Raw genomic sequence first — 57671 nt, forward strand, 5'->3', positions numbered from 1 at the left:
CGATGAACGCCTTCGCTGTTGCGGGTGCAAAAGTAGAACCTTTTTCCGCTTACGCAAGCTTTTTCAAAGAGTTTTTTTGATATTTTTTCCATGTTTTTCTTAACATTCTAATAACTCGCCGTTTACATTTTAACTTTTTTCAATTCCCTGTGCGGTTTTTCTTCGTTTTGCTTCTCTTTGGGGTATTCCGCCACAAAGGCGCTAGGGCTCAAAGCTGGATTTTATTTAATCTCGCAAAGGCGCAGAGGCGCAAAGTTTCTTTTTGGTGCTGGTTTTTCTTCTGGGACCGTCCATTCTTCCCTGTTTTTTTTCTTCTGGAAACCGGTGCCCTAGCCCCGATAGAAGCAGAAATCCTTTTGTGCCGGGGTTCGGCACAAAAGATTGGAGCGGATAGCGGGATTAAGCTCCTTATTATATATTGTATAAAAGGCTTCGACTTCGCTCAGCCAGACAATCTAAGTTTTCTAATTATATATATGTACAAAAACAAACCCGACAGATTTTAAAAAACTGTCGGGTTTATATACCTTATATATATGTATACTTATTTCTTGTTTAGATCTTTTGCTTTTTGCTGCCATTTTTCGGCTAGATCTTCATAATCCAAGGGATTGGCTGGCTTTTGATTTGCTAATCTGCCAGATTCAAATGCTCTTACCAAAATGGTTTCTATCAAATAGTCTTCATTTACATCGTAGGGTTTGTATTCTTCTTTTAAACTAATATCAAACAAATTGGCGGTGGTATTCGAAACGAAGGCTTTGAATCCGCTTTTTAGTGTTTTTATGAGTTCATACGTTGTAATTCCTGTTTGGCGGTGGACTAGCTTTACTAAAATTTGTCCTTGTTTTCTAGAAAGTTTTTTAAGCCTTTCTTCGAATTCATTATTTAGATAATCTTCTACAATTTTGAAATACTTCTTTTTTTCACGGTTGGTTTTCAAACGCGCCATTCCGTTATTCAATGCCGTTAATCGCTCTGCAGCCAATTTTGCATAAGGATAAACTTTATAAACTCTATTTTGAAGAATTTGAAATTGTTTCATTTCTTCTGGACTCATCTTCTGTCCTTTTGAAATAATTATTTCTGGCAGTTGAATGGTGTCGCCTAAAATAGAATCTTTCTCTGTTAATATATATCCCATTTGTTCGTTCTCTTTGGGAGTAACTTGGGCTTTAGAAGAAAAACAAACTAAGAGTATAAATAAAAAGGTGGTTAATCTCATTGAATCATAATTTAAGTGTAAAATTATATATTTATACACAACTCTAATACCAAATTTATATTTTAGCAGAAAAATATTTTTATGAGCACAAATTCTATCTTAAATGATACTTCTATAGCATTCTTAGAAAGCTACCTAAATAACGCTTCTCCTACTGGTTACGAAAGTGAAGGCCAGAAACTTTGGATGGAGTATTTGAAACCTTATGTTGACACTTTTATAACGGATACTTATGGAACTGCTGTTGGAGTAATCAATCCTGATGCTCCGTACAAAGTTGTTATTGAGGGACATGCTGATGAAATTTCGTGGTATGTAAATTATATTACGGAAGATGGTTTAATATATGTTATTAGAAATGGTGGTTCTGATCATCAGATTGCTCCTTCTAAAAGAGTCAATATTCATACTAAAAATGGAATCGTTAAAGGTGTTTTTGGATGGCCTGCAATTCATACTCGTTTGCGCGACAAGGAAGAGATTCCTAAACTAAGTAATATTTTTATTGATTTAGGTTGCGAAAACAAAGAGCAAGTTGAAGCTTTAGGCGTTCATGTTGGATGTGTTATTACTTATCCAGATGAATTTATGATTTTGAACGAAAACAAATTTGTCTGCCGTGCGATCGACAATAGAATGGGCGGTTTTATGATTGCTGAAGTGGCTCGTTTATTAAAAGAAAACAATAAAACCCTTCCTTTTGGTTTATATATTGTAAATTCTGTTCAGGAGGAAATTGGTCTTCGCGGTGCCGAGATGATCGCACACAGAATAAAACCAAATGTTGCCATTGTTACCGATGTTTGCCATGACACCACTACTCCAATGATTGATAAAAAAGTGGAAGGCGACCTTAAAATGGGGAAAGGTCCTGTTATTGGGTACTCTCCTGCTATTCAGAATAAACTTCGCGATTTGATTGTAGATACTGCCGAAGAAAACAAAATTCCTTTTCAGAGACATGCTACTTCTCGTGCAACAGGGACAGATACTGATGCTTTTGCTTATAGTAATGGAGGTGTTCCTTCTGCATTGATTTCGCTTCCTTTGCGATATATGCATACAACTGTAGAAATGGTTCATAGAGAGGATGTTGAAAATGTTATTCAATTGATTTATGAGTCATTACAGAAGATTGAGAACAATGAGACGTTCTCTTATTTCAATTAAAACAATACCTTATATTAAATTCGGCTGTTTCTCAAAATGGCCGAATTTATAAATTTCCTTCAAGAATGAAAATACTACTACTCGAAGACGATTTTACTTTGTCTAAAGAAATCTCAGCATTCTTTACCTCTAAGAAGTTCGAGTGTATTGCTTATTATGATGGTTCGTTGTTACTGAAAAAATATTTTCCGTACGAATACGATTTGATTATTCTTGACATCAATGTCCCTGGATTAAACGGAATAGAAGTTTGCAAAGGCATTCGTAAAATCGATAATAAAACGCCAATAATCATGCTGACTGCTTTTAGTGAAATCGAAGATAAACTATCTTCTTTTGATAGTGGCGCAGATGATTATTTAGTTAAACCATTTCATTTTGAAGAATTATACGCTAGAGTACAATCTCTTTTAAGACGAAAGGAAGTTCCGCAGCAGATAGAAAGCAAAATTGCAATCAAAGATTTAGAAATTTTTGAAGAAGATATGAAGGTCTTTAGATCTAATGAAGAAATTAAACTTACTCCGAAAGAATTTAAGTTGATTTTAATTTTGGCTCATGCCAAAGGAAAAGTGCTTTCGAAACAATTTATTGCTGAAAAACTTTGGGACTATCATATTGAAACCAATCAAAATACCATTGAAGTTTACATTAACTTTTTGAGAAAGAAAATAGACAAAGATCACGAAATAAAACTTATCCGTACCAAAGTTGGCTACGGCTATTATCTAAGCGATCAAGAATGACATTAAAAAATAGAATATCACTTTTAGTAAGTTTACTGTTTACCATCCTTTTCGGACTGGCATCTACAGTGATATTCATTTTGTATTCTAATTATAGAAAAGAAGAGTTCCGTGATCGATTAGAAATTAAAGCTTTATCGAACATCAAATTATTGGTGAATGTCAAACAGATCGATAACCAGCTTTTAAAAATAATAGATCAAAATTCTATCAATAAACTATATGACGAGAAAACCTTAGTTTTCGATTCTAATTATAAGCTAATCTATAGTAGTATTGACGATGCCAAAATTAATTGGTCGGTTGAAGACTTGAAATATTTAAAAAAGAATAAAACATTTTTTAAGCAACAAGGAGATTATGAAGTCTATGGCGTTTTTTATGATACAAACGACAAGGACTTTTATGCTTTGATATCAGCAACTGATGATTATGGAAAAAAGAAATTACTTTTTTTAAGGTACACATTAGTTGTTTCATATATTTTCTTTACTACGATCTGCTGGCTATTAACCTCTTTTATGGTTAGAAAAGCGATGAATCCGCTTCTTGCTTTTCATCAAAAAATAAAAAACATTAACGAAAATAATCTCGATACCAGAATTGCATCCAACAGCACCAAAAATGAAGTCGATCTGCTTGCCGATGAGTTTAATTTTATGATGGATCGAATTGAAGTTTCGTATCAAAAACAGAAGGAATTTACTGCTCATGCTTCACATGAATTAAGAACACCGCTTTCTAGAATGACTTCTCAGATTGAAAACGCTATTGCCGATCCAGATCTAAAACCGAAGAATAATTCTTTCCTTAAAAATATATTGGCTGATGTTAATCATTTGGGCGAACTAATTAATTCGTTGCTTATTCTTTCAAAAATTGACAATAGAAATACAGAAAACATCGAAATTCAGCGTCTAGATGAAATTTTATTTTCTTCAATAGAAAAAATCAACAAAACATTTCCCGATTTTGCTATTCTTTTTGAAATGGAAGAAAGTGATGATCTGGATACTGCTTTGGAAATAAAAGGAAACAAAAATCTTTTGGAAATTGCTTTAACTAATATCTTAAAAAATGCCTACATCTATTCGGACAATAAACAGGCAAAAGTAAAAATAAGCACAGACCATTATCATCTTATCATTTCTGTTTCGAATACAGGAGAGACTTTAAACGAAGAAGAACAAAAAAATCTTTTTGAGCCTTTTATGCGTGGACAAAATTCAAAAAGAACTTCTGGCTTTGGACTTGGCTTAAGAATTGTTCATCGTATTCTGACGGTTCACAAAGCTAACATAACCTACTCAACTCCAAATATTAACACGAATTTATTTCAATTATTTTTCGAATTGTAAACTTTTTTAAGCTATTTTTAAGGTAGATTTTAAGCTCCCCTAAAGCCTGTTGATAGCATATTTGTATAACTCAAAATCAATACAATGAAAAAGTTATTCGCATTGCTGTTATTTGCAGTTTTGAATCAGACTGCAATAGCGCAAAAAACAGTCACTCTTCAGGACTGTGAAAGCCAATTTTTAAAAAAGAATTTATTCTTGCTGGCATCGCAATACAACATCGATGCATCAAAAGCTCTAGCCATTCAGGCGCGCATTTGGGAAAACCCCGTAATAACAGCCGAACTGAATGCATACAACCCAGAAAGAGATAAGTTTTTTGACATAGGCAAAGAGGGTCAAAAAGTATTTGGCATTGAGCAACTTATTTATCTTGGCGGTAAAAAGCGTAATGAAATCAAACTTGCACAAACCAATGCGCAATTGGCAGAACTTTCATTCAATGATTTACTGCGCACTTTAAAACTACAGTTGCGTAAAAGCTTTTACACCGTTTATTACAACACTAAAAACCTTGAAAATACTGATAAACAGTTAGCTCATATCGAAAATTTGATCAATTCTTATTCAGTTCAAGCTCAAAAAGGGAATATTCCTTTAAAGGATGTTGTTCGTTTACAATCGTTGTATCTCAACTTCAAAAATGAACGATTGGAAGTAATAAACAATAATATAGATGAACAAGCTAATCTGAAACTGCTGTTGAATGAAACTGAAAATGTAATTCCTTCTGTTAGCAAAGACGATTCGAATAAATATTTAAAAGTTATTGCTTTTGATCTTAAAAGCTTTGAAGAACAAGCTATTGCAAATCGACCTGATTATTTAGCAAAACAAAAAGAGATTGAAGCTAATGAATTGAATGTAAAATGGCAGAAATCACTTGCGATTCCAGATCTTACTTTAGGAGCCAATTATGATCAGCGAAGTGGAGCTTTCAACAACGAAGCCAATGTTAGTGTTGGGATTCCGTTGCCGTTATGGAATAAGAACAAAGGAAACATTAAGTATGCCCAAACTATTTTAGAACAATCTAAGGTTGAAAAACAGAATTTTGAACTGCAACTTCAAACTGAAATTACTTCGGCTTGGACAAAATGGGATGAATCGAGACAAAACTACAGTGTGATTAAGCCAACGGTAAACTCAGACTTTGAAGCCGTTTACAATGGAATGCTTACCAATTTTCAGAAACGAAATGTAAGCCTTTTAGAATTTACCGATTTTATGGAAAGCTACAATCAGGCCATAATTCAGTTAAACGAATTAAAGAAAAAAGTAGTAATCGCCGGCGAAGAATTAAATAGTACCATTAACAAAGATTTATTTTAAAACAGTAAAGAAATGAAACATACATTATTCATAGGAATCGCAATTGCAAGTCTATCTCTAACAGGTTGCAAAAAACAAGTAGAGAATCCTGAAACAAATACGTCTTTTGTTTTAAGTAATACTATGCTAAAAAGCACTACAACAGCCGAAGCTAAAACTCAGCCCTTGAAAAATGAACTTAGTTTTTACGGAAAAATTACTGCTGACAACAATAAAATGATTGATGTTTACCCGCTAGTTGGTGGAAATGTTATGAAGGTAAATGTTGAACTTGGGGATTATGTAAAAAAAGGACAAGTTCTTGCGACAATAAAAAGTACCGATGTAGCCGATTTTGAAAAACAAGCTATAGATGCTAAAAGTGATTTGCTTGTTGCGAAGAATAATTTAAAAGTTGCTCAAGAATTGTTTGATGGTAAACTAAATTCTGAAAGCGATGTTCTCCAAGCGAAATCTGAAGTAAATAAAGCGCAGTCGCAATTAAGCAAGATTCAAGAGACTTATAAAATTTACAATATCAAAGCGGGATCTATTTACGAAGTAACGGCACCTATAAGCGGTTTTATAATTCAAAAAAGCATTAATCAAGATATGCTTTTACGTAACGACCGTTCTGAAAACATATTTGATATTGCAGAAATTAGTGAAGTTTGGGCAATGGCCAATATTAATGAAATCGACATTAATAAAGTAAAGTTAGGAACTTCTGCCGCTGTAACTACTTTAAGCTACCCTGATAGAGTATTTCAAGGAAAAGTAGACAAAATCTACAATGTAATTGATCCAGAAACTAAAGCAATGCAGGCTAGAATCAAACTAAGCAATCCAGATTATATGCTTAAGCCAGATATGAATGCTAATATTAAATTGTCTTTCAACGAAAATCAATCTATGATAGCCGTGCCGAGTAAAGCAATTGTTTTTGATAAAAGTAAAAACTTTGTTGTGGTATTTAAAGACCGTAATAATATAGAAACAAGACAAGTAGAAGTTTACAGAGTTGTTGGTGATACTACTTACATTTCAAGCGGATTGAAAGAGAATGAAAAAGTAATCACAAACAATCAGCTATTTATTTATGGTGCTTTAAACAACTAAGAACATGAACAAATTCATAAAAAACATTATTGCTTTCTCTTTAAAGAATAAAGCATTTACCTTCTTTTGGGTAGGATTATTGGCTGTTGCTGGATTTATTTCTTTCAAAAATATGCCTATCGACGCTTTCCCTGACGTTACCAATACACAGATTATCATCATCACGCAATGGAACGGGAAAAGTGCTGAAGAGGTAGAGCGTTTTGTAACCTCTCCAATTGAAATTGCGATGAACTCTGTTCAAAAGAAAACAAGCGTTCGAAGCATTACCATGTTTGGCTTATCGGTTATAAAAATTATTTTTGACGATGGCGTAGATGATACTTTTGCCCGTTTCCAAGTAAACAATTTATTGAAGAATGTTTCACTTCCCGATGATGTAGAACCAGATGTTCAGCCACCTTATGGCCCAACAGGAGAAATTTTTAGATATATTGTAAAAAGCAACAGTAGAGATAGTAGAGAATTATTGACATACCAAAACTGGGTAATTGATAAACAGCTTCGTTCTCTTCCTGGTGTTGCCGATCTAAATGTATTTGGTGGACAAACTAAAACATACGAAGTTGGAGTTGATCCGATTAAACTAGCCAAATATAATATTACGCCACTACAAGTTTATAATGCGGTAAATGCTGGAAACTTAAACGTGGGAGGTGATGTTATTGAAAAAAACGGACAAGCTTTTGTTGTTCGCGGTGTTGGTTTATTAAAATCAAAGGCAGATATTGGAAATATTATTGTTGATGATGCTGGCGGAAATCCAATTTTAGTTAAAAATCTAGCAGAAGTTTATGAAAGTTCAATGCCAAGAGTTGGTCAGACCGGTCTTGGAGATAATGACGATGCCGTTGAAGGAATTGTAGTAATGAGAAAAGGTGAAAACCCTCAAGAAACACTTGCCCTTATAAAAGCAAAAATCAAAGATCTAAATGATAATGTCTTGCCAAAAGATATTAAAATTGAAACTTTCTACGATCGTGATAATCTGATGAATTTTACGACCGAAACGGTAATGCATAACTTATTTGAAGGTATTATTCTGGTTACGGTCGTGGTATTCTTATTTATGGCAGACTGGAGAACTACTTTTACAGTTTCGATCGTAATTCCGCTTTCTTTATTATTTGCTTTTTTATGTCTTAAAATGATGGGAATGAGCGCCAACTTATTAAGTTTAGGTGCTGTCGATTTCGGAATTATCATTGATGGAGCCGTTGTAATGGTCGAAGGCTTATTTGTAGTTTTAGATCATCGAGCGCATCAATTGGGCATGGAGAAATTTAATAAAATTGCCAAAGGAAGCTTGATCAAAAGAACAGGAACTGAAATGGGTAAAGCCATTTTCTTTTCAAAGTTAATCATTATCACGGCTTTGCTTCCTATCTTCTCGTTCCAGAAAGTAGAAGGAAAAATGTTCTCTCCCCTAGCCTTTACATTAGGCTTTGCATTGTTGGGAGCCCTTATATTTACACTAACTTTAGTACCTGTTCTTTCGCATATTTTATTGAATAAAAATGTAAAAGAAAAACACAATCCGTTTGTTAATTTTTGGGATCGAATTGTTTCTAAAGGTTTTGCATGGACATTCAAGCATAAAGTACAAACTCTAATTGCCTCTACGGCGTTACTAGTTGGGGTTTTCTTTTCTGCAGGTTTCTTAGGAACAGAATTTTTACCTCAATTAAATGAGGGTGCATTATGGGTTACTGCCGAATTACCAATGAGTACTTCTCTTCCCGAAAGTGTTAAAACAGCGGCAATAATTAGAAAAGACTTAGAAAGTTTTCCAGAGGTAAAAAAGGTATTATCGCAAACTGGACGAAGCAATGACGGAACCGATCCAAATGGTTTTGGGTTTATTCAGCTACAAGTAGACTTAATTCCGCAAAAAGAATGGAAACGTAAAATCTCTATGGATGAATTGATTAATGAAATGGATGAAAAACTAAAAGTCCACCAAGGGATAACCTACAATTACTCGCAACCTGTAATTGATAACGTTGCAGAATCGGTAGCGGGATTTAAAGCATCAAATGCGGTTAAAATTTATGGCGATGATTTGAATAAATTGGATCAGCTCGCAAATGAAGTTTTGGCACAGATTAAAAATATTCCAGGTATTAAAGATGCTGGTATTTTAAGAAATGTTGGTCAGCCAGAAATAAGCGTTATTCTTGATCGAGAAAAAATGGCAGCTTACGGAGTAACTTTAAGTGATGCTCAAGCGGTTTTAGAATTAGCTTTTGGAGGAAAAACAGCAACTGAAAAATACGAGGATGAGAAAAAATTTGATGTTCGTGTTCGTTTTTCAAAAGAATATAGAAAAGACGAAAAAGATTTGGAAGAAATTAAAGTTCCAACGATTAACGGAATCAAAATTCCTTTAAAAGAAATTTGCGACATCAAAACCATTACAGGTCCGGCATTTATTTACAGAGATAATACCAAGCGTTTTATAGGAGTTAAATTTTCTGTTCGTGATCGAGATTTAGGAAGTACCATTGCTGAAGCACAATCAAAAGTAAATAAATTGAAACTTCCTGCAGGTTACACAACAGGTTGGACAGGAGAATTTGAAAATCAAGTTCGTGCCAGTGCTCGTTTAGCACAAGTGGTACCGATAAGTTTAATTGGAATTTTTGTTCTTTTATTTATTTTGTTTGGAAACTTTAAGGATTCTCTTCTTGTTCTTGCCAACGTTCCATTTGCCATTATTGGCGGAATCATTGCGCTTCATATTACAGGAATGAATTTCGGAATTTCTGCTGGAGTTGGATTTATTGCTCTTTTAGGAATTTGTATTCAAAATGGAGTTATTCTGATTTCTGAATTCCATCATAATCTGAAAGCAAAATTCTCACTCGAAGAATCTATTTTTAGAGGAGTAAAAGCTAGAACAAGAGCTGTAGTTATGACTGCCTTAATGGCTTCTATTGGTCTTATGCCCGCTGCAATTTCTACAGGAATTGGTTCAGAATCTCAAAAACCACTGGCTATTGTAATTATCGGTGGCTTAATGACGGCTACAGTCTTAACTTTATTAGTATTCCCAATTTTATTCTGGGTATTCAATAGAAAAAAAGATGTGCCAATAGAATAGCAATCAAAATATTTAGTTTTAAATCAATTTGTTGGGATTTAAAAAAGAAGAAGCATCATTTTTATAATGATGCTTTTTTGTTTTAGAGTTCTTTCTAAAACAAAAAAAAGACCTTCTGCTCACAAAGGTCTTTTTTTCTACTAACTCAAAACTTTTTTATACCGTTATTTCAAATCTTTCAAAATCGCAATAGATTCTGAAGCATTTGATAATTCTGCATATTTCAATGCAGTAAAACCATTTTCATTTTTTGCACTAGCTTTTGCGCCATTTGCCAATAAAACTTTAATGATTTCAAATTTGTTATAACGTGCAGCTGTCATTAATGGAGTAAGATCTTCTGAAATTAAATTTACATCTGCTCCGTACTCAATAAATTTCTTAACTGTTTCAATATCTCCTTTGCTAATAGCAACATTTAAAGGGTTTGCTGTATAACCTGTACGTTCAATTGGATTTTTAACAGTTGAAACTCCGTTTGAAGCCATTGCTACATTTCCAAATGTTACCAAGGCTAGTCCTAAATAAATAACTGATTTTTTCATAATGATTGATTGTTTATTAATTGATTATTGATGATTTTAATTTCTGATGTAAAAGTAATTCATTTTATCGTATTATGCATTGCAAAGTACCATGTTTTAACCAATTCTTAACACTTACTTAATAAAACGATAATTAAAGAACCCAAACGTTACCAAATTAATGGTTTTACTATAATAGACTACATAAAAAAGAAAATGTTACAATAAATCTTATTTATTTTTAATCTTTTTTGCAAACCCCTTCATTTCAAACTCTCAAATAATTTTTTAAATTTACTATAGGGTTAAAATTCCAAAAGATAGCGTTTCAATCTAAAAGCCCTATAGTTCTTTGTTTAGCAAAAAAATCTATCCAAAAAACACTAACCTTAAAAACAAAAAACCATGATTTTCATTAAAAGATTACTAGTTATTTTAATTTTATTCATTTCGATTGTTTTAATTCTTGCCTACTTTATGCCGAAGGAATATTCGGTTGAAAGAGAAATTACGATCAACAAACCTGCCGATAGTATTTTTAAATATGTCAGATCATTAAAGAACCAAAATGAGTTTAGTGTTTGGGCCAATAGGGATCCAAAAATAAGGATTACTTATAAAGGTACTGATGACGCAGTAGGCGCTGTATCTTCTTGGGAAAGTAATGTAAAAGAAGTTGGAGTTGGCGAACAAGAGATTACGAAAATAACAGAAAATAGACGTCTGGATTTTGCTCTTCGTTTTAAAAAGCCAATGGAAGATACTGCAGTTGGATTTATGTCTACTGAACCGGTTTCGGGAAATCAGACAAAAGTAAGATGGGGAATCAGCGGTGTAATTCCTTATCCAACAAATATTATGCTTCCGATGCTAAAAATGGATCAAATGATTGGAAACGATCTGCAAAAAGGTCTAGAAAATTTAAAAGAGAAAATGGAATAACACTTTATCATTTTAAAATAAAAAAGTGCAATTCCGTTTTTTTGAATTGCACTTTTCTTTTTCTATTTACTATTCTTACGATTTTCTTTTAGCGTCTTTAAAATAGTAATAGAGTCTGATGATTTGGCGTACTCTGCATAATTCAAAGCGGTTAAACCATGCGAGTTTTCGATTGACGAATCTGCTCCATTGGCAAGTAATAATTTAATAATGTCACAATGGTTAAATCTTGCTGCAACCATTAATGGCGTCATATTATTTTCCATTTTATTGACATTGGTGCCATACAGAACGAACTTCTTAACGGCTTCAAAATCGCCTTTGCTAATGGCGAGATGTAACGGAGATTTTCCATAAACTGAAAATTCTACTTGATTTTTAGCTGCAATTGCCGAATTTGATGCAATAGAAACATTTCCAAAAAGGAAAAATAATCCTAAAATAACTACTGATTTTTTCATGATGATTGTTTGTTAAATGATTGATGATGATGATGATTTACTTGTTAGACGACTTAAAACTCGAGAAGGTTGCATGATTACTTCAAAAAAATAAAAAAACGCAATTTAGTTTGACCTAAATTACGTTCTTAATTTGTTGAAGAATAGACTAAATCTTAAATTTCTTGCTGTAAATGTTCTTCAAATCCTTTTCAAATAAAGTAAAAGAATCATCATAGAATTTTATAAAATCTTTTTCGCTTACTTGTCCCGGAAAAGGCGCATAATAATGCGTTGGACTTGTAACATCGTTTCTCCAAACTAAAACATAAGCCAATTGCAGATTTTGGGATTTTAAAGTTTTAAGTAAAACTTCTGTCCACCACTTTTCATTAGGAATTGATTCTAGTCCAGTTTCTGTAAATGCAGCTAATTTTTTCTTTTTTATAGCCAAATCAGAAAATATTTTAAGTTTTCTTAGTCCAGCATCTAGGTCGTATTTGCCATTTCTTCCAAAATCTCCATAATCATCCATGCCAAGCATATCAACAAATTCATCACCTGGATAACGCTCTAAATATTCTGCTTCAGAATTAAATTTATTATCAGGAGAAAAAGCATAAATAAAATTATGAACTCCCAAAGTATCTCTTAAATAAGAAACCGTAAACTGCCAAACCGCAATAAAATCTTCTCGAGAAGTATGCGTTCTCCCCCACCAAAACCAATCGCCATCAAATTCGTGAAAGGGCCTGAAAATCATCGGGGAAAGTTTTCCATCTTTTGCTTTAACAGAATGTGCAAAATCGGCAATAGTTTTTAAAATCTCTTTGTATTCCTCATGATGAGAACCTCCGGGCTTTATCAAAGACATGGAAGCAGCTGAAATTCCTTCTTTCCAATAAAATCCTCCTTCAGAAGCTGGATTATTAAAATGCAAAGAAACAGTTGTAATTCCGCCTCTTTCATACGTATCGATTACATTTTTTCGCAATAAATCTTTAGTCTTTTCAATTTGGTCTTTGGAACGACCAGAAAAATCACTAAAATCAATCCCAACAATGGCAGGATGCGAACCCGTAACCGATTTTACATCTGAACGATTAGGCTCATTACTCCATCCATGTCCATATTCAAGCGCGTGCTGATGCCCGAAAAGAATATGCTTTTCGGAAATAGTTTTAAGATTCTGATATAAGTTTTTAGTTTCCTTTGTCGCATTTTTATCAATCTGCGCAAAAAGAAAATGCCCTGCTGTAAAACATACAATTAGCAGGGCATTTTTTTGGGTTATAAATTTCATGGTTTAAATCGTTAGTTTAAACCCGAAATTACTATTTTGAAGAAAGGTAATCTAATACGTTTTTTTCAATACGTTGATCAATATTGTCAATATCAGCTTTTACAAATTTTTCTCCTAAAATATTCTCGAACAATTCGATGTATCTTTCAGAAACAGACTCGATATATTCGTCTGTCATATTCGGAATTTGCTGTCCTTCTTGACCTTGAAAACCATTTTCGATCAACCAACGGCGAACAAATTCTTTAGATAATTGTTTTTGCTCCTCTCCATTTGCCTGTCTTTCAGCATATCCGTCAGCGTAGAAATAACGAGAAGAATCTGGAGTATGGATTTCGTCAATTAAAACAATAATACCTTCTTTTGTTTTTCCGAACTCATATTTGGTATCCACTAAAATCAATCCGCGTTTTGCAGCGATTTCAGTTCCTCTTTGAAATAAAGCACGAGTATATTTTTCTAAAACTAAATAATCTTCTTCAGAAACAATTCCTTTTGCTAAAATATCTTCACGAGAAATATCTTCGTCATGAGAACCATTATCTGCTTTTGTAGTTGGTGTAATAATTGGTTCTGGAAATTTATCGTTTTCTTTTAGGCCTTCAGCCATAGTAACACCGCAGATTTGTTTTCTGCCTGCAGCATATTCACGAGCTGCATGACCAGATAAATAACCGCGAATTACCATTTCTACCTTAAAAGGTTCACATAAATGTCCAACAGCAACGTTTGGATCTGGAGTTGCAATCAGCCAGTTTGGAACGATATCTTGCGTCAATTCCATAAATTTTGTTGCAATCTGATTTAGGATTTGTCCTTTATACGGAATTCCTTTTGGCAAAACTACATCAAAAGCCGAAAGTCTATCTGTTGCCACCATTACTAAAAGTTCATCATTAATATTATAAACTTCTCTAACTTTTCCGCGGTAAACTGATTTCTGATTCGGGAAATTAAAATCTGTAGTTGTGATTGTGTTGCTCATTATCCTTTTGGTTGTGTTGTTTTTAATGAATGCAAATTTAAAACTATTTGGCAGAGCAAACAAAGAAAATATTACTTCAATTTTAACTGATTTATTTAAAGCTTAAAATTCCTTTGCCAAAAGATTTTATTGACTCGTCTAAACTAGAAATTGTCGTTTGTGGCAACTTTTTAAAATCTCCTGATTGTACAATTAAAATTTGCCCTTCGTTATGCGCTGGTGCATTGGGCAAAAAAATTACGGCATTTCCCATTTCATCTTCCTCAATTAAATGGGCCGGTTGCCAGAAATTTCCATTTTTAAACAAAACCGGCAAGTCTGTAACTGGTTTTGGTTTACTATTTCGCTTTAATAACTTTTCTTCTGCTTCTTTTTTATTCTTTTCATAACCTGGCAGAAAGATCATTAATTTCTCATCTACCCACTTTGTAAATCTTTTTAAGAGAGATAATCGCATTAAAAAACCGCTGAAATAAATAAGAGCAATTAAAATAATCCCGCCAGCAATATCAGTTGCATATTTCCCTAATACCAGATCTAAACGAAGAAAGTGCGCAAATTTTTCTCCATAATTCTGAAAGAACTTCCAAACTTTTTCTAACAAAATAAAAAAAACTAAAAGCGGTAATAAAACCAATGCTCCCGAAATACAATTTCGTTCAACTTGAAGTAAAAATCTTTTCATTGTTAAAACAAATTAAGGTTAAAAAAATAAGAGCTAACTCTTTGCGAATTAGCTCTTATAAAAATAACTTATTATTTAATATTCAGCAACAAAATGAACATAAAACATTCTGAATTAAGTTATTGCAAACTCTTTATCTAAAATTTTAGAGGCAATATATTTTGCAACTCCGTCTTCTGCATTGGTTTGAATTACTTCTAAATCTGGCAAAGCATCTTTTAAAATTGAAGGAGCGTTCCCCATAATTAATCCTCTTCCGGTAGCAGACAACATTTGCAAGTCGTTAAAACCATCGCCAAACGAAACCGCTTGTTCCATCGTAAATCCTTCTTTTTCTAACACTTTTGCAATAGCAACCGCTTTATCTACCGATTTGTCCATAAATTCTAAACAAGTTGGCAAACTAAAAGCATGATGCAAATGCTCTGAAGAATTGGCTAAAACAGCATCTCTCACTTTTACCAATTTCTCGTGATTATCGCATGAAAAGAAGATTTTAATTGCCTTGAAATCGTCTATAGTTTTGTAATCTACTAATTCTGGACGATATTTTAATTCGGCTTGAAAAGAGTTTAATCTCTCATTCCATTTATTAGTCTGCCACACGTTTTCCTTAAATAACACAACCGTAACATCTGGATCGATTTCGATATTTAATGCCGCTTTCACCACATCGCTGTCCAAATTAAAAGCAAAAAGTTCTTCTTTATCTGGCGAATGAATTCTACCTCCGTTCGAACTTACCAAATAAACCGGTACCGCAAGTGTTTCGATAATAGCCATGGCATCAAGGTGATGACGACCTGTAGCTACAACAATCAAATAACCTTGATTGTGAAGTTCTTGAAAAATTGATTTGGTGTAATCTGAAATTCTGTGTTGTGGGTTGAGTAAAGTTCCGTCAAGGTCACTTACTACAACTTTTATATTTTTAAGTTTTGTCATATTAATATTCCAATATTTAGAATTGCAAATTTACGGCTTTAAGCTCGGTTAGACAAAGATTACAGGCTTTGAAAGCCAAAATTGAGGTAAGTTTATTATTTATTTAACTATTCCGTTAAATATTGCTATTTAAACATTTTAAATCTTAACAATTCCTGTTTTATATAAATTTATTGCTTTTTGAATTATCGTTTCAATCTGATCCAAGGGTAAATCTTCATTACTATCAAACATCATAATCTTCATTCGCGAACGATTCTCCTGAATCAAAAAAGGCTCATCAAAATGTTTTCCTTCTACAATTCCCATATAAGGCTTTTTGAATTTTTTATGAATCCATAAATAGCAAAACATTTTTCCTTTATAACAGAAAAATGGCATTCCGTATTTTAAAGTATTTGTAATATCCTGATCTTGTTTTAGAATGATTTCTTTTAATGCCAAGAATAATCCTTTTATAGGTTCTTCTTGGTTTAGGTAGAAATCATCTAGTTGTTTCATTTTTTAATACGTTTATCTAATTTTCTTGGTATGTGCATAAACTCTTTTTAAGGTGTCATAACCTGGACAATTAGAACTAGCTTTAAATTCATAAACTAAAGAATCATTTTTAAGATAGAATCTTTCTTTTGAGAAAATTAAAAAGTCAGCATTTTGGCTAGTATTACAATTTGGAATAGTCAACGTATCTTTTCTTCTGGTTTCACCAAATTTTATACATCTTGTATATGGAAACATTCGATAACATGTATCGCTACTTGTACTGTTTAATTCAATAGAATCCCCTACTAGTTTCCATTTCCCTTTAGAAATTACTCTCCAGTCGCACCCCGCTCCTTTATAAGAAAAAGTGCTGTCTTTATTTATCTTTAACAAATGACTGCCTGGAACAATATATTCCGTATCATACCAAGTGCCTACAAACTTGTTTTTTGGGATTTCTTTTTTTTCACATGAAAGCAAACCAATAAATAATATTAAAATCGATATTCTAATTTTCATTTAAATCTCGTTTGATTAATCTCTAATTCAAAAAAAATATTCGTTTTGCACCTTTACTAGAAACGTACAAAACGAATATTAATAAATGTTAAAACACAATTCACGATTTACATTTAACATTTCACTACAATAATTATTAATCGTGATTCTCGATTTGTTTATAAGCGTCAATCACCTTTTTAACCAATCTGTGGCGAACGATATCTTTATCATCTAGATAAATAATTCCGATTCCGTCAATATCTTTTAGAACCAAAATAGCTTCTTTAAGACCAGAAATAGTTCTTCTTGGTAAATCGACCTGTCCTGGATCACCCGTAATCATAAATTTGGCGTTTTTTCCCATACGGGTTAAAAACATTTTCATTTGTGAATGTGTGGTGTTTTGTGCTTCGTCAAGGATTACAAAGGCATTGTCAAGCGTACGCCCACGCATAAAGGCAAGTGGCGCAATCTGAATTATTCCTTTCAAAATATAATCCTCTAATTTTTCATTCGGAAGCATGTCACGCAAGGCATCATACAATGGTTGCATGTAAGGATCTAGTTTTTCTTTCATATCCCCAGGAAGAAATCCGAGATTTTCTCCCGCTTCAACCGCTGGACGCGTTAGAATGATCCTTTTTACCTCTTTATCTTTTAGCATTTTAACCGCCATAGCGACACCGGTATACGTTTTTCCGGTTCCAGCAGGACCAATAGCAAAGACCATATCGTTTTTCTTAATCGTATCAACCAGCAATTGCTGATTTGGCGTCATTGCTTTGATAATCTTACCGCCAACACCATGAACTAAGATTTTATCATGATCATAAGCTCTTTTTTCTTCCTGACCATCACTCATAATTACACGCTCAATTACATTATCGTCAATATTATTATAACGTGTAAAATGAAGCATTAATCTTTGAAATCTTTTTTCGAATTCGTCTAAAACTTCTTTTTCGCCAAATGCCTTTAAAGTTGTCCCTCGCGCTACGATTTTAAGCTTCGGGTAATACTTTTTAATGATTTCTAAATGGCTGTCCTGCGCGCCCCAAAATTCTTTTGGTGCAATATCTACTAGCTCGATTATTCTTTCGTTCAAATGAAGTAGTTTTAAATTAAAAATTCCTTTTAATATTTAGTGGTTGTCGGGTCTTTTTTTAATCACCGTATTCAGTGGCGGTTTTCAGTTTTATCAAAATAAACTTAAATACGTGTTACTGAATATTGTAACTTGCAAATGCTTTAAAAATTACAAATTGTCTTTTCTTTCTTTCAATTTGTGTTTACTATTATTAGCTTTGCATTTCTCAAATTTAATGAAATTTAGATTTAAATACTATCAATAGTTATAAACAAAATTATGTCAATAATTACCCTTACTACAGACTACGGCTTGAAAGATCACTTTGTGGGGTCGCTGAAGGGTAAAATACTTTCTGAAAATCCAGAAGTTCAGATCATTGACATTTCTCATGACATTGATCCCTTTAATACTGCCGAAGCAAGTTATATTATTGGAGCCGCTTATTTGAGCTTTCCAAAAGGAACAGTTCATCTTATTGGCGTTGATATTGAGCGTAATAAAGAAAACCAGCACATTGCTATGCAGTGGAACGATCATTATTTTATTTGTGCCGATAACGGAATCTTGAGTATGCTGACGCAAAAAATTGTTCCTCAGAAAATTGTCGCAATTAATATCCATGATCGCTTCCCAATTGAAGCTACCGATTTGGATATTTTTATTCAAGTAGCTTCTCACCTATCTAGAGGTGGCTTATTGAATGTAATTGGAAAAGAGATTTCATCTATTAAAGAAGCTACCGAATTGCAAGCTCTTGTAGCCGACGATGGAAATTCAATAAAAGGAAACATCATTTACATCGATCATTTTGGAAACGTGGTAACGAATATTTCTAAAAAACAATTCTTAGAAATTTCACGCGGACGTCCGTACGAAATTGTGATGAGTCCAAAAAGCATCAAAACCATTCTGCCCAATTATTCGGCTATCGCAACTTCAGACAAATACCCAATTAAAACGTATGAAGGAGAAAAACTGGCGATTTTTAATGAAGCCGGTTTTCTGGAAATTGCTATTTTTAGAAGCAATCCTTCTAAAGTGGGTTCCGCAAACAGTCTCCTTGGGTTGAACTACCGTGATGTGATTACGATTAAATTCTCGTAAATTAATTTTAGATTTTAGAATTCAGATTTTAGATTTGAAAACGCTAAACTTTGGAATTTGGAATTTCTCTATTGGAATTTTATTTTTTTATAAAAACAACAATCAAATTTGGTATTTTTGCGCACCTGTAAGACTTTAGGCAATTCAAAAAATCTAAAATCAACAGTCTAAAATCTAAAATTGAATACATGTTTGTTCGAATAGTAAAAATGAGTTTTCACGAAGAAAAAATTCCTGATTTTCTGGAGAATTTTGAATCTGTGAAAGAGAAAATACGAAATGCCGAAGGAAATCGTTTTTTAGAATTGTATCAGGACAAAAATGATAAATGTATCTTTTTTACCTACAGTTATTGGGAAACCGAAGAAGATTTAGAAAATTACAGAAACTCTGAACTATTTAATACCGTTTGGGATTTTACAAAAAAACTATTCAATGCAAAACCAGAAGCGTGGAGCGTTGATAAATTGGTGAGTTTAAATTAAAATGATATCTAACCGCAAAGAACGCAAGTTTTTTTCTTAACAAGCTTTATAAAAACGCTAAGTTCGCAAAGCTTTCAGCAAAAACTTTTCGAACATTGCGTAAAACTTTGCGTTCTTTGCGGTTAGAAAAAACTTGAAACAAAATATATGAAGTCTATAATTCTAAGAGAAATAAAATCCTTTTTTGGTTCTCCTATTGGCTACTTGGTCATTGCGATTTTCTTAATCAGCAACGGACTCTTTTTATGGGTATTTGAAGGAGATTATAATATTCTAAATACAGGTTATGCCGATTTAACTCCGTTTTTCACATTGGCGCCATGGATTTTAATTTTCTTGATTCCAGCAGTAACCATGAGAAGTTTCTCTGACGAAAAAAAACAAGGAACTTTAGAATTACTTTTGACAAAACCTTTATCAATCTGGGAAATTGTAAATGGTAAATTTTTTGGTTCATTTTTGTTGATCATTTTAGCCATTATTCCAACCTTAATTTATGTAAAAGTAATTTCAGATTTAGGTTCGCCAGAAGGCAATATTGATATGGGAAGCACAATTGGTTCTTATTTCGGACTGTTATTTCTAATTGCTTCTTATTCCGCAATCGGAATCTTCACTTCTACCCTTTCCGAAAATCAGATTGTGGCTTTTATTGTTGCCGTTTTCTTATGCTTTTTCTTTTATTTTGGTTTCGAAGGGCTGGCTACTTTAATACCTGGTTCAAACAATTTTATTTCGGTTTTAGGAATGCAGAATCATTTTAAAAGTATGAGCCGTGGTGTCATCGATACTCGAGATATTATTTATTTCTTAAGCATTGCTATCGCTTTCTTGTCTTTTACTGTTTACCAATTAAAATCTTTTAAAGCCTAATGAAACTATCTACAAAGCAAAATTTAAAGACATTAGGCATCACTATTTTTATTTTAGTTGTTCTAAATGTTTTCGGAACACTCTTTTTTCATCGTTTTGATTTAACCAAAGACAAACGTTATACCTTATCGCCAACTTCTTTAGGGATTGTAAAACAAGTTCAGAATCCGCTTTCTATAAAAATTTATATGGCTGGCGATCTTCCTGCAGATTTTAGACGTTTGCAGCAGGAAACCAAACAGTTATTAGAAGAATTTCAAGCCTATAACAGCAATATTGTTTTTGAATTTGTTGATCCTTTAGAAAATGAAGAAGAAAGTGACGAATTGACAAAATCACTTTTCCAAAAAGGCTTAACTCCAATAAATATTACAGTCGACGACAAAGGAAAACAATCTCAAGCAATGGTTTTTCCTTGGGCAGTTGCAGTTTATAATAACAAAGAAGTTAATATTCCATTATTAAAAAATATAATGGGAGCTTCTACAACTCAGAAAGTAATCGGATCAATTCAACATTTAGAATATTCTATTGCCGATGCTATCAATAAAATCACAAAAGACAAACAGAAAAAAGTTGCGATCATAAAAGGAAATGGCGAATTGAACGAAGTTCACGTTGCAAAAATGCTAATGCAGATTCGCGAAAGCTATTTCATTGGCCCTTTCACTTTGGATTCTGTTGCTAAAGATCCGAATGGGACTTTAAATGCATTAAAAAAATACGATTTAGCCATTATTTCTAAGCCAACAGAAAAATTCTCTGACGAAGAAAAAGAGGTTCTGGATCAGTTTATTATGAACGGCGGAAAAACGCTTTGGCTAATTGACCAAGTGGCTGCCGATATGGATAGTTTGTATAATGATATGGGTGCAACTCTGGCATATCCAAGAGATTTAAATCTAAACGATATGTTCTTTAAATACGGATTCAGAATTAATCCTGATTTAATTAAAGACGAACAGGGAACTCCGATAAAATTAGCAACTGGTGAACAAGGAAGCGCTACACAATATCAGGATTTTATCTGGAAATTTGCTCCACAGGTTTTTCCAACGAGCCAACACCCTATTGTTAAAAATCTAGGCGGAATTAAATTCGATTTCACAAATCCGATTGACACTTTGAAAAACGGAATCAAGAAAACCGTTTTATTGCAATCTTCCCAATACTCTAAAACAATTGGTTCTCCTGTAGAAGTTAACCTAAACATGGTTACCGAAAAAACAACTCCGCAGGATTATTTGAATAAAGGAAATAAACCATTAGCGGTTTTATTGGAAGGTTCCTTTCATTCTGCTTTTGAAAACAGAGTATTGCCTTTTAAAGACAATTCTTTTACAGCACAAGGAAAACCAAATAAAATGATTGTGGTTGCTGACGGAGACATTGCAAGAAATCAATTGGATAAAAACATGATGCCAGTTGAGTTAGGTTACGACCAGAGAACAGGAAATCTATATGATAATAAAGACTTCGTAATGAATTGTATCAATTATCTTTTAGACGATACTGGACTTATTAACATTAGAAGTAAAGATGTAGAACTGCCTTTATTAGATAAAGAAAAAGTTTACGAAAGCTATACCTTTACTCAATTCATAACTATCGGAGTTCCAATTCTAATTTTATTGGTTTTCGGACTTGTATTTACTTTTGTAAGAAAAAGAAAATACAGTAAATAGATGTTAATAAAAAAATGTAATACTTTGGATAGTTTAAGATATATTTGTAATCCGTATATTTAGCCCCAAAATAGATAAAAAGCTTATCAAAAAATAAAATAAAGCAGATGAAATTTATAGTATCGAGTTCGTACTTATTAAAACAATTACAAGTTTTAGGTAGTGTAATCAATAGCAACAATACGTTGCCAATTTTAGACAACTTTTTGTTTGAACTAAACAATAATGAGTTGACCGTTTCGGCTTCAGATCTTGAAACGACTATGTCGGCTACATTATCTATCGATTCTACAAGCAAAGGAAGTGTAGCTGTTCCAGCGAAACTTTTGCTTGAAATTTTAAAAACTTTCCCTGAGCAGCCGTTAACTTTTACTGTTGAAGACAATAACACAGTAGAGATTAGCTCTAATTCTGGTAAATATGCCTTGGCTTATGCTGCAGGAGAAGAATTCCCTAAAGCAGTAAGTCTTGAAGATCCATCTGTAACACTTGTTCCTGCAGAGGTTTTGGCAACTGCGGTAAGCAAAACTATCTTCGCAGCAGGAAACGATGATTTACGTCCGGTAATGTCTGGAGTATTCTTTCAGTTTTCACCAGAAGGATTAATCTTCGTGGCAACAGATGCTCACAAATTGGTAAAATACTCTCGTACAGACGTTAAAGCGTCTCAAGTTGCAGATTTTATCATGCCTAAAAAACCTTTAAACATTTTAAAAAGTATTTTAGGAACTTCTGATGCTGAAGTAAAAATTGAATACAACGATTCAAATGCGACTTTCTCATTTGACAATTATATCTTAATGTGTCGTTTAATCGATGGGAAATATCCAAACTACGAAGCGGTAATTCCAAAAGAAAATCCAAACAAATTAATGATTGACCGTTCTTTATTCTTAAGCTCTGTTCGTCGTGTTGCGATTTTCTCTAACAAAACTACACACCAGATTCGTTTGAAAATTGCTGGAGCAGAATTAAACGTTTCTGCTGAAGACATCGATTACTCAAACAAAGCAGAAGAAAGATTGACTTGTGATTATCAAGGTGATGATTTACAAATTGGTTTCAACTCTCGTTTCTTAACTGAAATGCTAACAAACCTACAGTCTGACATGATTATGCTTGAAATGTCTTTACCAAACAGAGCTGGTATTTTAACGCCTGTTGATGGTTTAGAAGAAGGAGAAACAGTAACAATGCTTGTAATGCCTGTAATGTTAAATAGTTAACATTAAAGTTTCTTTCTGTTACAGGGATATTTTTTAGTTTTAAATAAAAGATCTATCATTGTAAAAAAAAAGATATCGCTATTAACCAACCATTTTTTATACCTAGAAACCGCAATTCCCATAAAGAGTTGCGGTTTTTTATTTTGTTTCAGGTTTCAAGTCTCAGGTTTCAAGTTGATATGCTTTTTCTTTAATTTTTAACGCAAAGTGCGCTAAGTTTCCTTTTCTCTAGGTCTTTATAAAGAATAAAAGTTCGCAAAGCTTTGTGTGCTTAGCATTCTAAAAAAAATAAACATAAAACTTAGCGAACTTTGCGTAAAATCTTAGCGCACTTCGCGGTTAGAAAAACGAATAGCATATCAACTTGAAACCTAAAACATCAAACCTGAAACAACAATTTTCTATATCTTTGTAAAATGAAAATAGAAATTTGGTCGGACATCATGTGTCCGTTTTGTTATATCGGAAAAAGACAGTTGGAAACTGCACTTGCAGTATTTCCTAATGATGAATTTGAAATTGAATGGAAAAGCTTTCAGCTGGATCCAACCATTACTTCACAACCTGACATGGACGTTTATACGTTCTTATCGGAAAGAAAAGGCATGTCGATTGAACAATCTAAAGAAATGCATAAAGGAGTTGCAGAACGCGCTAAAAGCGTTGGTTTAGATTATAATTTTGATAAGGCTGTTATCTCAAATTCTTTAAACGCGCATAGAATCATTCAATTGGCTAAAACTAAAAATATTGGCGATCGAATGGAAGAAATATTCTTTAAAGCTTATTTTACTGATGGAGAAGATTTAAACAATGGTCAAACCTTGATTAAATTAGGAATGCAGGCAGGTTTAGAAGAAAATGAAATTAGAGAAGTTCTAGAAAGCGAAGATTTATTTGTTAAAGAGGTACAATCAGATATTAAAGAAGCTGCTGAAATTGGAGTTCAAGGAGTTCCTTTCTTTGTATTTGATCGCAAATATGCCGTTTCGGGTGCTCAGCCTATAGAAACCTTTGTAAAAACAATTCAGGAAGTTTTAAAATAAAACTTTAAGCTTTACAAAACGTAAAAGCGTGCTGTTTATATATAAACAGCACGCTTTTATTATTTAGCTCTACTTTGAATAACTAAAAAAATTAATGACCAGCTCTACCTTTTGAATCTGTTGATTTTGTTGTAGTGCTTTTTCCTCTAGAACCAGATGTTGATTTTTGAGTTTTTCCAGAATCTTTCATTCCAGATTTCGAATCTTTTTTTGAAGTTTCCATAATGTTATAATTTTTTAAATTATTAATAGATACAAAGTTGCAAAATACGCAAGTGCTTATATTACAGAATTATATTTGAATATTACAAAATAGAAATTAAGCCAAAACGCTACGGAAACAAATCATGTAAAAATAAAGCTGAATCTTATAAATTATTTAAGTATCTAATTTTCAACTTTGTGTATATCATAAAGATAAAAATACTTACTAATTTAAAATAGCAGCCATGAGAACAGAAAGCAACTACAGAAAAACTGCCAAATTAAATGATTTTAAATGCAGTAAACCCGATCACGTTGATACTGCACATGAAAATGAAGCAATGGACGAAAACTTTACTTCGGGACAAAATCACGATACCAACTATAGAAATCAATGCGATCATTTTTCTGATGATTGTTACGAAATCGTAGAGAGCGGACTAAATCTGGCTGAGGACAATACTTTTCCTTCCTATAACGAATCAAATCCTTATAACAGTTATAATCTAGATAATGAAGATGATAAATATAACTGTCCTCCTTATAGAAATTTTGAATACTAAAAATCCTAAAACAGTTATGTCGCCAAAAAATGATCAGGAAGTTATGAATGAATACTTGTCTAATGAAAGAACTTTATTAGCATGGCTTCGCACTGGAATTGGGATCATGGTTTTCGGATTTGTAGCAGTAAAATTTTCCTTATTTCTAAAACATGTTCCCGCTAAACATCTAGCAGAAACTGTTCCGCCCAACAGCAATTTCACCATTTATTTGGGTATTGGTTTATTAATTGCAGGAGCATTGACTATTTTACTGTCCTATCTACGTTACATCCACACTATCAAACTATTAAAAAAAGGAAAGTATCAGTATTCAACCGCAATGCTTACCTTTATTACAATGATGCTGTTTGTATTGAGTATATCACTCATAGCCTATCTAATTATCGCAGCAAGTGCATAAAAATGATCTAATTGCCAAATTTTCTAATGATCTAATAAAAAATGAATCCGCCATTATTACAATTTAACGACAAAGGAATTTACTGCCAACAGGCAGATGTTTATCTTGATCCTTGGCGGCCAGTTACCAATGCCATAATAACACATGGCCATTCTGATCATGCACGTTGGGGACATCAAAATTATATTACTCATTATTCCAATATTCCAATTATAAAACATCGTTTGGGAGACATTAATGTTTCGGGGAAAAACTGGAATGAAACTTTTACTATAAACGGCGTAAAATTCTCTTTTCACCCTGCTGGCCATATAATTGGTTCAGCACAAATTAGAGTGGAATACAAAGGCGAAATATGGGTTTTTACAGGCGATTACAAAACAGAAGACGACGGAATTTCAGTTCCATACGAAGTCGTAAAATGCCATTCCTTTATAACCGAATGTACTTTCGGACTTCCCGCTTTTAAATGGGAACCACAAGCAAATGTTATGACTGAAATTAATAATTGGTGGGCCGAGAATCGTGCAGAAGGAAAAACCTCTGTCTTATTTGGATATTCTTTAGGAAAAGCACAAAGATTATTAAAAAATCTCGACACAAGCATTGGACAAATTTACACGCATGGCGCAATTGAAAATATGACCAATATTGTGCGCCCAATGATTGATATGCCACCAACTACACGCGTAACGGCCGAAACTAAAAAAGAAGATTTATTAGGCAATATTGTAATTGCTCCGCCAAGCGCACACGGAAGCACTTGGATTCGAAAAATGACTCCTTTTGTAACTGGGACAGCAAGCGGTTGGATGGCTTTTAGAGGAGCAAGACGCAGACGAGCCGTTGACCGCGGATTTGTCTTAAGCGATCACTGCGATTGGACCGGTTTATTGGAAAGCATAAAAGCAACAGGCGCAGAAAGAGTAATCTGCACTCATGGATATTCTGATATTTTTTCGAGATATCTAAGAGAATTAGGTTACGATTCCCGAACAGCCAACACGCAATACGAAGGAGAAACAAATGACATAGAGGAAAGTTAAATTCCAAAATAAATAAATTCCAAATTCCAAAAACCATCAACAGACAACTTTCAACCATCAACTAAATTCAAATGAAAAACTTTGCCGAACTTATAAAAACCTTAGACAGTTCTAATAAAACATCGGTAAAAGTTGATGCGCTGACGAATTATTTTCTAAAAGCAAACGACGAAGACAAAGTCTGGACAATCGCTATTCTTTCGCATCGTCGCCCTCCCCGACCGGTTAATACGACTTTATTACGTTTATGGGCAAACGAATTGGCTAATATTCCGCTTTGGCTCTTTGAAGAAAGTTATCATATTGTGGGTGATTTGGCCGAAACGATTGCTCTTGTAATTCCAACCACAAAAGAACATTCCGATAAAAGTCTGACTGAATTTTTACAGGAAATCATTGCCTTAAAAAAGAAAACAGATTTAGAGAAAAAAGAATATCTGCAAACCAATTGGCTGAATTTAAATTATTACGAAAGATTCGTTTTCACTAAATTAATAACGGGCAGTTTCAGAATTGGTTTAAGTCAGAAGTTAATGACTCGAGCGCTTTCTAAAGCCGAAAATATTGATGAAGACACATTGGCTTATAAATTAATGGGCGACTGGAATCCGAATACGATTACGTTTCAAGAATTGATTTTGGATGAAAGAAGCAGCGATTATTTATCAAAACCTTATCCGTTTTATTTGGCTTATCCAATTGAAGGCGAACTTGAAAATCTTGGAAATCCTGAAGATTGGAGCGCCGAACATAAATGGGACGGAATTCGATCTCAAACCATTATTCGCGATAACGAAATTTATGTTTGGAGCCGTGGCGAAGAATTGGTAACCGATAAGTATCCTGAATTTCAAACTTTTATTGGAAATATTCCAGACGGGACGGTTATAGACGGAGAAATCCTTCCCTATATAGACAATCAAATTGGGACATTTAACGATTTGCAAACCCGAATTGGACGTAAAAATGTATCGGCTTCTGTTTTAAAAAACACACCTGTTATTATTAAAGCTTACGATTTATTGGAATGGCAGGGAAATGATATTCGGAATCTTCCTTACGAAGAACGTCGAACCTTATTAGAAGAATTATTTACGACTTTGATTGGTAAAGAAATTCCGCTACAGCTATCAGAAAGGATTCATTTTTCGACTTGGGAAGAGGTCGCAAACGAAAGATTAAAATCGCGCGAAATGAAAAGCGAAGGTTTAATGCTGAAACGAAAAGATTCTCCGTATCTAGTTGGAAGAAAAAAAGGAGATTGGTGGAAATGGAAAATTGAACCTTTAACGATTGATGCCGTTCTCACCTACGCTATGCGCGGTCACGGAAGACGTTCCAATTTGTTTACCGATTACACTTTTGCGCTTTGGCAGGAAAATGAAAACAACGAACGTGAACTCGTCACTTTCGCTAAAGCGTATTCCGGTTTAACTGATGCGGAATTTAGAATGGTCGATGATTTCATCAAAAAAAATACTTTAGAACGATTTGGACCAGTAAGAAGCGTTACGCCAAAATTGGTTTTTGAAATTGGTTTTGAAGGAATTGCTCTTTCCAAAAGACATAAAAGCGGAGTGGCAACCCGTTTTCCACGAATTTTAAGATGGCGACACGATAAAAAAATTGAAGAAGCCAATTCAATCGAAGATTTAAAAAATATGATTTTATAGATGAATAGAGAGCAGTTATTTAAGATCGCCAGCGAATGGTTTGAAAGTCAGGGATGGAAACCTTTTCCGTTTCAGACCCAGGCTTGGACTGCTTTTTTACAAGGCAAAAATGGCTTGCTAAATGCTCCAACAGGAAGCGGAAAAACCTACGCGCTTTGGCTTCCTATCATTCTAAATTATATTAAAGAAAATCCGAATTATAGAACCAAACACAATTCAGGATTAAAAGCGATTTGGATCACGCCTTTGAGATCTTTATCTGTTGAGATCAAACAAGCGGCAGAAAGAGTGCTTACAGATTTAAATATTCCAATGACAGTTGGAATTCGTTCCGGAGATACTTCTGCTTCAGAAAGAGCCAAACAAAAAGGAAAAATGCCCGATTTGCTCATTACCACACCAGAAAGTCTGCAATTACTCTTGGCAACAAAAGGTTATTCGAGTATTTTTAAAAATTGTAGTTCAATTGTCATAGATGAATGGCATGAATTACTAGGAACTAAACGTGGAGTTCAGGTAGAACTGGGATTATCAAGACTAAAAACCATTGCTAAAAATATTCGTATTTGGGGAATCTCTGCCACAATTGGTAATTTACAGCAAGCACAGGAAGTCTTACTTGGAGTAGATTCTGAAGCGTATCATAATTCCGTTTTAATAAAAGCGGTAATTAACAAAAAAATAAAAGTTGTTTCCATTATTCCAGAAAAAATGGATACGTATCCATGGCGCGGACATATGGGTTTGCATCTGATTGATGAAGCGGCAAAAATTATAAAAGCCAGTAAAACGACGCTTATTTTTACAAATGTTCGTTCGGCTTGCGAAATATGGTATCAAAGATTATTAGAAAAATATCCTGAATTTGCTGGCGAAATGGCCATGCATCACGGAAGCATTGACAGAGAAACCAGACTTTGGGTTGAAAATGCGATTCGGAATGAAGAATTAAAAGTCGTAGTCTGCACCTCTAGTTTAGATTTAGGAGTTGACTTTGCTCCCGTCGAATCAATTATTCAGGTTGGAGGTCCAAAAGGCGTTGCCCGTTTTATGCAGCGTGCCGGACGAAGCGGACATCAGCCTGGAAAAGAAAGTGTTATTTATTTTCTTGCCACTCATGCCATTGAATTAATCGAGGCTTCGGCCTTGAAAAAAGCGGTTGAAAATAGTGTTATTGAAGATCGTGTTCCGTATTTAAACAGCTGGGATGTTTTAGTTCAATACCTTAATACGTTGGCAGTTTCTGACGGATTTTATCCAAACGAAATTTTCAAAGAAATTCAGGGTACTTTTAGTTATCAAACCATTTCGGATGAAAATTGGAACTGGATTTTAAATTTTATTACACAAGGAAGCCAAAGTCTTCATGCTTATGACGAATTTAAAAAAGTGGAAATTGACGAAAACGGCTGTTACAAAATAAACAGCAGAATGATTGCCATGCATCACAGAATGCAGATCGGAACTATTGTGGGCGATGCCGTTATGAATGTAAAATATCTCAGCGGCGGTTATATTGGCACGATTGAAGAATGGTTTATTTCGAAATTAAAACCTGGCGACACTTTTATTTTCGCAGGAAAAAAACTGGAATTATTCAAAATCAGAAACATGCAGGTTTTGGTAAAAAAAGCGAATCCGAAGAAAGAATCTAAAATTGCTAGTTGGATGGGCGGACGTTTGGCTCTTTCTTCTCAAATGAGCGAATTACTTAGACAGGAATTATATCGCGCCAATACCGATAATCTTTCGCCAGAATTAAAAGCTTTACAGCCTTTATTTAAAAGACAGCGAAAAGAATCTATTGTACCGAGTTCAGATGAATTTTTAATTGAAACCTTCAAAACTCGAGAAGGATTTCATGCGATTTTTTATCCTTTTGAAGGACGGTTTGTTCATGAAGCTTTAGCCAGTTTATTGGCCTTTAGAATAAGTTTATTGCAGTCGATCACATTTTCTTTGGCTTATAATGATTATGGTTTCGAATTGCTTTCAGATCAGGAAATTGATATCGAAGCGGTTTTAGACAATAATCTATTTTCAACCGAATATGTCCATCACGATTTGCAGAAAAGTTTAAATTCAACCGAAATGGCCCGAAGAAAGTTTAGAGATATAGCGGTGATTTCAGGATTAGTTTTTACCGGTTTTCCGGGAAAAATGGTTAAAACAAAGCATTTACAAAGTGGTTCTCAGCTGTTATTTGAAGTTTTCAGAGATTTTGAACCTGATAATCTATTATTGCATCAAGCGTATCGAGAAACTTTTGAGCATCAATTAGAAGAAGGACGTTTGATTTTGGCTTTGGAACGAATTGCAAATCAAAAAATAATTTGGAAACAATGTTTGAAGCCGACTCCTTTTAGTTTTCCAATTATTACCGATCGATTGAGAGAAAAACTTTCAAGCGAAACTCTGGCTGAAAGAATTCAGAAAATGACTGCATCTTATATGAAATAGATCTTTATGAATATTCAAATACAAAACGAAAACTTTACACTTCATTCAAGCGGGGCTGTTTTTTGGGAAAAGCAAAAAACGGTCATTATTTCTGATGTCCATTTGGGTAAAGTAACGCATTTTAGAAAACACGGAATTGCTATTCCACAAGACGCTATTTCTGAAAATTTTAGAAAAATAACAGCAGTTTTGAATCATTTTCTACCTGAAAAAATCATTTTTTTGGGAGATTTATTTCACAGCGCCAAAAATGCTGAATGGGATTTATTTGAGGAGTGGATTTCCAACCATGATCAAGAAACCTATTTAATTACAGGAAACCATGATATTATTGATGAAATTCATTATAAAAAAATTGGTGTGATTGTCACAGAAATTTTAGAAATTGATCATTTTCTTTTTACCCACCATCCTACAGAAAAAGAAGATTTTTTCAATTTCTCAGGACATATCCATCCTGGAATAATCCTCCGCGGATTAGGGCTTCAAAGCTTAAAATTGCGTTGTTTTTTTCAAAAAAGTAATCAAATGATTTTACCTGCTTTTGGAGAATTTACTGGGAAATTTATCATGAAACCTGAACCAGAACATACCGTTTTTGCTATTGCTGGAGATGAAATTATTTTGATAAACAAAAACAATTGAGGCAGTCTATTTGATTTATTTACAACATTATAAAATTACACATTTAAAGTGTAAAATGAATTACCCTCAACTAAAGCTAGAATCAATCGATTAGAAAAACAAAGAATTAAAAAACCCAGTAAAACTAAATTTACTGGGTTTTCTTGTTTAACTCTAAATTGTAATCAGAAAGTAAACATTATTGTTCGTCATTGTTCATGGCAGACATTAATAAGGTGTAAGCGTTTTTGACAACCACTTTTGAAGAGCTAGAAATGGCGTCAGAAATGATTTGATTATACCCTTCATTTTTAACTCCAGACTTTACCTCTATCATTTGAAACTGATTGTTTCCAATATCTGTAAACACATAAAACTTTCCTTCCCAACGCACTACAGCATCTTCAGGAACTGTAAGCGCTTTTTTATTTTCTATTTCCACTTCGGCGTTTATGAAAAGTCCTGGCAAAAGTTCTGGATTATAACTGTTTACTTTACAAATAATTTCTGCCGCACGATCTCCATTCAAACTTTGATTGATAAAAGCGATTTTAGCGGCATATTTTTTAGCATCAGAAGAATTTGTATACGCCATAACCGTTTGACCGATTGAAAGCGAAGTCACGTCTTTTTCGAACGCGTTTAAAGTTAGAACAATGTCTTTCTTATCAATTAATTCGAAAAGCATATCTGTCGGACTTACATATTTTCCGATGTTTACATTTACTTTAGAAACCAAGCCGTTTATTGGCGAAATCACTCGAATTGTTTTGCTAATATTTCCAACATTCAGTGTTTTAGCACTAATTCCTAACAAGTTTAATTTTTGTTCCAAAGAAGACATTGTGATACGCTGTGTTCTCATTTCAGTCGTAATTTGTTCCAAAACTTTATCACTTGCCGCTTTGTTTGCATTTAGCTCTTTTTGTCTTCTTTGTTCATTTTGAGCCAATTCGAATTTCTCTTTCGCCATCAAATAATTTTGCTGTAACTCGATAAACTGCATATCTTCTAAAACCGCTAAAACCTGTCCTTTTTGCACATTCATTCCTGCAATAAGATTGGTGCTTTTCACATAACCTCCCAATGGAATACTAATACTGATTACACTTTTGGGCGGAACCGTTACTGTACCTTGAAGCTGTAAAATCTCCTTAACATTTTTTGCAGTCGGATTACCACTTTCTAAACCAGCATTTTTAACTTGCTCAGGACTTAATTTAATGATGTCAATGCTTTTATTTTCAGCATTTTTAGTTTCCTCATTCTTCTTATTTCCGCAAGAAATTAGAAATATAGCGCTTATGAACGCCGCAATATATTTTTTCATTTTAAATATTATTAAGATTTTGAAGTGTCACAACTGCTTTATTGTAAGCATTAAGTGCGTCTAAATATTCACTTTTGATTGTAATGGCCTGATTGACTACCAAAACCCATTGCAAATAATCGATATCTCCATTTTGCAATTGACTGTTTGAAGCTTCAATAATGGTTTGAGCATTTTTTAATCCGTCAGTTTCATAATACTGTAAACTTTCTTGATATTTTTTTAGCTCACGATCTGCGTTTTCAATGTTCGTTTTCACCTCGATTTTAGCCGCCTCAGAAAGTTCAACATAGCTTTCGTATTCAGCCTTTGCAGCCTTTTTTCGTTCCGACTGACTTGTGAAAAATAGCGGAATTGAAAGTCCTGCATTTACATAATTAAATCTTTGTCCACTACCATAATAAACTTCCTGACCTGAAGTATTGGTTTGAGTTCCAATAATACTCAAATTGTTATATCCCAAAGTAATTTCAGGAAGTAATTTTGCTCCTTCTGTTTTCCATCTGAACTTAGCCGCTTCCGATTCAAACTGCGAACGCTGCACTGCTGGAAGATTTTCTGTTTTTACATTTTCTATAGACGAATGATTTAAAACTGCTTTCAAATTCATCTTTTTTGGAGCGTATTCCACTTTATCTTGAAGAATGGCATTAAACGAATTCAAAGCAATTTCAATATCTCTATTAACCATTACAAGCTGATTGCTGTAAAATTGTCTCGCAGATTGCGAAGCGCTTTTTTCTAAAACATTTGCTTCTCCCGCTTTAAATCTCAAATCTGATTTTTTCTCCATAATCCTGTAGATCGAATCAGCGTAAACTAAAAGTTCTTTTTTGCTGTTCAACCACAAATAATCATAGTATATATTTCGAACTTGAGTTTTGATTTCTTGCGAAGTCAATTGCACTTCGGCTTTAGCTTTACTAAAATCAGCTTTTAAGGCTTTTTTCTGATTGCTATAAACTGTTGGAAAAGCAAAAGTCTGGCTAATTCCAAAACGAGTGTCGTTTTGAATGCTATTAAACTGTCCGTAATCGGCGTCGATTTGTGTTTGGGGAATATTATAAGCCGATTTTTGCAAGTAGCTTTTCGACTGCTCGTTCAATTTAGCCGATTTAATCGTTCTGTTATTTTGAATCGCAATTGAAATGGATTCGTCAAGCGAAATGGGTAATTCTTGCGCTTTTGCCATATTCCCAATAAAAAGAATACTCAATAAAATGGTTAAATTATTCATGTGCTTTTTTCTTTCTTTAGTAAAAACTTTAGCGTTATACGTCATTAAATAAATCGCTGGAAGTACAAAAAGCGTTAAAAGAGTCGCTGTAACTAATCCGCCAATAACCACGGTTGCCAGCGGACGTTGCACCTCTGCTCCCGCTCCGTTGCTCAATGCCATCGGAAGAAATCCGAGAGAAGCCACAGCAGCCGTCATTAAAACGGGACGCAACCTGTTTTTTGTTCCCAATAAAATAATCTGGAAATGATCGGTAATTTCTCCTTGTTTCTGAATTCGGTTAAATTCGGATATTAATACAATTCCGTTTAGTACTGCAACACCAAAAAGAGCAATAAATCCAACTCCGGCAGAAATACTAAAAGGCATATCGCGCATTACCAGCGCAAATACGCCACCAATTGCAGATAACGGAATTGCTGTAAAAATGATAATTCCTTCTTTAAACGATCTAAAAGCAAAATATAACAGAGCAAAAATCATTAATAAAGCAGCTGGAACCGCAACTCCCAATCTGGCTTTTGCCTGCTGAAGGTTCTCAAAAGCTCCTCCGTATGTAATGTAATAACCTGGATCAAATTTAATCTGCTGATTTACTTTTTGCTGTAATTCCTCAACGATCGATTGAACGTCTCTTCCTCGAACATTAAATCCGACAATGATTCTACGTTTTGCATTTTCTCTCTGAATCTGGTTCGGACCTTCTACTTCCTCTACTTTTGCGACTTGATAAAGCGGAATCTGCATTCCGGAAGGCGTTGCAATTAAGAGGTTTCGAACATCTTCAATTCCTTTTCTTCCGTTGTCTTCAACGCGAACAACCATGTCGAAACGCTTTTCACCTTCGTAAATACTTCCGGCAACAGCACCTGCAAAAGCGGCGTTAATCGTTGCATTTACATCTGCCACACGCAAACTGTATTTTGCCATTTCTGCCCAATTGTAATCAATTACGATTTGAGGCATTCCGGTTACTTTTTCTACATATAAATCGGCTGCACCTTCAACGGTTTTACTAATTGCTCCCAGTTTTTCAGCATATTCTGAAAGCTTCTGAAGATCTTCCCCGTAAATTTTACAAACCAAATCTTGTTTCGCTCCTGTCATCAATTCGTTAAAACGCATCTGAACAGGAAACTGAAATCCAGTTGTAACTCCAGGCGCAATTCGTTTAACGGTTTTGGTCATTTTATCTGCCAATTCAGGAAACGAAGAAGCACTTGTCCATTCCGATTTGTCCTTTAAAACAATAATCATATCTCCGCCTTCAATTGGCATTGGATCGGTTGGAATTTCTGCACTTCCAATTCTGGAAACGACTTGCTCTACTTCGGGATATTCTTTCTTTAATTCTTTAGAAATTTTTGTAATGGTTTCTGTTGTGGTAGAAAGATTGGTTCCTAGCAGCAATCGGGTTTCAACGGCAAAATCGCCTTCTTCCAATTGCGGAATAAATTCTCCTCCCATTCTTCCGAATAACAAAACGGCTATTCCAAAAAGCACAAATGCGCCAATTACAATTGCTTTTCTAATACGTAATGCTTTAGTAAGCCAGCCTTCATAAGCGTTTTCTAATCTTTCCATAATACGATCAGAAAGATTCTTTTTAGGACTGATTTTTTTGCTCAAAAATAAAGCGCTAACCATTGGCACATAAGTCAATGATAAAATGAAAGCTCCTAAAATGGCAAAAGCAACAGTCTGTGCCATTGGCTTGAACATTTTACCCTCAATACCCTGTAAAGAAAGAATAGGCAGATACACAATCAAAATGATAATTTGCCCAAAAACTGCCGCATTCATCATACGCGCTGCCGAGCCCGTAACTTCTTTATCCATTTCTTCTTGCGAAATATCATTTGAGACTTGGTATTTTTTAGAACTGTGAAGATGATGCAGAATCGCTTCCACAATAATTACAGCTCCGTCTACAATCAATCCGAAATCTAATGCTCCAAGGCTCATTAAATTTCCGCTTACGCCAAAAGTATTCATCATAATAATGGCAAAAAGCATCGCTAACGGAATTACAGAAGCTACAATAAAACCTGCTCTAAGATTTCCTAAGAATAAAACCAGAATTAGAACGACAATTAAAGCTCCTTCAATTAAGTTTTTTTCAACTGTTCCAATGGCATTGTCTACCATTTTAGTTCGATCTAGAAACGGCTCAATTTTTAATCCTTCGGGAAGAATTTTCTCGATTTGAGCAATTTTATCTTTTACGTTAACAATAACATTATTGGCGTTTTCCCCTTTCAGCATCATTACAATACCACCAACCGATTCTCCATATTCATCTGTCGTTAAAGCACCGTAGCGAATCGCTGAAGAAATCTTAACATCGGCAACATCTTTTATCAAAATAGGAAGTCCACCTTGTGTGCTTTTAACCACAATGTTTTCAATGTCTTTAAGGCTTTTAGCTAAACCAGTACTTCTAATGTAAGAAACTGTTGGTCCTTTCTCGATATAAGCTCCACCAGTGTTTTCGTTACTACTATTTAAAGCTGTAAAAACTTCACTTATCGTTAAATTCTGAGCTTTTAATCGTGCCGGATTTACAGCGATTTCATACTGTTTTAATTTTCCGCCAAAAGTAGAAACATCAGCAATTCCTTTTGTTCCCAAAAGCTGTCTTCTGATGGTCCAATCTTGAATGGTTCGTAAATCTTCTAAGGAATATTTTTCTTCGTAACCTGGTTTTGGTTTTAAAACGTATTGATAGATTTCTCCCAAACCCGTTGTTACAGGCGCCATTTCGGGCGAATTTGCATTCCGATCAATTTCTACTTGCTGTAATCTTTCTGCAATTTGCTGACGTGCCCAATATACATCTGCATCGTCTTCAAAGACAACACTTACAAGCGAAAGCCCGAAACGGGAAATACTTCTGCTTTCCTTTAAATTTGGAATATTACTGATGGCTTGCTCAATTGGAAATGTAATTAATCTCTCTACATCTTCTGCGCCAAGCGATGGAGCTGTTGTGATAATTTGTACCTGATTATTAGTGATGTCTGGTACAGCATCAATTGGTAATTGGGTAACCTCATACACACCGTAGATAATCCACAGCAGTGTAAAGATTCCAATTGCCAGTTTGTTCTTAACTGAGAACTGAATTACTTTATTAAGCATATTTTATTAATTAAAAAATAATAAATGAGCAACTAAAAACACTATGTATCAGTCACTTCAAGAAAAATTTAAAAATTAATTATGCAATCGGAGGTCTAAATAGAGAAAGCAGATTCGGATCTGAAAAAAGATCTGATCTGTAAGTTGGAATTTTTGATTGTGGTAATTCTGGATTGAAAGGAACCGGAAGTAAGTCTTTGTCGTCTAAAATAAAAACAAAGTGAACCGAACTGCTGCTAATGGTTTTAAAAGGAAGCTGCATATCTCGATCTCCGTCATTGTCTTTTAAATCTTCTCCCCAATAATGCATAGACAAGAAATCTATGAAGCTTACCCCTTGCAGTTTTTTATGTTCCTGAAAATGTTCTATCAGAATTGGCAGTTTATAGAACTGCTGCACAAAACTGCTGTTTGAAGCGATTAGAAAAATGAATATGTAGACAATTAGTTTTCGCACGAAGCAAATTTAATTTAAATTCTCTAAGATTTCATCTTTTTAAACTAGCAAAAGGGTCTTTTAACAATTTAGAAATATGCAATACCGCTTTTACTGCATCCAATATTGATGAAGCTTGTTTACTATCAAATCGTCAAAATCTAATCCTATCTTCCTAGCTTTCAATGCTGCTATTCTTCTTTATAAAACAAAAACGAGTCAATTCTTATTGAATTAACCCGTTTGTGTTTTTAATTTTTTGCAACTGTATTTTTAGTACAGAATTTAAGTATTGCGATTGGAATTTGCATTTTCTTGAAGCTTACCTATTTTTACTAAAATCAGATTCTCGTAGGCGTCTTGCCTTTTGTCGCTTTTTCTCCCTGAACTAAATCCTTCACTAATTCTATAATTCTTAATAAACTGGCTTTTCTTTGCTCCTAAAGCATAATGCCAGCTTCCCATTTCTGATTGAACAAAAATTATAGCTTCATCCAAATTCATTATTTTCTTTTTTGAAAGTAACGGACTTGTTTTATAAACGGCATTATTACGAGCATCAAACGTAAACTGAATTTTAGCAGCTATTTGAATATCATATAAAAAATGAACCAAAAAGTATACTAAAAATATACCAATCACCCAGCGCATTTCTTCTCCTAGATCATTAAAAAACAATAGTAAAGCTATTACTCCTGCCGCTATTCCAACCAAAAACCACCAAGATTGATCTAGTGATGGCTTTTGCGGATTTAATGAAAATGAATGAAGGGTTTCTTCGATGTTATATCTTTCTCGAATGTTCATCTAAAATTTCATTAATTTCATTCATCAAATTCTGCATCGATCTGGTTGTAAAAGCTTGAGCGATTCCGGTGCATTTCTCCTTGTTTTCTTTTCTGTAATAAAGATTTAAGGAAACATTTGTTGTAATGAGATTATGTTTCACTTTGACCAATTCAAAATTGAGAAAATCAGCAATCGGAATCAGAACGGGTTTATTTATCAATCCGTTTTTTATTCTAAACTCCTTTCTGTCGAGATCAATACTAAATCCTTCCTGCCAAATCGAAATAAAGCATATAACAGCCAAGACTCCAAAAATGCCAATTACTGCATTATTTTTATAATAAATGCCTCCAATAGTAAAAGCAATCATTCCGAGTACCACAATTAGTCCAAAGCCGTATTGCCTTTTCATGACATACAGATTTCCTTCTTTTGTGAATTTCTTAAGTTGATTCATCTCTCTACTCAATTTTAACGCCATCAATAATCAGAGAATCACAAAGAAGTGAAATGTAAGCGCTCGTATAATCGGCAGTTAATTGATCGCTTAAAGAATCTACTCTTCCTTTTGTGAAATCAAATTTTCTCGTCGGAAGCTTTCCAAATGTATCAGTCATGGTAATCTGACCATCGACTCCAGCTTTATTTTTCATTAAAACTGCCAGTAAGGCAATATCTTGTTTTTCAAAATCAAGAGAAAAATAATAATTGTTTTTTACCTCCGACTCTGTTCCACTAACGGTAGATTTGGTAAAAGAAAATGTAGCAGATCGCAATACCGCTTTTGTCGTTTTGTTACCATCTTTCAAAGCGATTTCTATTTTAATGCGTTTATCTTCTTGCCCATAACTTAATGATGATATAAAAAGGCAAGCGATCATTAACAATGTAAAAAAATTCTTATTCATAATTTTATAGTTTTAAAAATAATTTATACCAGCAAGATTACTACTAAGATCAACTTGCTACAATTCGAAATTGGCAAATGGATGCTTTAGATTTTTATTTGGTAATTCTATGCCAGTATCGAGAAAAAGAGCTCTTTAACCACTTCTACACAGAGACTTTACAAGGGAATTTCTTGTCAAATTTGAGGGGTGATTTTTTTGGTCAGTCTATTTTCAATTTGTACTTTGGCCTTAATTACCACAATATATGCACGAAAAAACTACTTTAAATCAGATCAAAAACAGGAAAACGAAATGGTTGTTCTCGTTTCTAATTTTGTTTTTCATCACCACTTTAAATGCACAAATTTCGGCTGTCGAAAAGATTGCATCCTATGGCTATTCCAAACGTTTTTCTGATTCATCTGCCAGTAAAAAAATTCAGCAGCAAGCTCTTGCTTTAGCCAAGAAAAAAAAGAATATCGACGATGAAGTTATTTGTTATTCGTATCTCGCTCTTACACAAAGACGTTTATTGCATTTAAAAGAATTTACTCGTTATGCAGACACTGCTTATATTTTAGCTCAAAAAAGCAACCAAATAAGAGTTAAAGCTTTTGCTTCTCTAGCAATGGGAAATTTAAAGTCTTATATAGATGATAAACCTCAGGCCATCGATCATTTATTGCATTCGTATACCCTTTTCTCAAAAATAAATGCTCATGATCAATGCGCTAAAATCGCGTCCGATATATCGTATCTATTTTCTCCGGCATCGCCAGAAAAGGTTCATAAATATGCACAAGAGGCTTTAGAACATGCTTATAAAGCAAAAGATCCAGAAAGTAAATTGTATGCAAGATTGGCTTACGGAGGTTATTTGACCGATAAACTCGAATCTGGAACAGAGAAAGATTGGCAAAAGACTTTGGATTTTTTAAAAACTACAGTTGCACTTGCCGAAAAAGAATCTTTTGATATCATTAGCAAAAGCAATATCGGAATCGCTTACATCAATCTGGCAGATCTTTATTCTAAAGGTCCGAAACCAATTAATGAAACTGCCTTGTTTGACAACCTCGAAAAAGCTACTGCAATTGCCAAAAAATACAATATTAAAATCATTTACAGAAGCGCCATAGGCCTTCAAGGTTTTTATTATACCGAAAAAGGAAATTATGTAAAAGCCGAAATGCTTTTTATTGAAGGAATAAAATACCAGCTTAGCCTACCTTATACCGATAATTATTTATTAGCCACTTTTTACAATTGCTTAAAAGAAGTTTCTGCAAAACGCCATGATTTTGAAGCGTATTATGCGTACGATACCTTGTTTACGAAATACAATCAGTTAAAATATAATGAAACCACTCAGAAGCTATTGCAAAATGCAGATGCCCGATTTGAGTCTTCCAAAAAAATGGAGCGTATAAAACAGCTTGAATTGGAAAATGAATTGGAGCAGCAAAATAAACTTTTAGGCTACGGAATTGCTGGAGTTCTATTGCTTGGACTTGTTTTTATGTTTCGTTCCTACTATTTCAGGCAACGTTATTATTTAAAGCGTGAGGAAATTTTAAAGCAAGAACAAACCAATAGTGAATTAAAACTGCAATTAATGGAAAAAGAAACCATTGAAAACCTTGCAACTAGACTTTCATTAGAAAGAAGATTATTGCGTTCTCAAATGGATCCGCATTTTATTTTTAATGCTTTGGGAAATATTCAGAGTATGATTTTGCAGAAAGATACGATTCCGGCGGTTTCTTATTTGAATAAATTTGCCAAACTCACACGCCAGATTCTAGAACAATCGAGAAAGGAAACCATTTCTTTAGAAGAAGAAATTGGTACTTTAAAAAATTATATCGAATTGCAGCAGTTGCGTCTTAATAATAGTTTTGAATATGCTATTGTATGCGATGAATCTGTGGAAGAGGATATTCTAATTCCGCCACTTTTAATTCAGCCTTTTATTGAAAATGCTGTTGAACACGGATTAAAGCCAAAACCAAAAGAAGAAAAAGGTCTATTGCAGATTAATTTCTCACAGCAAACGGAACAAAAAAATCTAATCTGCACCATAAAAGACAACGGAATCGGACTTACAGCTTCGAGAAAATTGAAAACAAACGAAAATCATACCTCTCTTTCTACCACAATTACTGACGAAAGATTAGCAAAAATGCAAAAAGACCATCCGTATGCTGGTTTTCAGGTTTTAGAGCGCAATGCAGACAACGGAGAAACGGGCTGCATTGTTATTATTAATATTCCAATATTGTAAAAAATGTACAAAACTATCATTATAGAAGACGAACAGCGCATTCGCGAAGCTTTATCCATCATGTTGGAAATGGTTGCCCCAGAAGAAATTCAGATTATCGCTTACGCAGAAAGTGTCGAAGAAGCTGTAAAATTAATTGACCGCATGCAGCCCGATTTGGTTTTTATGGATATTATGCTTCAAAACGGAACTGGGTTTGATGTTCTAAAACAAATTTCCTTCAACTCTTTTCATCTTATTTTTACAACTGCTTACGAACAGCACGCCATTAATGCTTTCAAATATAGCGCTATAGATTATCTGCTAAAACCAATTGATCCGGACGAACTTAGAACTGCAATTGAAAGGATTTCGCTTTTACAAGAAAGAGTTTTAGAAAAACAGCAATTAAGCGAATTGCAAAATAACCTTACCAAAACTCCCGACCGCATTATATTGCCCACGCAAGAGGCTATGTATGTAGTTAAATTAGAACAAATTACAAGATGCGAAACTTCGGGTTCTTACACCACTTTCTTTTTGACCGATGGCCGAAAAATTATGGTTTCTAAACCTTTAAAAAATTATGAAGATTTGCTGGAACCTCCAATGTTTTTCCGCATTCATCAGTCGCATTTGATCAATGTAAATTCCATTATAAGTTATTCTCGCGAAGGAATGGTTCATATGAACGACAAATCGGTTGTGCCTATTTCAAGAGGAAAAAAGGAGCAATTTTTCAAATTAATGAAAGAGGAAATTTAACCTTTTGAAAAATACATTTTACCTCTTACCGATTTAAATCTAACCAATACCAACCAAAAAGCACAGTAGACAAAGTAACTATTTCAGGTCCTATTCCTAGTTTCTATTTTTGACCCAATAAATAACTTAAACTATGAATAATAAAACCCTTTCTATTCTTAGCTATGTCACTATTATTGGTTGGATTATAGCTTTTGTTAAAAGTAAAGATTTAACACCTAAAAGTGATTTGGTAAGATACCATTTAAAACAAGGATTCGGAATTTTTCTGGTTTCTTTAGTCGTAAATGTTGCTTTGTCTATTATTGTAACTATCGTTCCAGCGCTTTACTTTTTGAGCTACATTGGATACGTTATTTTTATTTTATGGATTTTTGGAATCATAAATGCGGCTAACGAACAAAAGAAACCAATTCCGTTAGTTGGACAAGTTTTTGAAGATAAATTCAGCTTTATTGACTAATCGGTCTTGCTTTTTTTAGCTGACGTTTTTATTTTTTGGATGTAGGAGATGATTCTCAGAGAACTTCTGTAGCTATGGTAGCGCCGAATAGTATTTGAGGATCTTTCTACTTTTAAAACAAAAACTAAAAATTTATGCCAAACCTTCCAATTGCTGAAAAACAGGAATTAAAGCTTTTCCTTTTTCTGTTAAATTATACTCGATATGAAGAGGTTTTAGTTTAATAGTTACCTTTTCCAACAAACCTTCTTCTTCCAATTCTTTTAAAGCTGTAGCCAAAGATTGCTTATTTGAGCCTTGAATTTGGCGTAGCAAATTATTAAAACGTAAAGGCGATTCTGTAGCCAAACGAAAAATTTCTGCTTTCCATTTGCCAGATAACATTTTTAAGAGTCTTTGTGCTGGACAAGTTTCTGTTTCTTCCATAATTAATTGGGGTAGTCAAAAAAAATTGACCTATTGTTTTCGAACGTTTTTTAATTAAAATTTGCTTTAATTCTAAGTAAAAATATAAAATGAAAGCAAAGAAACCAAGCGAAATGAGTATCGAAGAGTTATTAAAAACGCAAAAAACAATTAAAACAACCATTAAGGTTTTGATTCTAATTGCCATCTTATTACTTCTCCTTATTGTATTTATTTTCCTCGAAAAAGGACTTTTAACTTTAATGATCTTTCCGTTGTCTATGGCTTTCCTTATTGTCAATTCTAATTTTCTAAAAGAGATTCAAGAAGAAATCGCTACACGAAACCTCGAATAGAAGCACAAAATGAGATCGTTTTTCTTTATTTAAATTTCATTTTTCTTAACTAAAAGTCTTGCAAAAAAAATTACATTTGGGCTCCCTAAATAAGCCCATAAATTATGATTATTAGCAAAAAGACTTTTTATTTTTCCTCCTTATTTTTACTTCTATTATTTTCGCAGTTCAACTACGCGCAACAGCAACAAACCGTTAAAAAAGAAAGCCGCGGAAGACTATTTAACGACTCTACAGCCACAGACAGCGATTATTTAATGGCTATTGAAAAAGCCAGCGAAGTATTAGAATCTGCCTACAATGATATTGATTTTGCAGGCGATACGCGTCATCTTTTTGGCGAAATGAAACGTACAGAAAGCAAGCTGGATTTGATCTTAGCTAGTTTAAAAGGAGCAAATCCGAATGTGCGCAACCAACAAATGTACCGATTGGTTCTACAAGAAATCCAACAAGAATTAGAAGAACAGAACAAAGCAATTAATGCTAAAAATCTGGATCTTGAGAACATCAAAAAACGTGTAATTGATCTACGTAAAGACAAAACTTTAATTAGTTTATTAAAAGACACTATTCGTCGCAAACAGTTTCAGAAGGAATTCGGAAGTCTTAAAAAAAGATATCTTGCAACTGATAGTTTAATGACGAAAAATCAAACTACTTTAAACAATAAAAAACGACTTACCGTACAGCGAAAAATTTCTGTTTCTAATGCCTTGGTAGCCGTTGAAGGAAAACTGGAGAAATCTGGAATCAGTATTTTCAATAAAGAATATCCTTCTTTATGGCAGATTAACGATTCTGCCACAAAGAAAAAAGTAACCCACAATATAAAGGCAAAAATCATAATTGAAGAAAATGTCGCTGCGTATTACTTAGGTTACAAAGCTGGCGGGCTTATTACGCTATTTTTCTTTATGGGTCTTTTATTTTGGTATATTTCTCGAAATATCAAATACCTTACTACAAACGGTTATGCTGAAAACCTACAGCTTTTAAACTTTAAATATTTAAATCGAGGGGTTTTATTGCCCGTTTTAGTCATTGCGCTAAACATTGCTGTAGTCTCCAATTTATACGCTCCTGCTCTATTTTTAGAATTAATTCAGCTTTTCCTGCTTGGGGTTTTAATCTTCCTTTTCAAAAATCAATGGTCTGGAGTTGCCATGAGAAATTGGCTTTTCCTTTTAGGATTGTTCTTTGCTCTTTGTTTCCTAGACTTGTTTATTACAATCGGATTATTGCAACGATTGGCTTTTGTAGCCATTAATATTTTAGGTATTCGTTACGGTTTGGTTCAGATTAAAACACTTAAAGAAGAACTTTATATAAAAGGCTTTTTTAAATGGGCAAGTATCATTTTTATTAGCTTAAATGTCTTGTCTATTCTTTACAATTTATTCGGGAGAGTTTCTCTTTCTAATATGTTAAGCATTACAGCTTTTATATCGCTCACTCAAATTGTTGCTTTAAGTGTGCTTTTGAAGATTATTTTGGAAATTATTTTGCTTCAAATCTACACGACTAGAGTAAAAAGAGGAATTGAAAAAATGTTTGATTACGAAAGTTTATCCGACACTTTGAAAAAGCCATTTATTATTGCCATTAGCTATATGTGGCTGATTGTAATTGCTTCAAATTTGAACATCTGGGAATCACTTCGCGCTGCTTTAGCGAAGTTATTAAGTCATCCAAATACCATTGGAAGCATTACGTTTACTTTAGGCAATGTTGTTTTATTCTTTATTATTATTTGGGCGGCGCACTTACTACAGAAATATGTTGCTTATTTCTTTGGCGAAATTGACGATGAAAACGAAGAGAACATCAATAAAAGACAGCACTCCAAATTACTTATTACAAGATTGGTTGTTTTAATAAGCGGTTATCTGCTTGCTGTTGCAGCTTCTGGAATGCCATTAGATAAATTGAGTATTCTTTTGGGAGCTTTAGGTGTCGGTGTCGGACTTGGGCTTCAGAATGTGGTTAATAATTTTGTTTCGGGAATCATATTGATTTTTGATAAGCCAATTCAGGTTGGCGATGTTGTAGAAATTAGTTCAGAATCTGGCCGAATCAAGTCTATGGGACTTCGTACCACTAAAATTAATGCTCCAAACGGCGCTGAAATCATTATTCCGAATGGTAACTTGTTATCTCAAAATATCACCAACTGGACATATACTGACAATTTTAAACTGGTTGAAATCACTTTTGAAATTAATGGAGAAACAATCCCAGAAGAAATTAATACTGTAGTAAATGAAACGCTTGCTAATCTACCATTGGTAAACAATTCAAAACCATCACAAATATATTACAGCTCAATTTCTGACGGAAAATATAAACTTTTAATCAAGTTTTGGTGCAGTATTTATCGAACGGAAGAAACAATAAGTTCGGCACGACAGGAACTTTATATCAGTTTCAAAAACAAAGGTTTAACTTTCTCAAGTTAGATTTAAGACAAAAAAGGCGGTAATTGATTACCGCCTTTTTTTATGCCTTACAATTTGCAATTTTTCTATCTTTTTATAGTAATATGTTAAATAATAGCATTTTACTAAAAACAGGTAAAAACCCGTGTACCCACAATTTAGTTATAAAGTAATTTAGCATTGTAGTAAAATACTACGAAAACTAACATTAACTATTAAATCTTAAAAATTATGATGGAAGTATACATGGGAACAATTTTGAGTTTCGCATTTAATTACCCACCTAGAGGCTGGGCTGCTTGTAATGGCCAGCTGGTAGCAATCACTCAGAATTCAGCTTTATTTTCATTGCTTGGCACAATTTATGGCGGTGATGGTGTCACCACATTTGGTTTACCTGATCTAAGAGGAAGAACTCCTATTCATTTTGGTCAAGGACCAGGTTTAAGCAATTTTGTAATAGGCCAAAAAGCAGGTAGCGAAACGATGACTTTATTAACGCCAAACATGCCTGCCCACGTACATAGCCTTACAACTGGTACTGTTTCATTAGCTTTAACAACTAATTCTGCAACTGGAGGAACGATTTCTAACGACACTGATAATGGAAACAACTCTTTATCTTCAGGCGGTTCAACACCAAATATCTACAGTGAACCAGGAACTGGAACTGCTAAAATAGGCGGTATTTCTGCAACTGCAACTTTAGGAGGAAGCACAAGTATAGCTGGAGGCACTCAACCTTTTGATTTACACAGTCCATATCTTGCTGTCAATATGTGTATTGCATTATCTGGGATTTTCCCTTCTAGAAATTAACAAACTTAAATAGAGGCATTTTTTTGCCTCTATTTTCTAATCTCATTTTATGGATAACGACGTTAAAATAGGCATTTTAATTCCAAAGTCGCAACAGTATCCTTCATTAGACAAAGATTTTATAAGGGGTTTAAAACTCAATAATTTAAACGTAAAATTTTTTGTAGAGAGTATTGGTGTTGGCGCTGATGAAAAACTAATAATTGACAAAATTCAGAAACTTAATTTTCAAGAAGATGTATCAATTATAATTGGTTTTATGGGACATTGCAACATGTCTGAGGTTTATAATTATTCTTCTAATAATGACATCTTATTTTTGGCCGCAGATTTAGGAGCAACAACTCCTTATCAAACATCTGAATATGAAGGTATATTTATAAATTCATTAGGACTAACAGATTCTTGCTATTATTTAGGCCAATACTTTACCAATAAAAAATATCAAATAGCCTCTTCTACTTCATTTTATGATTCAGGATATGGTTTGCTTGCTGCATTAGAATATGCATTTAAAGAAAAAAATCAATTTACGGGACATTATATTACTCCTTTTATGCCAAGAGAAAATGAAGCATTACATATGGATCACACTATAAATACACAGCAACCCAATGCTGTTTTTGCGTTTTATAGTGGTTTATATGCTGAAGAGAATGCTACTTTTCTGAAACAAAATAAACTTACTCAAAAGTATCCTTTTTATGTAACTCCTTTTTTTATTAACGATAAAATTTTGGAGGAGTATAAAAATAATCCTTCTGAGCTTTATGTAGTGAGCAGCTGGATGCAAAATGATACTACTTCAACCAATTTTACTTCACTTTATAAAGAGGTTTACAACGATATTCCTTCTTTTTTTTCAGTCTTAGGATACGAAAATGGATTAATATTAAAGAATATACTTTTAAATGCTGATAGTTTAAAAACAAGCTCTTTAATTGAAGAAATGCACAAATTAGATATTGACGGTCCAAGAGGCAATATCCGATTTGATACCAATACCAACAGAACACTATTTAATCATTATATATACCAATTAAATTTGGATTCTTTTAACACTATAAGCTTTAAAAAAATTGAAACATTATTAAACGATGGTGGTTTTATTAAAGCTTTTGCCTCACTAACAAAACCTGACCATATAGGAGGCTGGGACAATGCTTATCTATGTCATTAACTAAATTGTATGTTATGAAAAAAAAATTACTCTTATTTTTTACGTTCTTTTGCGTCTTTGGTTTACATCAAAATATAAAAGGACAGACTTTAGGCCCTGGTGATATCGCTTTTATTGGCTTTGATATAGGAGGTCAAGATGGTTTCAGCTTTATAGCCCTAAAAAATCTACCTGCTGGAGAGATTGTATACTTTACAGAAGAAGGTCTCTATGCAAATGGCTGGATAGCCAGTAACGAGCCACACATCAAATGGACAATACCTGCTGGCGTTACTTGTGGAAAAATCATTTCTGTTATAGAAACTGCTACAAATACTTTTACAGTAACAGGAGGATTAGCTTCTGATTTTGTAATTAATCCAGAAGGACCTGCTTACAATTTTAACTTATCCTCAGGAGATCAGATGCTTGCATACCAGAGTGTTGGTAATGTCATGAGACCCGTAATTTCACCAACTACCATAACTTTCTTAGCAGGTATTCATGGCGATTTTAATTCTTCCAATTATGACCCTGATACACATTGGAATAATGACGAAGTTTTATTAAATCTCGGCGGTGCTGAAAGTATCATACCACCGGGATTAACTAACGGAGTAAATTGTGTTGCCTTATTTCCTGGTGTAACAGAGCCAAGTCAATATTTCGCAAAATATACAGGTACTTTAACTGGTACTTCTACTGCTTTAAGAGCAAGTATCAATAATTATTCTAATTGGACAATCACATCCGCAAGTACAACTCCTCCTGGTACTACCCAAGGAATTTTACCTAGCAACTATTCTCCAAATTTAACTTGTACATCAGTTCCAACAGTAACTACAACAACTCCTGCTACAAATATTGGAGCACTAACTGCTACATTAGGAGGCTTTAACAATAATGGTGGCGATACTGGTACTCTAGATAGAGGTATCGTTTGGTCATTAACGACAAATCCTGTGATAGGTGGTGGTGGAGTAACAAAATTATCAACGGCTACACTTAATGGTATTGGTACTTTTACCGTAAATGTAACTGGACTTCCTCCAGGAATACCGATATATTATAGAGCATATGCGGAAAATTCAGTAGGAATTGGATACGGAAATACGGCCTCATTTACAACTAACGCAGCTCTATCTGCTACACAATCACAAACAAATACTTGTAATGGTACCAATAATGGGACAGCAACAGTAGTTCCTTCGGGAGGAAAATCACCTTATACTTATGCATGGTCTAATGGTTCGACTGCAGCAACAATAACAGGTTTATCGCCATCTAATTATTCTGTTAATATAACAGATGGCGAAGGAACTTCGATAACCAAAATCTTTAATATAACTCAAAACTCTATTATCTCTGGAACAACTACCATTAGTAATGTATCTTGTAACGGAGGCAATAATGGATCTATAGATCTAACTCCTATAGGAGGCAGTGGATCTTACACTTATAACTGGGGAGGCGGAATAACAACGCAAGACAGAACAAATCTTGCAGCAGGCACATATTCTGTTACTATTACCGATTCTAACAATTGTAGTGTGGTTGTAAGTAATATAGCAGTTGGCCAGCCAGCAGCACTTGGCGGAACAACTGTTGTAACCAATGTAGCTTGCAACGGAGGAAATACAGGAGCTATAAATCTTACTCCAACTGGAGGGATTGGACCTTATACATTCTTATGGAATGATCTAGTAACTACTACAGAAGATAGAACAGGCCTAACAGCAGGTACCTACTCTGTCACTATTACAGATGCTAATTCATGCCAAGTAACGATTAATAGCATTACCGTAATTCAGCCTCCTGCAATTACAGGGATAGGTTCTACAACCCAAGTTGCGTGTTATGGAGGAAATACAGGAGCTATAAACGTTACCCCTGGCGGAGGAATCGGTCCTTACACCTACATATGGGATGATGGGCCTACTACTGAAGACAGGACAGGACTTACCGCCGGTACATACAGCATTAAGATAACTGATGCTAATTCATGTCAAAGAACATTCTCCTACACTATTAATCAGCCTGCAGCAGCTTTAAGTGCAGCAACGGGAGGAGGAAAAACAGATGTATCTTGCAATGGAGGTAATAATGGTACTGCTACTGTGGCGCCAACTGGCGGAACTCCTACTTACACTTATTCTTGGAATACCACTCCTGTTCAAACAACTGCTACAGCAACAGGGCTTGCAGTAGGTACTTATACGGTAACGGTAACTGATGCTAATGCATGTCAAACAACTAGAAGTTTTACAATTAACCAGCCAGCAGCAGCTTTAAGCGCATCTGCAGCTGGACAGACCGATATTTTATGTAACGGATCTGCAACTGGATCTGCAACTGTTACAGCAACAGGAGGAACTCCAGGTTATACCTATTCTTGGTCTCCATCAGGGGGAACTGCTGAAACAGCAACAGGTCTTACTGCTGGAACTTATACCGTAACGGTTACTGATGCTAATAGTTGCCAAACAACGCAATCATTTACCATTACAGAACCAGGGGCTTTAGTTGCAAGTCCAGCAGCTCAAACCAATATAGCCTGTCGTGATGATCTAACTGGATCTGCTACTGTTAATGCAACAGGAGGAGCAGGAGGCTACACTTATTCTTGGGCACCTTCTGGAGGAACTGCGGCAACAGCAACAGGACTTGCTGCAGGAAATTATACCGTGACAGTTACTGATGCTAATAATTGTCAGGCTACCCAAGCATTTACAATCGTACAGCCAACAACGGCACTTACAACCACAGCAGGCACTATAAACAATACTTCTTGTTATACAGGCGGTAATGGAACAGCAACGGTTATAGCATCAGGAGGAACTCCTAGTTATTCTTACTCTTGGAATACAACTCCTGTCCAAACAACTGCTACCGCATCAGGACTTTCTGCTGGCACTTATAGAGTAACGGTAACCGATGCTAATGGCTGTACAGCAAATAGAGACTTTACTATATCCCAGCCACCTGCTCTATCAATAACTCCAAGCCAAACTAATGTTTCTTGCAACGGAGGTACGAATGGTACGGCTACGGCATCTGTTAGTGGAGGAACCGGAGCTGGAACTTATACTTACTCTTGGGCTCCAACTGGAGGAACTGCAGCATCAGCAACTGGTCTTCAAGCTGGGACCTATACAGTTACAGTTAAAGACGCTAATAACTGTCAGATTGCACAAAGTTATACTATCGACCAACCAGCAGTCCTAACAGCAACACAATCACAAACGGAAGTTTTGTGCAATGGTTCTGCAACAGGTACAGCAACAGTTGTTGCCTCTGGCGGATCTCCTAACTATAGCTATTCATGGTCACCATCTGGAGGAACTGCTGCAACAGCAACTGGATTAACCGCTAATACTTATACTTGTACCATCACAGATAACAATGGTTGTTTCATAACAAAAACATTCATTATTACTCAGCCAGCTGCTCCATTAAGCGCTACTACTACTCACATTAACGCTACCTGTTCAACAGGTGGAGAAGCAAGTGTATCACCATCTGGTGGTACACCAAGTTATAGCTATCTTTGGTCGCCAGGAGGTGAGACAACACCTTTCATTACAGGTAAAGCAGCAGGTAATTACAGCTGTATAATTACAGATGCAAATGGATGTACTCTTACCAAAAACTTTACTATCTCTACAACTAATACTCTCGTTGCTAGCGCCGCTCAAACCAATGTACTATGTAACGGTTCATCAACTGGAAGCGCTTCTGTAATTCCATCTGGAGCTCCTGGACCATTTACTTATGTTTGGGCACCTTATGGCGGTAATACTGAAACAGCAGTGAATCTTAGCGCAGGAAACTATTCGGTGACTATTACTTCTTCAAACGGATGTTCTATTGTCAAGACTTTTACCATTACTGAACCCTCAGCAATTAATATAACTCCATCACAAACAAATGTTACCTGCAACACTGGATCAAACGGATCTGCTTCAGTAACTGTAACTGGAGGTACGGGAACTTATACTTATGCATGGTCTCCTTCTGGAGGAACTGCAGCAACTGCAAATGGACTTTCTGCTGGAACTTACACGGTAACTGTTAAAGACGCTAATCTATGTACCAAAACACAAAGTTTTACCATAACAGAACCTAATGCACTTACTCCATCAGTATCTCAAACAAATGTTTCTTGTAATGGTGGTTCAAACGGATCTGCAACTGTAAGCGTTACAGGAGGAACTGGAACTTATAGCTACCAATGGTCTCCTTCTGGAGGAACTGCTGCAACTGCAACTGGCCTATCGGCGGGAACCTATACTGTACTTATAAAAGATAGCAACTTATGTGAGACAACAGCAAGTGTAACTATTGCTGAACCTGCTTTACTTACTGCAACAATAGACAAAACAGATGTTTTATGTAACCAAGCAAATAATGGTACTGCAACGGTAATTCCTTCTGGAGGAACTGGAACTTATACATACTCTTGGTCTCCATCGGGAGGAACTACTGCAACAGCAACCGGATTAAGTCCAAACACTTACTCTGTTACCGTAACCGATGCAAATGGATGTACTGTAACACAAACTGTACAAATTACAGAGCCTAACACGCTTTCGGCTACAGACACACAAACAAATGTATCTTGTAACGGAGGAAATAATGGTACCGCATCTGTAGTGGCTTCTGGAGGAACAGGAAACTACAGCTATTTATGGGCACCTTCTGGCGGAACTGCTGCAACAGCAACTGGTCTTACAGCAGGAACTTATACGGTAACCGTTACAGATGAAAACTCATGTTCTGTTACTAATACGATTGAAATTACAGAACCAGATGCTTTAACTTTAACCGCTACTACTGTAGAAGTTTCATGTTATAATGGAAACAACGGATCGGCTACAGTAAATGTAACTGGTGGTACAGGTTCTTACACTTACTCTTGGGCTCCATCTGGAGGAACGGCTGCAACAGCAACGGGTCTTACAACAGGAACTTATACTGTAACTGTAACAGATGACAATTCTTGTACTGCTTCATTAACTGTACAAATATTGCAGCCTGTAAATCCTGTTACCTTAAATACTGTTGCTGTATCTGGAATAACTGTCAATAGTGCTTCTTTATCTGGAACTGCTTCTGCAGACGGAATAAATACAGATAGTGGATCTTGTTTAACAGAAGTTGGTTTTGTATATGCACAGCATGCAAGCCCTACTACAGCAGATACTAAAATAAATATTTCTGCCGCATTAGGAACATTCACAAATTCATTATCCGGACTTAGAGGAAACAGAACTTATTATGTTAGAACTTATGCTATAAATAGTAATGGTTTTGTTAATTATGGAAATGAAGTTAGTTTCACGACTCAAAAATATACTCTTACTATAACTGCAGCAGCAGGACATACAAAAGTATACGGCACAGAAGATCCTGCATTTAATTACACACCACTAGGTTTTGCTAACGGAGATACACCTTCAATAATTACAGGTCTGCTTTCTAGAGATGCTGGTGAAAATGTTGGAAAATACAATATTAAGTTAGGGTCAATTAGTGCTGGCGCAGATTATACAATTGCTTTTACTGGTGCAGAATTTGAAATTACTAAAGCGGACCAAACAATCACTTGGGACCAAACTTTAGAATTTGGATGTATAGATTCTAATAACGTAGCCTTAACTGCAACAGCAGACAGCGGATTACCAATTTCGTACACTATTGCAAATGCAGCATTAGGAACAATTTCTGGATCAACATTAAACATCACTGGATCAGGAAGCTCAACAATTACAGCTGTACAAAATGGTGATCAAAATCATAATGCTGCTACAGCGGTTGTTAAACCAATAGAAGTTAGCCATTCTGGACTTGTAACACAACAGTGGGCAAATGTGCTATTCTTTGATAATAAATCGAACAATTACGTGGCATGGCAATGGTATAAAAACGGAGTAGCTATTTCTGGTGCAACTCGCCAATATTACAGCGAGACTCAGCCTTTAAACGGAAGCTATTACGTAATTGCAAAAGACAAAAACGGAAATTCAATTAAATCTTGTCCAATTGAGACTACTGGAACAGTTTTTACCAAAAAGATAAAAATCTATCCAAACCCAGTTAAACCTGGAGCTGAATTTACTTTAGAGTGTGATTTTAGCGATTCTCAATTAAATGGATCTGAGGTGGTTATTTATGACATTACAGGAAAATTAGTTCAGACTATTTCAAATGTAAAAGCCAAAAATGAAATCATCGCTCCATCGCAGGCAGCCTTATATGTTGTCGTTCTTAAATTGGCAAACGGCCAGTTAAAAACAATCAACTTATTGGTGAAATAAAAATGAGATTTAATTTAAAATTACAAGCAATGAAAATTAAAACCACAATAGCCATACTACTACTGTGTAGTGTCACAATAAAAGCGCAGGAAATTAATGTCAAGATTAATGGAGGCCCTTCAGGAATTCTTTATGATAGTACTTTTGGAGATGGCAAACTCAAATTTGGCGGAGGAATAGGTGTCGGTTACACCTATTTCTTCAGCAGCCATTGGGGAATTTCGACAGGAATTGATGCAATGTACAATCAGAATAGTTTTGAACTAAAAAATGGAATAACAATTTCGACTTACGAAGTTGATGACCAAACTTCTGCATTTGAGTATCAAGTAACGCCGACAAACTACAAAGAAGATCAGCATTTCATTTCTGTTGCAGTTCCGCTTATGATGCAGTACAGAACATCAATTGCATCTCAAACACAACTTTATTTTGGATTTGGAGGAAAAATTCTGTTTCCAGGAAAACAAACAGCAAAAGCTTCTGCATCAGAATTGCAATTGAGCGGTTACTATCCTGATATGAATCTTTTAATTGATGATCTGCCTTCTCACGGATTTGGTAAAGTAACCAATTGGCAGGATAAAGCAACCGTAAGCTTAGATCCTTCATTTCTTTTAAGTGTTGAAACAGGTCTTACTTTCAAACTAAAAGAGAATACACAGCTTTACACTGGTGTATATGTGGACTACGGTTTGACAGAGATGGCAAAAGAAAATGCCAATCTTAACATTGTTGCGTACAACCCAAGCGGATTGGATAACATTCAAGCAAATGGTACGAGTGGCAATAGAAAAATTGTTCAAGAAAGCCGTTACTTCTCTGCAGGTGTTCAACTGAAATTAGGTTTTATGCTAAATAAAAACAAGCCAGAACCAGTAGCCGTACAACAAAAAGAAGAAGTGGTAACTAAAACTGAAGCGCCTGTTCAAGAAAAAGCGCCTGTGCAGCAAAAAGTAGTTGAAACTCCACCAGCTAAAAAGGAACTTACAACAACAGAGCGCACATACGTTGAAAAACCGCTTGCTTTCCAAGAAGTTGGAAACACCGATGTAACGCCACAATTGGCTACAAGATTGGATGAAATTGCAAAAATTCTAAAATCAAATAAAGACATAGATCTGAATATTACAGGATATACTTGTGATATAGGAACAGAAGCACGCAATCTTGAAATTGGAATGAAAAGAGCACAAGCAGTTTCAGATTATTTACAGAATAAAGGAATTGAATCTAATCGCATGCATTTATTTTCAAAAGGTGAAAGCGAACCTTTGGTTCCAAATACTCCAGTAGAAAATAGACCGCTGAACAGAAGAGTAACTCTTACATTAGTAGATAGATAAATTCTGAAAATCTATAATTTCAAAAAGCATGAAAAGGAGATTTTCTTTTCATGCTTTTTCTTTTTGATAAAATTCAAAAGCTAACAATTATCATATTTTATTCTCCGTTTAAAATCGTTCTTTGTCTTAATTAAAACTATTCCAAACATTTAACCAATCATTTACAACGTATTAATTGTTTTGCCATGCACATTGATACTGACTTACTTTATACCTGGGGAGCTGTAGCCAAAAAAGTTCCTAAGAACTCCATTATTTTCTTCGAAAATGATGCCGCCATATCTTATTACCAAATTTTAGAAGGGACTGTAAAAATGAGCTATACCAACGAAGATGGCAAAGATTTAACGGTTGGCATTTTTAATGAAGGAAATAGCTTTGGCGAGCCACCGCTTTTTATTGGGCAACCCTACCCTGCTTCTGCAATTGCACAAACCGATTGTATTATTTTAAAACTATCCAAAACAAACTTTTTTTCTTTTCTTGAAGAAAATTCAGAAATGCAATTTAAAATCCTAAAATTGTTTGCATGGAAAATCTATAATAAAATTGTTTTTTCTAAAAATATAGTCAATCATAAACCCGAATATCGCATTCAGTATTTTTTAGATAATTTAAAAAAGCAGCAAAATATTGCCTCTTCCATGAAAATGAAAATTCCGTACACGAGACAAGAAATTGCAGATTTTACTGGTCTTAGAGTAGAAACCGTCATACGCACCCTATCACTCATGAACAAAAACAAAAAAATTGAAATTGTCGACCATAAGCTATTTTATTAATTTAATCTGTTATGATTTGAATCATACTAAAACAGCTTGATTTTTTCTTTTTTTGCATAAGGTTAAAAGAAATTATTAATTCAAATCTAATCTCTTTAAGAATAAAAACGGGAACTTTTTTGAAGTTCCCGTTTTTGTATTAAGAAATAACTTTATTCATCATCCAATTCGAAATGTTTTCTGCTCTTGATTTTATTTCATCCGCTTTTTCTCCTTCAAACAAATCATCTACCGTTTTTTTCCAAAGTTTAGTCCAATGTTTAAAATGAGCCTCTGTGAGCGTACTTTTCTGATCTAGCACTCGATGTTTCAACATCGGGTTTCCATCAAAATTTCCGGTATGAAAAAGGATGTTATCCCAAAAATCATACATAATCGGAAGATGCTTCTCCCAATTTACCACAGCGATTTCTGTAAACAAATATCCTATAGTTGAGTCCGTTTTTACTTGCAAATAAAAAGCATCAACCAGTACTGCTATATCCTCTTTATTCCTAATGTCTGTTTTCATATTTTCTTAATTCTGAATAAATAACAAAACATTTAAAGATCTTTTCGTTCGAACTTTCTAATAGAAATTACAAACGGAACAACGATCCATGAAATGAGCAGTAAGAAAGAAATCAGTAGGCCAATTACTGTCCCAAAAAAATCTTTAAAAATAGCTCCTGTATATCCCATCATGGCAGATTGATCTAAATGTAGTAATATTTGAATTCTCGCTAAATCTATCGGACTAGAAGCGGTTATAGCTACCATAGCTTCTTCTATTGGATATTCTGCAAACTGAAACAAAAGAAACAATACCAATGCATCAAACAAAATAGCAAAATACATCCAGAATAAAATGGCCACCCCTATTCCTTTTGCTTTATCTCGAGTTAAAATGCAGCTTAAAAAAGCCAGAGACACAAAAACAATAGAAATTAAACTTCCCGACAAAAGCATCATCAATCCTGCCATACCAGGCACATTAATCAAAAGCGGAATTCCTGCACCGAGAAAAAAAGCCAAAAACATTGCAATTGATAATCCAGCAAACAAACTAATCCAGATCTTTTTTCTTTTAATAGGCTGACTCAATAAAAGCTCGATGAATTCTGAACTATTGTAAATATAGATGGTCGAAAAAAGTATAGACACCAACGGAACCGTAAATAGAATGACATTCAGAATCGTCAGTAAACCTTTGGCTGTATTGTTTTCAAGCATAAAAGATCCCCAAGAAAGCAATGCCAGAATTAAGGCATAACTCACAATAATCTTATTTTTAAGAATATCTAATAAGATAATTTTAATTATTCTGTTCATGCTGTTTCTCTTTTAATATAGTAGCAATAGATTTCGAAATTTTAGTTTCGCCCGTTGATTCCAAAAGATCTGTAATCGTTTTATGAAAATGTACTTTTCCGT

Annotated in this window: 50 protein-coding genes (1 of these 50 running past the window's edge); 29 read left to right on the forward strand and 21 right to left on the reverse strand. The window is 34.4% G+C overall.

Going from position 1 to position 57671, the window contains the following annotated elements:
* Nucleotides 1–544: 544 nt before the first annotated feature.
* Nucleotides 545–1225, reverse strand: coding sequence for a DUF4294 domain-containing protein (locus BSF41_RS13355; protein ID WP_095929998.1), 681 nt, complete (start codon nt 1223–1225; stop codon nt 545–547).
* Between the two features lie 81 nt (nt 1226–1306).
* Here BSF41_RS13355 and BSF41_RS13360 point away from each other — a divergent pair, with 81 nt between their 5' ends.
* The 6 genes from BSF41_RS13360 (at nt 1307) to BSF41_RS13385 (ending at nt 10032) form a co-directional block, all read left to right on the forward strand.
* Nucleotides 1307–2395 carry a M42 family metallopeptidase gene (locus tag BSF41_RS13360; protein WP_095929999.1) on the forward strand — a complete coding sequence of 363 codons (1089 nt, stop codon included), beginning with the start codon at nt 1307–1309 and terminating at the stop codon, nt 2393–2395.
* A 65-nt stretch (nt 2396–2460) separates the two neighbouring features.
* Entirely contained in the window at nt 2461–3141 is a 681-nt protein-coding gene (locus BSF41_RS13365) for a response regulator transcription factor (RefSeq protein ID WP_095930000.1), read from the forward strand.
* Complete coding sequence (locus BSF41_RS13370) at nt 3138–4499, forward strand: HAMP domain-containing sensor histidine kinase (RefSeq protein ID WP_095930001.1); 1362 nt, start codon at nt 3138–3140, stop codon at nt 4497–4499. Before BSF41_RS13365 ends, BSF41_RS13370 begins: the two co-directional genes overlap by 4 nt.
* A gap of 84 nt (nt 4500–4583) precedes the next feature.
* The gene (locus BSF41_RS13375; RefSeq protein WP_095930002.1) at nt 4584–5831 is read left to right on the forward strand and encodes a TolC family protein; all 1248 of its coding nucleotides are present in this window, start codon (nt 4584–4586) and stop codon (nt 5829–5831) included.
* Nucleotides 5832–5843: 12 nt separating this feature from the next.
* Entirely contained in the window at nt 5844–6929 is a 1086-nt protein-coding gene (locus BSF41_RS13380) for an efflux RND transporter periplasmic adaptor subunit (protein ID WP_095930003.1), read from the forward strand.
* Nucleotides 6930–6933: 4 nt separating this feature from the next.
* Nucleotides 6934–10032, forward strand: coding sequence for an efflux RND transporter permease subunit (locus tag BSF41_RS13385; RefSeq protein WP_095930004.1), 3099 nt, complete (start codon nt 6934–6936; stop codon nt 10030–10032).
* Between the two features lie 164 nt (nt 10033–10196).
* On the opposite strand, the gene BSF41_RS13390 is transcribed toward BSF41_RS13385, so the two are convergent.
* Nucleotides 10197–10577 (reverse strand): ankyrin repeat domain-containing protein, encoded by a 381-nt coding sequence (locus BSF41_RS13390; RefSeq protein ID WP_095930005.1) that lies wholly within the window; start codon nt 10575–10577, stop codon nt 10197–10199.
* Nucleotides 10578–10961: 384 nt separating this feature from the next.
* Between BSF41_RS13390 and BSF41_RS13395 the strand changes: the two genes are divergently transcribed.
* The gene (locus BSF41_RS13395; RefSeq protein WP_095930006.1) at nt 10962–11498 is read left to right on the forward strand and encodes an SRPBCC family protein; all 537 of its coding nucleotides are present in this window, start codon (nt 10962–10964) and stop codon (nt 11496–11498) included.
* 62 nt (nt 11499–11560) lie between these two features.
* On the opposite strand, the gene BSF41_RS13400 is transcribed toward BSF41_RS13395, so the two are convergent.
* From BSF41_RS13400 to BSF41_RS13435, 8 genes are all read right to left on the reverse strand, one after another.
* The gene (locus BSF41_RS13400; RefSeq protein ID WP_095930007.1) at nt 11561–11959 is read right to left on the reverse strand and encodes an ankyrin repeat domain-containing protein; all 399 of its coding nucleotides are present in this window, start codon (nt 11957–11959) and stop codon (nt 11561–11563) included.
* 148 nt (nt 11960–12107) lie between these two features.
* On the reverse strand, nt 12108–13241 hold the full coding sequence (locus BSF41_RS13405; RefSeq protein WP_095930008.1) for a glycoside hydrolase family 26 protein: 1134 nt from the start codon (nt 13239–13241) through the stop codon (nt 12108–12110).
* A gap of 31 nt (nt 13242–13272) precedes the next feature.
* Nucleotides 13273–14226, reverse strand: a complete 954-nt coding sequence (locus BSF41_RS13410; protein ID WP_095930009.1) for a phosphoribosylaminoimidazolesuccinocarboxamide synthase — start codon at nt 14224–14226, stop codon at nt 13273–13275.
* Between the two features lie 91 nt (nt 14227–14317).
* Complete coding sequence (locus BSF41_RS13415; protein WP_095930010.1) at nt 14318–14911, reverse strand: hypothetical protein; 594 nt, start codon at nt 14909–14911, stop codon at nt 14318–14320.
* A 114-nt stretch (nt 14912–15025) separates the two neighbouring features.
* On the reverse strand, nt 15026–15856 hold the full coding sequence (locus tag BSF41_RS13420) for a Cof-type HAD-IIB family hydrolase (RefSeq protein WP_095930011.1): 831 nt from the start codon (nt 15854–15856) through the stop codon (nt 15026–15028).
* A gap of 138 nt (nt 15857–15994) precedes the next feature.
* The gene (locus BSF41_RS13425) at nt 15995–16357 is read right to left on the reverse strand and encodes a DUF1801 domain-containing protein (RefSeq protein ID WP_095930012.1); all 363 of its coding nucleotides are present in this window, start codon (nt 16355–16357) and stop codon (nt 15995–15997) included.
* Nucleotides 16358–16369: 12 nt separating this feature from the next.
* Nucleotides 16370–16858 (reverse strand): hypothetical protein, encoded by a 489-nt coding sequence (locus BSF41_RS13430; RefSeq protein ID WP_095930013.1) that lies wholly within the window; start codon nt 16856–16858, stop codon nt 16370–16372.
* A 136-nt stretch (nt 16859–16994) separates the two neighbouring features.
* Nucleotides 16995–17945, reverse strand: a complete 951-nt coding sequence (locus BSF41_RS13435; RefSeq protein WP_095930014.1) for a PhoH family protein — start codon at nt 17943–17945, stop codon at nt 16995–16997.
* A gap of 261 nt (nt 17946–18206) precedes the next feature.
* On the opposite strand from BSF41_RS13435, the gene BSF41_RS13440 reads away from it, so the two are divergent.
* The 6 genes from BSF41_RS13440 (at nt 18207) to BSF41_RS13465 (ending at nt 24349) form a co-directional block, all read left to right on the forward strand.
* Nucleotides 18207–19034 carry an S-adenosyl-l-methionine hydroxide adenosyltransferase family protein gene (locus tag BSF41_RS13440; protein ID WP_095930015.1) on the forward strand — a complete coding sequence of 276 codons (828 nt, stop codon included), beginning with the start codon at nt 18207–18209 and terminating at the stop codon, nt 19032–19034.
* Nucleotides 19035–19222: 188 nt separating this feature from the next.
* A complete protein-coding gene (locus BSF41_RS13445; RefSeq protein ID WP_095930016.1) occupies nt 19223–19519 on the forward strand; it encodes a putative quinol monooxygenase in 297 nt (98 codons plus the stop codon).
* Between the two features lie 147 nt (nt 19520–19666).
* Nucleotides 19667–20392 carry a gliding motility-associated ABC transporter permease subunit GldF gene (gene gldF / locus BSF41_RS13450; RefSeq protein WP_095930017.1) on the forward strand — a complete coding sequence of 242 codons (726 nt, stop codon included), beginning with the start codon at nt 19667–19669 and terminating at the stop codon, nt 20390–20392.
* Entirely contained in the window at nt 20392–22077 is a 1686-nt protein-coding gene (gene gldG, locus BSF41_RS13455) for a gliding motility-associated ABC transporter substrate-binding protein GldG (RefSeq protein ID WP_095930018.1), read from the forward strand. The genes gldF and gldG overlap by 1 nt, the downstream gene beginning before the upstream one ends.
* A gap of 107 nt (nt 22078–22184) precedes the next feature.
* Complete coding sequence (dnaN, locus tag BSF41_RS13460; protein ID WP_095930019.1) at nt 22185–23303, forward strand: DNA polymerase III subunit beta; 1119 nt, start codon at nt 22185–22187, stop codon at nt 23301–23303.
* A 416-nt stretch (nt 23304–23719) separates the two neighbouring features.
* The gene (locus tag BSF41_RS13465) at nt 23720–24349 is read left to right on the forward strand and encodes a DsbA family protein (RefSeq protein ID WP_095930020.1); all 630 of its coding nucleotides are present in this window, start codon (nt 23720–23722) and stop codon (nt 24347–24349) included.
* 91 nt (nt 24350–24440) lie between these two features.
* On the opposite strand, the gene BSF41_RS24020 is transcribed toward BSF41_RS13465, so the two are convergent.
* The gene (locus BSF41_RS24020) at nt 24441–24572 is read right to left on the reverse strand and encodes a hypothetical protein (protein ID WP_256385526.1); all 132 of its coding nucleotides are present in this window, start codon (nt 24570–24572) and stop codon (nt 24441–24443) included.
* Nucleotides 24573–24798: 226 nt separating this feature from the next.
* Here BSF41_RS24020 and BSF41_RS13470 point away from each other — a divergent pair, with 226 nt between their 5' ends.
* The 6 genes from BSF41_RS13470 to pdeM all read left to right on the forward strand — a co-directional run bounded on the left by BSF41_RS13470 (nt 24799) and on the right by pdeM (nt 31343).
* Nucleotides 24799–25116 (forward strand): hypothetical protein, encoded by a 318-nt coding sequence (locus BSF41_RS13470; protein WP_095930021.1) that lies wholly within the window; start codon nt 24799–24801, stop codon nt 25114–25116.
* Nucleotides 25117–25132: 16 nt separating this feature from the next.
* Nucleotides 25133–25519 (forward strand): YidH family protein, encoded by a 387-nt coding sequence (locus BSF41_RS13475; protein WP_172426903.1) that lies wholly within the window; start codon nt 25133–25135, stop codon nt 25517–25519.
* A 41-nt stretch (nt 25520–25560) separates the two neighbouring features.
* Entirely contained in the window at nt 25561–26565 is a 1005-nt protein-coding gene (locus BSF41_RS13480; RefSeq protein WP_095930023.1) for a ligase-associated DNA damage response exonuclease, read from the forward strand.
* 71 nt (nt 26566–26636) lie between these two features.
* A complete protein-coding gene (locus BSF41_RS13485) occupies nt 26637–28238 on the forward strand; it encodes an ATP-dependent DNA ligase (RefSeq protein WP_095930024.1) in 1602 nt (533 codons plus the stop codon).
* Nucleotides 28239–30698 (forward strand): ligase-associated DNA damage response DEXH box helicase, encoded by a 2460-nt coding sequence (locus BSF41_RS13490; RefSeq protein WP_095930025.1) that lies wholly within the window; start codon nt 28239–28241, stop codon nt 30696–30698.
* A gap of 6 nt (nt 30699–30704) precedes the next feature.
* Complete coding sequence (gene pdeM / locus BSF41_RS13495) at nt 30705–31343, forward strand: ligase-associated DNA damage response endonuclease PdeM (protein WP_095930026.1); 639 nt, start codon at nt 30705–30707, stop codon at nt 31341–31343.
* 178 nt (nt 31344–31521) lie between these two features.
* On the opposite strand, the gene BSF41_RS13500 is transcribed toward pdeM, so the two are convergent.
* The 6 genes from BSF41_RS13500 to BSF41_RS13525 all read right to left on the reverse strand — a co-directional run bounded on the left by BSF41_RS13500 (nt 31522) and on the right by BSF41_RS13525 (nt 39163).
* Nucleotides 31522–32652, reverse strand: a complete 1131-nt coding sequence (locus BSF41_RS13500) for an efflux RND transporter periplasmic adaptor subunit (protein ID WP_095930027.1) — start codon at nt 32650–32652, stop codon at nt 31522–31524.
* A 1-nt stretch (nt 32653) separates the two neighbouring features.
* Complete coding sequence (locus BSF41_RS13505) at nt 32654–37030, reverse strand: CusA/CzcA family heavy metal efflux RND transporter (protein ID WP_095930028.1); 4377 nt, start codon at nt 37028–37030, stop codon at nt 32654–32656.
* Between the two features lie 79 nt (nt 37031–37109).
* The gene (locus tag BSF41_RS13510) at nt 37110–37487 is read right to left on the reverse strand and encodes a hypothetical protein (RefSeq protein ID WP_095930029.1); all 378 of its coding nucleotides are present in this window, start codon (nt 37485–37487) and stop codon (nt 37110–37112) included.
* A 264-nt stretch (nt 37488–37751) separates the two neighbouring features.
* The gene (locus BSF41_RS13515) at nt 37752–38273 is read right to left on the reverse strand and encodes a hypothetical protein (protein ID WP_095930030.1); all 522 of its coding nucleotides are present in this window, start codon (nt 38271–38273) and stop codon (nt 37752–37754) included.
* The gene (locus BSF41_RS13520; RefSeq protein ID WP_141248144.1) at nt 38251–38712 is read right to left on the reverse strand and encodes a hypothetical protein; all 462 of its coding nucleotides are present in this window, start codon (nt 38710–38712) and stop codon (nt 38251–38253) included. The genes BSF41_RS13515 and BSF41_RS13520 overlap by 23 nt, the downstream gene beginning before the upstream one ends.
* Before the next feature lie 4 nt (nt 38713–38716).
* Nucleotides 38717–39163 (reverse strand): hypothetical protein, encoded by a 447-nt coding sequence (locus tag BSF41_RS13525; RefSeq protein ID WP_095930032.1) that lies wholly within the window; start codon nt 39161–39163, stop codon nt 38717–38719.
* A gap of 247 nt (nt 39164–39410) precedes the next feature.
* On the opposite strand from BSF41_RS13525, the gene BSF41_RS13530 reads away from it, so the two are divergent.
* The 3 genes from BSF41_RS13530 to BSF41_RS13540 all read left to right on the forward strand — a co-directional run bounded on the left by BSF41_RS13530 (nt 39411) and on the right by BSF41_RS13540 (nt 42636).
* Complete coding sequence (locus BSF41_RS13530; RefSeq protein WP_095930033.1) at nt 39411–41429, forward strand: sensor histidine kinase; 2019 nt, start codon at nt 39411–39413, stop codon at nt 41427–41429.
* 3 nt (nt 41430–41432) lie between these two features.
* The gene (locus tag BSF41_RS13535) at nt 41433–42173 is read left to right on the forward strand and encodes a LytTR family DNA-binding domain-containing protein (protein WP_095930034.1); all 741 of its coding nucleotides are present in this window, start codon (nt 41433–41435) and stop codon (nt 42171–42173) included.
* 133 nt (nt 42174–42306) lie between these two features.
* Complete coding sequence (locus BSF41_RS13540) at nt 42307–42636, forward strand: DUF4870 domain-containing protein (RefSeq protein WP_095930035.1); 330 nt, start codon at nt 42307–42309, stop codon at nt 42634–42636.
* 132 nt (nt 42637–42768) lie between these two features.
* Here BSF41_RS13540 and BSF41_RS13545 read toward each other — a convergent pair whose 3' ends face one another.
* Nucleotides 42769–43062 carry a helix-turn-helix domain-containing protein gene (locus BSF41_RS13545; RefSeq protein ID WP_095930036.1) on the reverse strand — a complete coding sequence of 98 codons (294 nt, stop codon included), beginning with the start codon at nt 43060–43062 and terminating at the stop codon, nt 42769–42771.
* A gap of 89 nt (nt 43063–43151) precedes the next feature.
* Here BSF41_RS13545 and BSF41_RS13550 point away from each other — a divergent pair, with 89 nt between their 5' ends.
* From BSF41_RS13550 to BSF41_RS13580, 7 genes are all read left to right on the forward strand, one after another.
* On the forward strand, nt 43152–43397 hold the full coding sequence (locus tag BSF41_RS13550) for a hypothetical protein (RefSeq protein ID WP_095930037.1): 246 nt from the start codon (nt 43152–43154) through the stop codon (nt 43395–43397).
* A 104-nt stretch (nt 43398–43501) separates the two neighbouring features.
* Nucleotides 43502–45856: a mechanosensitive ion channel family protein gene (locus tag BSF41_RS13555; RefSeq protein WP_095930038.1), complete on the forward strand. Its 2355-nt coding sequence runs from the start codon at nt 43502–43504 to the stop codon at nt 45854–45856.
* Between the two features lie 210 nt (nt 45857–46066).
* Nucleotides 46067–46654 carry a phage tail protein gene (locus tag BSF41_RS13560; protein ID WP_253251822.1) on the forward strand — a complete coding sequence of 196 codons (588 nt, stop codon included), beginning with the start codon at nt 46067–46069 and terminating at the stop codon, nt 46652–46654.
* A gap of 49 nt (nt 46655–46703) precedes the next feature.
* On the forward strand, nt 46704–47834 hold the full coding sequence (locus tag BSF41_RS13565; protein WP_095930039.1) for an ABC transporter substrate-binding protein: 1131 nt from the start codon (nt 46704–46706) through the stop codon (nt 47832–47834).
* Nucleotides 47835–47848: 14 nt separating this feature from the next.
* The gene (locus BSF41_RS13570) at nt 47849–54130 is read left to right on the forward strand and encodes an MBG domain-containing protein (protein ID WP_172426904.1); all 6282 of its coding nucleotides are present in this window, start codon (nt 47849–47851) and stop codon (nt 54128–54130) included.
* A 29-nt stretch (nt 54131–54159) separates the two neighbouring features.
* Entirely contained in the window at nt 54160–55476 is a 1317-nt protein-coding gene (locus BSF41_RS13575; RefSeq protein WP_172426905.1) for an OmpA family protein, read from the forward strand.
* A 185-nt stretch (nt 55477–55661) separates the two neighbouring features.
* Nucleotides 55662–56258, forward strand: coding sequence for a Crp/Fnr family transcriptional regulator (locus tag BSF41_RS13580; RefSeq protein ID WP_095930042.1), 597 nt, complete (start codon nt 55662–55664; stop codon nt 56256–56258).
* A gap of 139 nt (nt 56259–56397) precedes the next feature.
* On the opposite strand, the gene BSF41_RS13585 is transcribed toward BSF41_RS13580, so the two are convergent.
* The 3 genes in view from BSF41_RS13585 to BSF41_RS13595 are tightly spaced (at most 32 nt apart) and all read right to left on the reverse strand, a layout consistent with a single transcriptional unit that may run on beyond the window.
* Nucleotides 56398–56769, reverse strand: a complete 372-nt coding sequence (locus tag BSF41_RS13585) for a group III truncated hemoglobin (RefSeq protein WP_095930043.1) — start codon at nt 56767–56769, stop codon at nt 56398–56400.
* Between the two features lie 32 nt (nt 56770–56801).
* A complete protein-coding gene (locus tag BSF41_RS13590) occupies nt 56802–57569 on the reverse strand; it encodes an ABC transporter permease subunit (protein WP_095930044.1) in 768 nt (255 codons plus the stop codon).
* Nucleotides 57553–57671, reverse strand: the 3' end of a protein-coding gene (locus tag BSF41_RS13595) for an ABC transporter ATP-binding protein (RefSeq protein WP_095930045.1). The gene runs 604 nt beyond the window's last position; the window shows 119 of its 723 coding nt (coding positions 605–723); the start codon falls outside the window, past its right edge; its stop codon occupies nt 57553–57555. Before BSF41_RS13595 ends, BSF41_RS13590 begins: the two co-directional genes overlap by 17 nt.

This window comes from Flavobacterium sp. ACN2 (assembly GCF_002303885.1).
In the GTDB taxonomy this organism is placed as follows: Bacteria; Bacteroidota; Bacteroidia; order Flavobacteriales; family Flavobacteriaceae; genus Flavobacterium.

What these genes read in the sequence shown, in the direction of transcription:
- BSF41_RS13355 (WP_095929998.1), bottom strand. Translation starts at nt 1,225, where the DNA reads ATGAGATTAACCACCTTTTTATTTATACTCTTAGTTTGTTTTTCTTCT.
- BSF41_RS13360 (WP_095929999.1), top strand. Translation starts at nt 1,307, where the DNA reads ATGAGCACAAATTCTATCTTAAATGATACTTCTATAGCATTCTTAGAA.
- BSF41_RS13365 (WP_095930000.1), top strand. Translation starts at nt 2,461, where the DNA reads ATGAAAATACTACTACTCGAAGACGATTTTACTTTGTCTAAAGAAATC.
- BSF41_RS13370 (WP_095930001.1), top strand. Translation starts at nt 3,138, where the DNA reads ATGACATTAAAAAATAGAATATCACTTTTAGTAAGTTTACTGTTTACC.
- BSF41_RS13375 (WP_095930002.1), top strand. Translation starts at nt 4,584, where the DNA reads ATGAAAAAGTTATTCGCATTGCTGTTATTTGCAGTTTTGAATCAGACT.
- BSF41_RS13380 (WP_095930003.1), top strand. Translation starts at nt 5,844, where the DNA reads ATGAAACATACATTATTCATAGGAATCGCAATTGCAAGTCTATCTCTA.
- BSF41_RS13385 (WP_095930004.1), top strand. Translation starts at nt 6,934, where the DNA reads ATGAACAAATTCATAAAAAACATTATTGCTTTCTCTTTAAAGAATAAA.
- BSF41_RS13390 (WP_095930005.1), bottom strand. Translation starts at nt 10,577, where the DNA reads ATGAAAAAATCAGTTATTTATTTAGGACTAGCCTTGGTAACATTTGGA.
- BSF41_RS13395 (WP_095930006.1), top strand. Translation starts at nt 10,962, where the DNA reads ATGATTTTCATTAAAAGATTACTAGTTATTTTAATTTTATTCATTTCG.
- BSF41_RS13400 (WP_095930007.1), bottom strand. Translation starts at nt 11,959, where the DNA reads ATGAAAAAATCAGTAGTTATTTTAGGATTATTTTTCCTTTTTGGAAAT.
- BSF41_RS13405 (WP_095930008.1), bottom strand. Translation starts at nt 13,241, where the DNA reads ATGAAATTTATAACCCAAAAAAATGCCCTGCTAATTGTATGTTTTACA.
- BSF41_RS13410 (WP_095930009.1), bottom strand. Translation starts at nt 14,226, where the DNA reads ATGAGCAACACAATCACAACTACAGATTTTAATTTCCCGAATCAGAAA.
- BSF41_RS13415 (WP_095930010.1), bottom strand. Translation starts at nt 14,911, where the DNA reads ATGAAAAGATTTTTACTTCAAGTTGAACGAAATTGTATTTCGGGAGCA.
- BSF41_RS13420 (WP_095930011.1), bottom strand. Translation starts at nt 15,856, where the DNA reads ATGACAAAACTTAAAAATATAAAAGTTGTAGTAAGTGACCTTGACGGA.
- BSF41_RS13425 (WP_095930012.1), bottom strand. Translation starts at nt 16,357, where the DNA reads ATGAAACAACTAGATGATTTCTACCTAAACCAAGAAGAACCTATAAAA.
- BSF41_RS13430 (WP_095930013.1), bottom strand. Translation starts at nt 16,858, where the DNA reads ATGAAAATTAGAATATCGATTTTAATATTATTTATTGGTTTGCTTTCA.
- BSF41_RS13440 (WP_095930015.1), top strand. Translation starts at nt 18,207, where the DNA reads ATGTCAATAATTACCCTTACTACAGACTACGGCTTGAAAGATCACTTT.
- BSF41_RS13445 (WP_095930016.1), top strand. Translation starts at nt 19,223, where the DNA reads ATGTTTGTTCGAATAGTAAAAATGAGTTTTCACGAAGAAAAAATTCCT.
- gldF (WP_095930017.1), top strand. Translation starts at nt 19,667, where the DNA reads ATGAAGTCTATAATTCTAAGAGAAATAAAATCCTTTTTTGGTTCTCCT.
- gldG (WP_095930018.1), top strand. Translation starts at nt 20,392, where the DNA reads ATGAAACTATCTACAAAGCAAAATTTAAAGACATTAGGCATCACTATT.
- dnaN (WP_095930019.1), top strand. Translation starts at nt 22,185, where the DNA reads ATGAAATTTATAGTATCGAGTTCGTACTTATTAAAACAATTACAAGTT.
- BSF41_RS13465 (WP_095930020.1), top strand. Translation starts at nt 23,720, where the DNA reads ATGAAAATAGAAATTTGGTCGGACATCATGTGTCCGTTTTGTTATATC.
- BSF41_RS24020 (WP_256385526.1), bottom strand. Translation starts at nt 24,572, where the DNA reads ATGGAAACTTCAAAAAAAGATTCGAAATCTGGAATGAAAGATTCTGGA.
- BSF41_RS13470 (WP_095930021.1), top strand. Translation starts at nt 24,799, where the DNA reads ATGAGAACAGAAAGCAACTACAGAAAAACTGCCAAATTAAATGATTTT.
- BSF41_RS13475 (WP_172426903.1), top strand. Translation starts at nt 25,133, where the DNA reads ATGTCGCCAAAAAATGATCAGGAAGTTATGAATGAATACTTGTCTAAT.
- BSF41_RS13480 (WP_095930023.1), top strand. Translation starts at nt 25,561, where the DNA reads ATGAATCCGCCATTATTACAATTTAACGACAAAGGAATTTACTGCCAA.
- BSF41_RS13485 (WP_095930024.1), top strand. Translation starts at nt 26,637, where the DNA reads ATGAAAAACTTTGCCGAACTTATAAAAACCTTAGACAGTTCTAATAAA.
- BSF41_RS13490 (WP_095930025.1), top strand. Translation starts at nt 28,239, where the DNA reads ATGAATAGAGAGCAGTTATTTAAGATCGCCAGCGAATGGTTTGAAAGT.
- pdeM (WP_095930026.1), top strand. Translation starts at nt 30,705, where the DNA reads ATGAATATTCAAATACAAAACGAAAACTTTACACTTCATTCAAGCGGG.
- BSF41_RS13500 (WP_095930027.1), bottom strand. Translation starts at nt 32,652, where the DNA reads ATGAAAAAATATATTGCGGCGTTCATAAGCGCTATATTTCTAATTTCT.
- BSF41_RS13505 (WP_095930028.1), bottom strand. Translation starts at nt 37,030, where the DNA reads ATGCTTAATAAAGTAATTCAGTTCTCAGTTAAGAACAAACTGGCAATT.
- BSF41_RS13515 (WP_095930030.1), bottom strand. Translation starts at nt 38,273, where the DNA reads ATGAACATTCGAGAAAGATATAACATCGAAGAAACCCTTCATTCATTT.
- BSF41_RS13520 (WP_141248144.1), bottom strand. Translation starts at nt 38,712, where the DNA reads ATGAATCAACTTAAGAAATTCACAAAAGAAGGAAATCTGTATGTCATG.
- BSF41_RS13525 (WP_095930032.1), bottom strand. Translation starts at nt 39,163, where the DNA reads ATGAATAAGAATTTTTTTACATTGTTAATGATCGCTTGCCTTTTTATA.
- BSF41_RS13530 (WP_095930033.1), top strand. Translation starts at nt 39,411, where the DNA reads ATGCACGAAAAAACTACTTTAAATCAGATCAAAAACAGGAAAACGAAA.
- BSF41_RS13535 (WP_095930034.1), top strand. Translation starts at nt 41,433, where the DNA reads ATGTACAAAACTATCATTATAGAAGACGAACAGCGCATTCGCGAAGCT.
- BSF41_RS13540 (WP_095930035.1), top strand. Translation starts at nt 42,307, where the DNA reads ATGAATAATAAAACCCTTTCTATTCTTAGCTATGTCACTATTATTGGT.
- BSF41_RS13545 (WP_095930036.1), bottom strand. Translation starts at nt 43,062, where the DNA reads ATGGAAGAAACAGAAACTTGTCCAGCACAAAGACTCTTAAAAATGTTA.
- BSF41_RS13550 (WP_095930037.1), top strand. Translation starts at nt 43,152, where the DNA reads ATGAAAGCAAAGAAACCAAGCGAAATGAGTATCGAAGAGTTATTAAAA.
- BSF41_RS13555 (WP_095930038.1), top strand. Translation starts at nt 43,502, where the DNA reads ATGATTATTAGCAAAAAGACTTTTTATTTTTCCTCCTTATTTTTACTT.
- BSF41_RS13560 (WP_253251822.1), top strand. Translation starts at nt 46,067, where the DNA reads ATGATGGAAGTATACATGGGAACAATTTTGAGTTTCGCATTTAATTAC.
- BSF41_RS13565 (WP_095930039.1), top strand. Translation starts at nt 46,704, where the DNA reads ATGGATAACGACGTTAAAATAGGCATTTTAATTCCAAAGTCGCAACAG.
- BSF41_RS13570 (WP_172426904.1), top strand. Translation starts at nt 47,849, where the DNA reads ATGAAAAAAAAATTACTCTTATTTTTTACGTTCTTTTGCGTCTTTGGT.
- BSF41_RS13575 (WP_172426905.1), top strand. Translation starts at nt 54,160, where the DNA reads ATGAAAATTAAAACCACAATAGCCATACTACTACTGTGTAGTGTCACA.
- BSF41_RS13580 (WP_095930042.1), top strand. Translation starts at nt 55,662, where the DNA reads ATGCACATTGATACTGACTTACTTTATACCTGGGGAGCTGTAGCCAAA.
- BSF41_RS13585 (WP_095930043.1), bottom strand. Translation starts at nt 56,769, where the DNA reads ATGAAAACAGACATTAGGAATAAAGAGGATATAGCAGTACTGGTTGAT.
- BSF41_RS13590 (WP_095930044.1), bottom strand. Translation starts at nt 57,569, where the DNA reads ATGAACAGAATAATTAAAATTATCTTATTAGATATTCTTAAAAATAAG.